The sequence below is a fragment of the Mycobacterium sp. RTGN4 genome (genome assembly GCF_033804635.1).
Taxonomy (GTDB): Bacteria; Actinomycetota; Actinomycetes; order Mycobacteriales; family Mycobacteriaceae; genus Mycobacterium.
Genome location: NZ_JAPZLB010000007.1, coordinates 342,322 through 399,138, shown reverse-complemented (window position 1 = coordinate 399,138; position 56,817 = coordinate 342,322). Strand labels below are relative to the sequence as shown.

The 56,817-nt window shown below is 66.8% G+C and carries 54 protein-coding genes and 2 tRNA genes (2 of these 56 cut by a window edge); 16 read left to right on the top strand and 40 right to left on the bottom strand.

Features of this window, described 5'->3' with window-relative positions; genetic code table 11:
* From SLQ30_RS18080 to SLQ30_RS18055, 6 genes are all read right to left on the bottom strand, one after another.
* A protein-coding gene (locus tag SLQ30_RS18080; protein ID WP_029114932.1) for a P-II family nitrogen regulator crosses the window boundary here: on the bottom strand, positions 1-82 show its beginning. Its footprint begins 257 nt before the window's first position; only the first 82 of its 339 coding nucleotides appear in the window; it begins with the start codon at positions 80-82; its stop codon lies off the left edge, out of view.
* A 51-nt stretch (positions 83-133) separates the two neighbouring features.
* Positions 134-1,444: an ammonium transporter gene (locus SLQ30_RS18075; RefSeq protein WP_319446952.1), complete on the bottom strand. Its 1,311-nt coding sequence runs from the start codon at positions 1,442-1,444 to the stop codon at positions 134-136.
* 191 nt (positions 1,445-1,635) lie between these two features.
* Positions 1,636-2,940 carry a signal recognition particle-docking protein FtsY gene (ftsY, locus tag SLQ30_RS18070; protein ID WP_319446953.1) on the bottom strand — a complete coding sequence of 435 codons (1,305 nt, stop codon included), beginning with the start codon at positions 2,938-2,940 and terminating at the stop codon, positions 1,636-1,638.
* A gap of 57 nt (positions 2,941-2,997) precedes the next feature.
* Entirely contained in the window at positions 2,998-6,621 is a 3,624-nt protein-coding gene (gene smc, locus SLQ30_RS18065) for a chromosome segregation protein SMC (protein WP_319446954.1), read from the bottom strand.
* A 26-nt stretch (positions 6,622-6,647) separates the two neighbouring features.
* Entirely contained in the window at positions 6,648-6,932 is a 285-nt protein-coding gene (locus SLQ30_RS18060; RefSeq protein ID WP_319446955.1) for an acylphosphatase, read from the bottom strand.
* Between the two features lie 5 nt (positions 6,933-6,937).
* Positions 6,938-7,348 carry an OsmC family protein gene (locus SLQ30_RS18055; protein ID WP_319446956.1) on the bottom strand — a complete coding sequence of 137 codons (411 nt, stop codon included), beginning with the start codon at positions 7,346-7,348 and terminating at the stop codon, positions 6,938-6,940.
* Between the two features lie 186 nt (positions 7,349-7,534).
* Between SLQ30_RS18055 and SLQ30_RS18050 the strand changes: the two genes are divergently transcribed.
* The gene (locus SLQ30_RS18050) at positions 7,535-8,311 is read left to right on the top strand and encodes a hypothetical protein (RefSeq protein WP_319446957.1); all 777 of its coding nucleotides are present in this window, start codon (positions 7,535-7,537) and stop codon (positions 8,309-8,311) included.
* Here the strand turns inward: SLQ30_RS18050 and mutM are convergent.
* From mutM to SLQ30_RS18000, 10 genes are all read right to left on the bottom strand, one after another.
* On the bottom strand, positions 8,297-9,154 hold the full coding sequence (mutM, locus tag SLQ30_RS18045; protein WP_319446958.1) for a bifunctional DNA-formamidopyrimidine glycosylase/DNA-(apurinic or apyrimidinic site) lyase: 858 nt from the start codon (positions 9,152-9,154) through the stop codon (positions 8,297-8,299). The two genes, SLQ30_RS18050 and mutM, sit on opposite strands and share 15 nt — an antisense overlap.
* Positions 9,155-9,159: 5 nt before the next feature.
* On the bottom strand, positions 9,160-9,864 hold the full coding sequence (rnc, locus tag SLQ30_RS18040) for a ribonuclease III (protein WP_319447285.1): 705 nt from the start codon (positions 9,862-9,864) through the stop codon (positions 9,160-9,162).
* Positions 9,864-10,463, bottom strand: a complete 600-nt coding sequence (locus tag SLQ30_RS18035) for a DUF177 domain-containing protein (protein WP_319446959.1) — start codon at positions 10,461-10,463, stop codon at positions 9,864-9,866. Before SLQ30_RS18035 ends, rnc begins: the two co-directional genes overlap by 1 nt.
* A 49-nt stretch (positions 10,464-10,512) precedes the next feature.
* Entirely contained in the window at positions 10,513-11,250 is a 738-nt protein-coding gene (gene sepIVA, locus SLQ30_RS18030) for a cell division protein SepIVA (RefSeq protein WP_319446960.1), read from the bottom strand.
* Between the two features lie 142 nt (positions 11,251-11,392).
* On the bottom strand, positions 11,393-11,869 hold the full coding sequence (coaD, locus tag SLQ30_RS18025) for a pantetheine-phosphate adenylyltransferase (RefSeq protein WP_319446961.1): 477 nt from the start codon (positions 11,867-11,869) through the stop codon (positions 11,393-11,395).
* A gap of 11 nt (positions 11,870-11,880) precedes the next feature.
* On the bottom strand, positions 11,881-12,447 hold the full coding sequence (gene rsmD, locus SLQ30_RS18020; RefSeq protein WP_319447286.1) for a 16S rRNA (guanine(966)-N(2))-methyltransferase RsmD: 567 nt from the start codon (positions 12,445-12,447) through the stop codon (positions 11,881-11,883).
* Positions 12,444-15,914: a pyruvate carboxylase gene (locus SLQ30_RS18015; RefSeq protein ID WP_319446962.1), complete on the bottom strand. Its 3,471-nt coding sequence runs from the start codon at positions 15,912-15,914 to the stop codon at positions 12,444-12,446. The genes rsmD and SLQ30_RS18015 overlap by 4 nt, the downstream gene beginning before the upstream one ends.
* Positions 15,915-15,957: 43 nt before the next feature.
* Complete coding sequence (locus SLQ30_RS18010; RefSeq protein WP_319446963.1) at positions 15,958-16,587, bottom strand: vitamin K epoxide reductase family protein; 630 nt, start codon at positions 16,585-16,587, stop codon at positions 15,958-15,960.
* On the bottom strand, positions 16,584-17,408 hold the full coding sequence (locus tag SLQ30_RS18005; RefSeq protein WP_319446964.1) for a DsbA family protein: 825 nt from the start codon (positions 17,406-17,408) through the stop codon (positions 16,584-16,586). The genes SLQ30_RS18010 and SLQ30_RS18005 overlap by 4 nt, the downstream gene beginning before the upstream one ends.
* Before the next feature lie 43 nt (positions 17,409-17,451).
* A complete protein-coding gene (locus SLQ30_RS18000; RefSeq protein ID WP_319447287.1) occupies positions 17,452-18,474 on the bottom strand; it encodes an alpha/beta hydrolase in 1,023 nt (340 codons plus the stop codon).
* A 343-nt stretch (positions 18,475-18,817) separates the two neighbouring features.
* On the opposite strand from SLQ30_RS18000, the gene SLQ30_RS17995 reads away from it, so the two are divergent.
* Positions 18,818-19,657: an aldo/keto reductase gene (locus SLQ30_RS17995; RefSeq protein WP_319446965.1), complete on the top strand. Its 840-nt coding sequence runs from the start codon at positions 18,818-18,820 to the stop codon at positions 19,655-19,657.
* Between the two features lie 26 nt (positions 19,658-19,683).
* Positions 19,684-20,520 (top strand): hypothetical protein, encoded by an 837-nt coding sequence (locus SLQ30_RS17990; RefSeq protein ID WP_319446966.1) that lies wholly within the window; start codon positions 19,684-19,686, stop codon positions 20,518-20,520.
* Positions 20,521-20,564: 44 nt separating this feature from the next.
* Here the strand turns inward: SLQ30_RS17990 and SLQ30_RS17985 are convergent, their stop codons facing one another.
* From SLQ30_RS17985 to SLQ30_RS17955, 7 genes are all read right to left on the bottom strand, one after another.
* Positions 20,565-23,474 (bottom strand): lantibiotic dehydratase, encoded by a 2,910-nt coding sequence (locus SLQ30_RS17985; protein WP_319447288.1) that lies wholly within the window; start codon positions 23,472-23,474, stop codon positions 20,565-20,567.
* A 73-nt stretch (positions 23,475-23,547) separates the two neighbouring features.
* Positions 23,548-23,826, bottom strand: coding sequence for a hypothetical protein (locus tag SLQ30_RS17980; RefSeq protein WP_319446967.1), 279 nt, complete (start codon positions 23,824-23,826; stop codon positions 23,548-23,550).
* Positions 23,827-23,864: 38 nt separating this feature from the next.
* Positions 23,865-24,569 (bottom strand): hypothetical protein, encoded by a 705-nt coding sequence (locus SLQ30_RS17975; RefSeq protein WP_319446968.1) that lies wholly within the window; start codon positions 24,567-24,569, stop codon positions 23,865-23,867.
* Between the two features lie 15 nt (positions 24,570-24,584).
* A complete protein-coding gene (locus tag SLQ30_RS17970; RefSeq protein ID WP_319446969.1) occupies positions 24,585-24,890 on the bottom strand; it encodes a WXG100 family type VII secretion target in 306 nt (101 codons plus the stop codon).
* A gap of 312 nt (positions 24,891-25,202) precedes the next feature.
* Positions 25,203-25,904, bottom strand: a complete 702-nt coding sequence (locus SLQ30_RS17965; RefSeq protein ID WP_319446970.1) for an HNH endonuclease family protein — start codon at positions 25,902-25,904, stop codon at positions 25,203-25,205.
* A complete protein-coding gene (recG, locus tag SLQ30_RS17960; protein ID WP_319446971.1) occupies positions 25,901-28,135 on the bottom strand; it encodes an ATP-dependent DNA helicase RecG in 2,235 nt (744 codons plus the stop codon). The genes SLQ30_RS17965 and recG overlap by 4 nt, the downstream gene beginning before the upstream one ends.
* 2 nt (positions 28,136-28,137) lie before the next feature.
* The gene (locus SLQ30_RS17955) at positions 28,138-29,769 is read right to left on the bottom strand and encodes a DAK2 domain-containing protein (protein WP_319446972.1); all 1,632 of its coding nucleotides are present in this window, start codon (positions 29,767-29,769) and stop codon (positions 28,138-28,140) included.
* Between the two features lie 237 nt (positions 29,770-30,006).
* Between SLQ30_RS17955 and rpmB the strand changes: the two genes are divergently transcribed.
* Positions 30,007-30,201 (top strand): 50S ribosomal protein L28, encoded by a 195-nt coding sequence (rpmB, locus tag SLQ30_RS17950; protein WP_319446973.1) that lies wholly within the window; start codon positions 30,007-30,009, stop codon positions 30,199-30,201.
* A 92-nt stretch (positions 30,202-30,293) separates the two neighbouring features.
* On the opposite strand, the gene SLQ30_RS17945 is transcribed toward rpmB, so the two are convergent.
* On the bottom strand, positions 30,294-30,977 hold the full coding sequence (locus SLQ30_RS17945; RefSeq protein WP_319446974.1) for a uracil-DNA glycosylase: 684 nt from the start codon (positions 30,975-30,977) through the stop codon (positions 30,294-30,296).
* A gap of 29 nt (positions 30,978-31,006) precedes the next feature.
* Positions 31,007-31,765 (bottom strand): DUF899 family protein, encoded by a 759-nt coding sequence (locus SLQ30_RS17940; protein WP_319446975.1) that lies wholly within the window; start codon positions 31,763-31,765, stop codon positions 31,007-31,009.
* A 596-nt stretch (positions 31,766-32,361) separates the two neighbouring features.
* On the opposite strand from SLQ30_RS17940, the gene gdhA reads away from it, so the two are divergent.
* Positions 32,362-33,711: an NADP-specific glutamate dehydrogenase gene (gene gdhA, locus SLQ30_RS17935; RefSeq protein WP_319447289.1), complete on the top strand. Its 1,350-nt coding sequence runs from the start codon at positions 32,362-32,364 to the stop codon at positions 33,709-33,711.
* Here the strand turns inward: gdhA and SLQ30_RS17930 are convergent.
* The gene (locus SLQ30_RS17930) at positions 33,668-34,660 is read right to left on the bottom strand and encodes a thiamine-phosphate kinase (RefSeq protein WP_319446976.1); all 993 of its coding nucleotides are present in this window, start codon (positions 34,658-34,660) and stop codon (positions 33,668-33,670) included. The two genes, gdhA and SLQ30_RS17930, sit on opposite strands and share 44 nt — an antisense overlap.
* Before the next feature lie 122 nt (positions 34,661-34,782).
* Here SLQ30_RS17930 and SLQ30_RS17925 point away from each other — a divergent pair, with 122 nt between their 5' ends.
* Together SLQ30_RS17925 and SLQ30_RS17920 are read left to right on the top strand one after the other, a co-directional pair.
* Positions 34,783-35,025 carry an Lrp/AsnC ligand binding domain-containing protein gene (locus tag SLQ30_RS17925; RefSeq protein ID WP_319446977.1) on the top strand — a complete coding sequence of 81 codons (243 nt, stop codon included), beginning with the start codon at positions 34,783-34,785 and terminating at the stop codon, positions 35,023-35,025.
* 60 nt (positions 35,026-35,085) lie between these two features.
* Positions 35,086-35,586 carry a DUF3515 domain-containing protein gene (locus tag SLQ30_RS17920; RefSeq protein WP_319447290.1) on the top strand — a complete coding sequence of 167 codons (501 nt, stop codon included), beginning with the start codon at positions 35,086-35,088 and terminating at the stop codon, positions 35,584-35,586.
* Here the strand turns inward: SLQ30_RS17920 and SLQ30_RS17915 are convergent.
* The 3 genes from SLQ30_RS17915 to SLQ30_RS17905 all read right to left on the bottom strand — a co-directional run bounded on the left by SLQ30_RS17915 (position 35,583) and on the right by SLQ30_RS17905 (position 38,870).
* A complete protein-coding gene (locus SLQ30_RS17915) occupies positions 35,583-36,686 on the bottom strand; it encodes a D-alanine--D-alanine ligase family protein (protein WP_319446978.1) in 1,104 nt (367 codons plus the stop codon). The two genes, SLQ30_RS17920 and SLQ30_RS17915, sit on opposite strands and share 4 nt — an antisense overlap.
* A 76-nt stretch (positions 36,687-36,762) precedes the next feature.
* Positions 36,763-37,866, bottom strand: coding sequence for a cystathionine gamma-lyase (locus SLQ30_RS17910; protein ID WP_319446979.1), 1,104 nt, complete (start codon positions 37,864-37,866; stop codon positions 36,763-36,765).
* Between the two features lie 5 nt (positions 37,867-37,871).
* On the bottom strand, positions 37,872-38,870 hold the full coding sequence (locus tag SLQ30_RS17905; protein ID WP_319446980.1) for an NAD(P)H-dependent glycerol-3-phosphate dehydrogenase: 999 nt from the start codon (positions 38,868-38,870) through the stop codon (positions 37,872-37,874).
* Positions 38,871-38,915: 45 nt separating this feature from the next.
* Between SLQ30_RS17905 and cofC the strand changes: the two genes are divergently transcribed.
* The 3 genes from cofC (at position 38,916) to SLQ30_RS17890 (ending at position 42,877) form a co-directional block, all read left to right on the top strand.
* The gene (gene cofC / locus SLQ30_RS17900) at positions 38,916-39,605 is read left to right on the top strand and encodes a 2-phospho-L-lactate guanylyltransferase (RefSeq protein WP_319446981.1); all 690 of its coding nucleotides are present in this window, start codon (positions 38,916-38,918) and stop codon (positions 39,603-39,605) included.
* Between the two features lie 48 nt (positions 39,606-39,653).
* A complete protein-coding gene (locus SLQ30_RS17895; protein ID WP_319446982.1) occupies positions 39,654-41,816 on the top strand; it encodes an RNA degradosome polyphosphate kinase in 2,163 nt (720 codons plus the stop codon).
* Between the two features lie 101 nt (positions 41,817-41,917).
* Entirely contained in the window at positions 41,918-42,877 is a 960-nt protein-coding gene (locus SLQ30_RS17890; RefSeq protein WP_319446983.1) for an NUDIX hydrolase, read from the top strand.
* Between the two features lie 85 nt (positions 42,878-42,962).
* Here SLQ30_RS17890 and SLQ30_RS17885 read toward each other — a convergent pair whose 3' ends face one another.
* The 3 genes from SLQ30_RS17885 to leuC form a co-directional block, all read right to left on the bottom strand.
* Entirely contained in the window at positions 42,963-43,604 is a 642-nt protein-coding gene (locus SLQ30_RS17885; protein WP_319446984.1) for an HU family DNA-binding protein, read from the bottom strand.
* 203 nt (positions 43,605-43,807) lie between these two features.
* The gene (gene leuD, locus SLQ30_RS17880; RefSeq protein WP_319446985.1) at positions 43,808-44,401 is read right to left on the bottom strand and encodes a 3-isopropylmalate dehydratase small subunit; all 594 of its coding nucleotides are present in this window, start codon (positions 44,399-44,401) and stop codon (positions 43,808-43,810) included.
* Between the two features lie 8 nt (positions 44,402-44,409).
* The gene (leuC, locus tag SLQ30_RS17875) at positions 44,410-45,849 is read right to left on the bottom strand and encodes a 3-isopropylmalate dehydratase large subunit (RefSeq protein ID WP_319446986.1); all 1,440 of its coding nucleotides are present in this window, start codon (positions 45,847-45,849) and stop codon (positions 44,410-44,412) included.
* 73 nt (positions 45,850-45,922) lie between these two features.
* On the opposite strand from leuC, the gene SLQ30_RS17870 reads away from it, so the two are divergent.
* Positions 45,923-46,624 (top strand): IclR family transcriptional regulator, encoded by a 702-nt coding sequence (locus SLQ30_RS17870; protein WP_319446987.1) that lies wholly within the window; start codon positions 45,923-45,925, stop codon positions 46,622-46,624.
* 60 nt (positions 46,625-46,684) lie between these two features.
* On the opposite strand, the gene SLQ30_RS17865 is transcribed toward SLQ30_RS17870, so the two are convergent.
* The 4 genes from SLQ30_RS17865 to SLQ30_RS17850 form a co-directional block, all read right to left on the bottom strand.
* A tRNA-Glu gene (locus SLQ30_RS17865) sits at positions 46,685-46,757 on the bottom strand.
* A 61-nt stretch (positions 46,758-46,818) separates the two neighbouring features.
* A tRNA-Gln gene (locus tag SLQ30_RS17860) sits at positions 46,819-46,893 on the bottom strand.
* 124 nt (positions 46,894-47,017) lie between these two features.
* Positions 47,018-48,484 (bottom strand): glutamate--tRNA ligase, encoded by a 1,467-nt coding sequence (gene gltX, locus SLQ30_RS17855; protein ID WP_319446988.1) that lies wholly within the window; start codon positions 48,482-48,484, stop codon positions 47,018-47,020.
* Positions 48,481-49,263 (bottom strand): fumarylacetoacetate hydrolase family protein, encoded by a 783-nt coding sequence (locus tag SLQ30_RS17850; RefSeq protein ID WP_319446989.1) that lies wholly within the window; start codon positions 49,261-49,263, stop codon positions 48,481-48,483. The genes gltX and SLQ30_RS17850 overlap by 4 nt, the downstream gene beginning before the upstream one ends.
* Positions 49,264-49,419: 156 nt before the next feature.
* Here SLQ30_RS17850 and SLQ30_RS17845 point away from each other — a divergent pair, with 156 nt between their 5' ends.
* Positions 49,420-50,619 (top strand): MFS transporter, encoded by a 1,200-nt coding sequence (locus SLQ30_RS17845; RefSeq protein WP_319446990.1) that lies wholly within the window; start codon positions 49,420-49,422, stop codon positions 50,617-50,619.
* Positions 50,620-50,627: 8 nt separating this feature from the next.
* Here SLQ30_RS17845 and SLQ30_RS17840 read toward each other — a convergent pair whose 3' ends face one another.
* Positions 50,628-51,059, bottom strand: a complete 432-nt coding sequence (locus SLQ30_RS17840; protein WP_319446991.1) for a MarR family winged helix-turn-helix transcriptional regulator — start codon at positions 51,057-51,059, stop codon at positions 50,628-50,630.
* 59 nt (positions 51,060-51,118) lie between these two features.
* Between SLQ30_RS17840 and SLQ30_RS17835 the strand changes: the two genes are divergently transcribed.
* Together SLQ30_RS17835 and SLQ30_RS17830 are read left to right on the top strand one after the other, a co-directional pair.
* Positions 51,119-51,478, top strand: coding sequence for a putative quinol monooxygenase (locus SLQ30_RS17835; protein WP_319446992.1), 360 nt, complete (start codon positions 51,119-51,121; stop codon positions 51,476-51,478).
* Complete coding sequence (locus SLQ30_RS17830; RefSeq protein ID WP_319446993.1) at positions 51,475-51,861, top strand: DUF2237 domain-containing protein; 387 nt, start codon at positions 51,475-51,477, stop codon at positions 51,859-51,861. The genes SLQ30_RS17835 and SLQ30_RS17830 overlap by 4 nt, the downstream gene beginning before the upstream one ends.
* A 4-nt stretch (positions 51,862-51,865) precedes the next feature.
* Here the strand turns inward: SLQ30_RS17830 and SLQ30_RS17825 are convergent, their stop codons facing one another.
* A complete protein-coding gene (locus tag SLQ30_RS17825; RefSeq protein ID WP_319446994.1) occupies positions 51,866-52,876 on the bottom strand; it encodes a 3-isopropylmalate dehydrogenase in 1,011 nt (336 codons plus the stop codon).
* Positions 52,873-54,459, bottom strand: a complete 1,587-nt coding sequence (gene serA, locus SLQ30_RS17820) for a phosphoglycerate dehydrogenase (protein ID WP_319446995.1) — start codon at positions 54,457-54,459, stop codon at positions 52,873-52,875. Before serA ends, SLQ30_RS17825 begins: the two co-directional genes overlap by 4 nt.
* 66 nt (positions 54,460-54,525) lie before the next feature.
* Here serA and SLQ30_RS17815 point away from each other — a divergent pair, with 66 nt between their 5' ends.
* Together SLQ30_RS17815 and wrbA are read left to right on the top strand one after the other, a co-directional pair.
* A complete protein-coding gene (locus SLQ30_RS17815; protein WP_319446996.1) occupies positions 54,526-55,968 on the top strand; it encodes an NAD(P)/FAD-dependent oxidoreductase in 1,443 nt (480 codons plus the stop codon).
* Between the two features lie 44 nt (positions 55,969-56,012).
* Positions 56,013-56,612 (top strand): NAD(P)H:quinone oxidoreductase, encoded by a 600-nt coding sequence (gene wrbA, locus SLQ30_RS17810; RefSeq protein WP_319446997.1) that lies wholly within the window; start codon positions 56,013-56,015, stop codon positions 56,610-56,612.
* Positions 56,613-56,673: 61 nt separating this feature from the next.
* On the opposite strand, the gene ilvC is transcribed toward wrbA, so the two are convergent.
* Positions 56,674-56,817, bottom strand: partial view of a ketol-acid reductoisomerase gene (ilvC, locus tag SLQ30_RS17805; protein ID WP_319447291.1) — the end only. It continues 858 nt past the right edge of the window; 144 of the gene's 1,002 nt are visible here — the last part of the coding sequence; its start codon lies beyond the right edge, outside the window; it ends in the stop codon at positions 56,674-56,676.

The following is a 56,817-nucleotide window of genomic DNA, read 5'->3' as shown; positions in this document are numbered from 1 at the left end:
TTCCGAGGATGCCCGTCTGCTCGAGCCCCGTCTTGACGTCTTCGAGCGTGAACGGCTTGACGATCGCAGTGATCAACTTCATTTGGTCGAATCCTTCCGGGTCATTCTCGAGGCCCCTATCAATACTTCCCGATCACGCGAGTTCATAAGCCGTTTCCGCATGCTCGGATTCGTCGATGCCAGTCGCCTCTGCTTCTTCGTCAAGGCGCAATCCAATCGTGAACTTCACGACGTAGGCGATGATTGCCGTACCAATGGCCGAGTACGCGAGCACCGCGAACGCGCCAATCGCCTGCTTGATCAACTGGTCGAAACCTCCACCGTAGAACAGACCCGTAACCGCCGCAGGCGCCTCGGGTGCGGCGACCAAGCCGACCATCAGGGTGCCCAGCAGGCCGCCGACCAGGTGAACGCCGACGACGTCAAGGGAATCGTCGAAGCCGAGCTTGAACTTCAATCCGACGGCGAGCGCACACACGACACCGGCCAGGAGCCCAATGATCAGTGCCCCAACGGCATTGACCGACGAACAGGACGGAGTGATGGCAACGAGTCCGGCCACGATGCCCGAGGCCGCACCGAGTGTGGTGGCATGGCCGTCCCGAATCCGTTCAGTGATCAACCATCCGAGCATCGCGGTACCCGTGGCGATGGTCGTTGTGATGAACGTCGCACCGGCGATACCGTTGGAGCCAACGGCCGAACCGGCGTTGAACCCGTACCAGCCGAACCACAGCAGACCCGCGCCCAACATGACGAACGTCAGGTTGTGCGGCCGCATCATCGTGCCCGGCCAGCCGATGCGCTTACCGAGGATGAGACACAGCACCAGACCGGCGGTTCCGGAGTTGATGTGGACCGCGGTACCACCCGCGAAGTCGATTGCCTTCAGCTGGTTCGCAATCCACCCACCCTTCTCACCGGTCACGCCGTCGAAGGCGAAGACCCAGTGCGCGACGGGGAAGTAGACGAACGTCGCCCATAGCCCCGCGAAGAGCAGCCAGCCGCCGAACTTCAACCGGTCGGCGACCGCACCCGAGATCAGCGCGACGGTGATGATGGCGAACATCAACTGGAAGGCGACGAACACCGTTTGGGGAATCGTGCCCGCCAACGGAATTGCCACCGCAGCGTCTTCGGGCTTCAGCTGCGCGTACACGCCGCCGATGAGGCCCTTGAGGCCCCAGTACTGAGTGGGATCGCCGACGAAGTTGAACTTGTCGGAGCCAAAGGCCATCGAGTAGCCGTAGAGCACCCACAACACCGTTATGACGCCCATGGCGCTGACGCTCATCATGATCATGTTGAGCACGCCCTTGGCGCGGACCATGCCACCGTAGAAGAACGCCAGACCTGGCGTCATCAGCAGCACGAGCGCGGCGCTCGCCAGCATCCATGCGGTATCCCCACTATCGGGGATACCCATTATCGGAAATCCGTCCACTCGCCGATTCCTCCTTCGCCCATGCCACCGGCAGGCACCGTTGACCTAGGCCAAGACAATGCTGAGTGGTTGTTTCGGCGATGGCGCGCCTGTGTTTCGCTCGTGTGAACGGATCGGCGGATTGCGTTTCGCATGCGTTAACCGCCTCGTCACACCGCTGGCGAACTCGAAGCGCGGTTGCGGCGCGAATGTCAACCAAGCAGGGCGTCGACGAATGCGGCTGGCTCGAACGGAGCCAGATCGTCGGGGCCTTCACCAAGCCCAACCAGCTTCACGGGGACGCCGAGCTCCTGTTGAACGCGAAAAACAATCCCGCCCTTGGCTGTTCCGTCGAGCTTGGTCAGGACCACACCGGTGATGTCGACGACTTCGGCGAATACCCTGGCTTGCGCCAGCCCATTCTGACCGATCGTCGCATCCAGCACGAGCAGTACCTCGTCGACCGCAGCGCGTTTGCTCACCACCCGCTTGACCTTGCCGAGTTCATCCATCAGACCCGTCTTGGTGTGCAGCCGGCCCGCGGTGTCGATGACGACCACGTCCGCGCCCGACTCGATGCCCTTGTCGACTGCATCGAAGGCGACCGACGCCGGGTCGGCCCCCTCGGCGCCGCGCACTACCTCCGCGCCGACACGCGAGGCCCAGCTCTGCAATTGGTCGGCAGCGGCCGCCCGGAAGGTGTCGGCGGCACCGAGCACGACCCGACGCCCGTCGGCCACGAGCACGCGCGCCAGCTTCCCGACGGTGGTGGTCTTACCCGTTCCGTTGACCCCGACGACGAGGAGCACCGACGGCTTGTGCTCGTGCGGCAATGCCTTGATGGAGCGGTCCAGGTCGGGTCGCAGCTCCGAGATCAACACTTTGCGGAGCACGGCGCGCGCGTCTGCCTCGGTCCGGACGTTGGTGCTGGCCATCCCGGCGCGCAGGGCGGCCACCACCGACTGGGTGACGGTCGGGCCGAGGTCCGCGACGAGCAGCGTGTCTTCGACAGTCTCCCAGGACTCTTCGTCGAGGTCACCGCCGCCGAGCAGGCCGAGCACGCTGCGGCCGAGCGAGTTCTGCGACTTTGCCAACCGGCCGCGCAGCCGTTCCAGCCGACCTTCCGCAGGCTCGATGTCGTCGACTTCCGACACCGTCGGCGCGCTCGGGGTGACCTCGGGTGCGGTCGGAACCTGCTCGGGCTCGGGTAGCTGCACGTCCGAGATCGATCGCTTCGGCGCGTCGCGCGGGATCGTCGCATCGTCGCCGACCGCGGGCAGCCCCTCGGTGTCCAGGCGACCGGGCGGACGCGTGGCCGGCTCGGGTGTCTGCGTGGGTGCTCGGGTGAAGGAGATGTCCGTCGAGGCCGTATAGCCGCCGGATCGGTCGATCGACTTGTCGGGTTCCGGCTTCGTCAACGTGACTTGGCGCTGGCGATACCGCACCAACCCGAAGATCAGTGCGGCTACGAGCAGGAGGACGACGATCGCAAGCGCGACCCAGAAACCTTGCGACACGCTGCCATTGTCTCAGTAGGGGTGGAGGTGAGTTTCCACCCGTCGCCGAATGTGCCGTCAGGCGCTGGTGACCATCGATTCCCCCCGGTCGCTCCGCTCCTGCCCCGCCGGAACCTCCTGGCCGCGCATGCGTTGCGAGATCACCGTCGTGATGCCGTCGTCGCGCATGGTGACGCCGTACAACGCATCGGCGACCTCCATCGTCGCCTTCTGGTGGGTGATCACGATGAGCTGCGAGCGTTCCCGCAGCTGCTCGAACAAACTGATGAGCCTGCGCAGGTTGACGTCGTCCAGCGCGGCCTCGACCTCGTCCATCACGTAGAACGGCGACGGGCGGGCCCGGAAGATCGCGACCAGCATCGCTACCGCGGTCAACGACTTCTCGCCGCCGGACAGCAGCGACAGCCGCTTGATCTTCTTGCCCGGCGGGCGGGCCTCGACCTCGATGCCCGTGGTCAGCATGTCGTCGGGGTTGGTGAGAAACAGCCTGCCTTCGCCCCCGGGGAACAGCGTGGCGAATACCTGCGTGAACTCGCGTTCGACGTCGTAGTAGGCCTCGGCGAACACCTGCAGGATGCGGTCGTCGACGTCGGCGATGACGTCGAGCAGGTCCTTGCGGGCCGCCTTGACGTCCTCCAACTGCGTGGAGAGGAAGTTGTAGCGCTCCTCCAGCGCCGCGAACTCCTCGAGCGCCAGCGGGTTGACCCGGCCGAGCTCGTTGAGCTCACGCTCGGCCTTCTTGGCACGTCGCTCCTGCGTCGGCCGGTCATACGGCATCGGCGCAGGGGCGATGACCTGCTCGCCACGCTCCCTGGCTTGCTCGTACTCGGCCAGCTCGAGTTCGGTCGGCGGCAATGGAACGTCGGGCCCGTATTCGGCCACCAAGTCTGCGGCCGCCATGCCGAACTGCTCGAGCGCGTGGGCTTCGAGCTGCTCGATGCGAAGGGCCGCTTGGGCTTTCGTGACCTCGTCGCGGTGAAGCGCGTCAGTCAGCGCGGTGATCTTGGTGGTTAGTTCGGCGACTTCCTGACGGACTGCGGCCAACGCCTCGGTGCGCACCCGGCGCTCGGCGGCCAGTTCGTCGCGATTGCGCGAAGCCACTCCGACGGACGCGCTCACCTTCGCCGCGATCAGCCGTCCCGACTCCGCGACCGCTGCGGCGACGGTCGCGGCGTGTTCACGGGCCGCTCGCACGCGCTGGGCGCGCAGTCGGCTCTCCCGTTCGGTGGCGGCAGCGCGGCGCAGCGAATCCGCCCGGCCCCGAACGGCGTTCGCGCGTTCCTCAGCGGTCCGAACGGCCAACCGGGCCTCGACCTCGGCGGACCGAGCGGCCTCGGCGGCGATCACCATTTCCTGGCGGTCCGTCGGCTCGGCGTCGAACGTCGGCGACTGCTGCGCGTTGTGCAGCCGGGTCTCGAGTTCGGTCAGCTCCTCGACCGTGGAAGTTCGGCTCACCTCGAGCTCGTCGCGCTGGCGCATCAGCCGCTGAAATTCGTCCCCGGCAGCGCGGGCATCCTGCCCGAGTCGGCCCAGTTGTTCGTAGATCGACGAGATCGCGGCATCGGACTCGTTGAGCGCGGCAAGCGCGTGTTCGGCGGCATCCCGGCGGGCCGACTGCTCGGTGAGCGCACCCGAGAGCGCGGCGGTCATTTCGTTCACCTGGCGCTCCGAGGCAGCCAACTCCGTGCGCGCCTTCTCGATCTCCGACGTGATCTCCAGCGTGCTCGGCTTGCGGTCGGAGCCGCCGCTGACCCAGCCCGCGCCGACCAGATCGCCGTCGACGGTGACGGCCTTCAACTGTCGATGAGAGGCCACCAGGTCGAGCGCGGTCGCCAGGTCGCGAACCACCACGACGTTGGCGAGCATCGCGCTCAGCGCTCCCCGCAGCCGGCCGGGCGCGTCGACCAGCTCGAACGCCCACGCAGCGCCCTCGGGTAGCTGATCACGTTGCGTTGCTTCAACTTCGGGCCAATCACCGAGCACAATGGCGGCGCGACCGCCATCCGCGGCCTTGAGCGCGGCCACCGCCGATCGCGCGGCCCCGAAGTCGTCGGCGGCAAGTGCGTCGGCCGCCGAACCGAGCACCGCCGCGACGGCGATCTCGTAGCCCGGCCGGACCCGGACCAGCTTCGCGACGGACCCGAAGAGTCCGGCGCCACCGTGATTCTTCTGCAGCCACGCGGCCCCGTCGCGACGGTCGAGGCCGACGGCGAGCGCATCGATCCTGGCCCGCAACGAGGCCACCTGCCGTTCGGCGTTGCGCTCGCCCGCCTGCAGTTCGGTGACGCGTTCGTCCGCCAACCGCAACGAGGTGACCGAGCGGTCGTGGTTCTCGTCGAGCCCCGCCTCGCCTGCGTCAAGTTCGCCAACGCGGCTCTGGACCGTTTCGAACTCGGCCTTGGCTTGCTGGGTCCGGTTGGCGGCGTCCTCGATGCCCACGGTCAGGCGCGCAACGCTCTCGTCGATCGACTCGACACGGGTGCGCATGGTGTCCACTTGGCCCGCGAGCCGGGCCAGGCCTTCACGCCGATCGGCTTCCGCCCGCACCGCCGCGACGTGCGCGCGTTCCGCTTCCGCGGCGAGCCGTTCCCGCTCGGCCAGCTCGGAGCGGTAGGCCTCCAGCAGCTCCCGCGAGTGGGCCAACTCGGCGATCAGTTCCCGTTCGTGTTCGGCGACCTGCTCGGCCTCGGCCTCCAGGGCCTCCGGGTCGGCGCCAGCAGACGCCTCGGGTTCGGCGTCCAAGAGTTGCGCCCGCTCGGTCGCGATGCGGACGGTCGCGCTGACCCGCTCGGCCAACGCCGACAACCGGAACCACGTCTGCTGGGCAGCCTCTGCGCGTCCCGTCAGGCCGGCGACCGCCGTTTCGTGCGTGGTGAGCTCGAGCGCGGCTTCGTCCATGCGGGTGGCGAGCTCGTCGTGTTCACGACGCAGCGTGGTCTCGGTCTGATTGGTGTCGTTGAACTCCGCCTGCCTGGTCGTCAGGTCGTCGGCGGCCAGGCGCAGCCGCGCATCACGCAGATCCGCCTGGATGGTCTGGGCCCGGCGGGCCATCTCGGCCTGACGGCCAAGCGGCTTGAGTTGACGGCGCAGCTCGGTGGTGAGGTCGGTGAGCCTGGCCAGATTCGCCGACATCGAGTCGAGCTTGCGGACCGCCTTTTCCTTGCGCTTGCGGTGCTTGAGCACGCCCGCGGCTTCCTCGATGAACGCGCGCCGGTCCTCAGGTCGGGACTCGAGGATCTCCGAGAGCTTGCCCTGTCCCACGATCACGTGCATCTCGCGGCCGATGCCGGAGTCGCTCAGTAGCTCCTGGACATCCATCAATCGGCAACTGCTGCCGTTGATTTCGTATTCGCTGGCCCCGTCGCGGAACATCCGCCGGGTGATCGAGACCTCCGAGTACTCGATGGGCAACGCGTTGTCGGAGTTGTCGATCGTGACGGTCACCTCGGCGCGACCGAGCGGCGCACGCGTCGACGTGCCGGCAAAGATGACGTCCTCCATCTTGCCGCCACGTAGCGTCTTGGCGCCCTGCTCACCCATCACCCAGGTCAGCGCGTCCACGACGTTGGACTTGCCCGATCCGTTGGGGCCGACGACGCACGTGATGCCGGGTTCGAAGCGCAGAGTCGTCGGCGATGCGAAGGACTTGAAGCCCTTCAGCGTCAGACTCTTGAGATGCATGACCTGAAACCCTACCGCCGAGGTGGCTACCGTTCGGCGAACCCCTCGATCGGGTCGCCGGCTGTCGACCAGTCGACGATGACGGCATCGACGTGGCCCGGGGTTGCGCCGCCTTGCAGCAGGTCCAGCAGGCGCTGACACCCCGGCCGAGAACCCTGCGCGACGACGTGCACGCGGCCGTCCGGTTTGTTCGCGGCGAAGCCGCTCAACCCGAGTTCGAGCGCCCGCGCGCGGGTCCACCAACGGAAGCCAACGCCTTGCACGCGGCCATGCACCCAGGCGTTCAGCCGGACGTCGGGCTCATCCGACATTGGGCTCATCCAACATCGGCCACCGTCAGGGTCACCTCGGTCCCCGACTTCAGCGTCCGCCCGACGGTGCACGCCTTGTCGATCGACCGCCTCACGATCGTCAGCAGCTTGACCCGGTCCTCCTCCGAAAGGCTCGACAGATCGACTTCGAGGCGTTCCTCGAGCAGCGGGTACCGCTCTTGTTCCCGGTCGGCGGCACCGGACACCTTGATGGTGGCCTCGTAGTCGTCGCCGAGTCGGCCGCGCAACGGATGGTCACTGCTCATGCCACTGCACGCGGCCAGTGCGATCTTCAGCAGTTCACCGGGTGTGAAGACACCCTCGACGTCCTCCGAACCCACCAACACCTCGGCGCCGCGTGAGCTGCGACCGGTGTACCGACGCACCCCAGTGCGCTCGACCCAGAGATCTGTCATGTCCTCGTTCCTACCTTGTCGACGTCGCGAGACCGCAATGTGAAAACCCTCGATACGTTGCGACGATTCCCGTGGGCACACCCTGCCAACGCACGGGCGACACGCTGCGGAGCGCGCCGGGAGCCAGCGCATTCACACGCGGCCACGGTACGTTTCAAGGAGCACAATGCACAGGAGCACATGCGAATGACCTACTTACCACCCGACTCGGGTGTCCCCGGCGGCCAGCCCTGGCCGCCGCAGCAGCCGCCTCCCGGCCTCGGTAACCCGCAGGGCTACCCACAAGAGGCTCCGGGCTATGCGCCCCAGTACCCGCAGTCGTATCCCGGATACGGCCAGCCGGGTTACGGCTACCCGCAGCCGGGATACGGGTACCAACCGCAACAACCACAGGGCTACGGGTATCCCCCCCAGGGTTTCCCGCCTCCCGGGTACCCGCCTCCGGGCTTCCCGCCTCCCAAGTCGGGTGGCTCGGGCAAGTGGTGGCTCATCGGCGGCGCGGCAGTGCTGGCCGTCATCGGCCTGGTGCTGGCAATCGTGTTGGGCACCAGTTCCGACGGCAAGGGCCCGAGCTCGAACGCTTCGGGGCGCGCCGGTAGCTCCGGATCTTCTGACGAGGACCAAATCCGCAGCCTGCTGACCTCGCCGACGGGCGGCACCGATCCGCAACAATTGCTGGAACAGCACTTCTGCCAGAACGACCAAGAGGTGTTCAAGAAGCTGGGCGGCTTGGGTGCGCTCGACGTGCCCGGCGGCATGGACGGCAAGCCCGCGCCATCGGTTTCGATCTCCGACATCAAGGTCACCGGAAGCAAGGCCACGGCCGACCTGACGGTGGGCGGAAGCCAAAACCCCGGACTTCCCAGCAGCACCATCTACTTCCGCAAGGAATCCGGGGAGTGGAAGTTCTGCATGACGGATTCGCCGGCGCTCTCAGGCCTTCCGGGCCTAGGCGGTCACTGATCTCGGACGCGGTTGACAGCGTGGGCAGTAGTAGGACGACCGGGTCATGAACTTGTCGCGGCGCATCACCGCGCCGCACCGGTGGCACGGAAGTCCTTCGCGCCCATAGGCGTCGAGCGAACGGTCGAAGTAGCCCGACTCGCCGTTGACGTTGATGTAAAGCGAATCGAACGACGTGCCACCCTGCCCAAGTGCGTCCGTCATCACGGCGGCCGCGTGGTCGAGTATCGACGCCAGCTTCGGCTTCGACAACGTCTCCGCGATCCTGACCCCGTGGACCTTCGCGCGCCACAACGACTCGTCGGCGTAGATATTGCCGATCCCCGACACCACGGTTTGGTCGAGGAGTTGCCGTTTGATCTCGGAGTGCTTGCGCTGCAACACCTTTACCACTGCATCCCGATCGAACCGGGGGTCCAGTGGGTCGCGGGCGATGTGCGCGACGGGCTCGGGCAGCTCGCTGCCATCGACGGTCACCAGGTCGGTCAGCATCCACCCACCGAACGTGCGCTGGTCGACGAAGCTCATGGCGGTACCGTCATCGAGCAGGGTGGCGATGCGCAGGTGTTCGGTCTTCGCGACCGCGCCGAGCAGCATCTGCCCACTCATCCCGAGGTGCACGACCAGCGCTTCGCCGCTGTCGAGCGTCAGCCATAGGTACTTCCCGCGCCTGCCGGTGCCAACGATGCGCGTGCCGAGCAGGCGGGCGGTGAGGTCGGCCGCCCCGGCCTCGTGGCGGCGCACCGCACGCGGGTGGTGCACCCGCACCGCGGTGAGTTCGCGACCGACGACGTGATCGGCGAGCCCACGCCGCACCACCTCGACTTCGGGGAGTTCGGGCATCGGTGTCAGTCAACCTGGTCCGGTAGGGCGTCCAGCGCCTTGTACGCGGCCTCGGCCGCATGCTGCTCGGCCTCCTTCTTGGTGCGCCCCGCGCCCGCGCCGTAGCCGACGTCGTTGACGACGGCCCTGGCGGTGAAGTGCTTATCGTGCTCGGGCCCGGTCGAACTCAGCACGTACGACGGGACGCCCAATCGACGTGCGGCGGCCAGTTCCTGGAGGCTGGTCTTCCAGTCCAGTCCGGCGCCGAGGCTGGCCGCGGTGTTCAGCACCTCTCCGAAGAGCCGGATGATGGCCTCCCGCGCGACCTCGTGTCCGTGCTGGACGTAGATCGCGCCCAGAAGCGACTCGAGCCCGTCGGCGAGCAGGCTGGACTTCTGCGCCCCTCCGCTGCCGACTTCGCCACGACCGAGCAGCAGGTACGCCCCAAGGCCGTCCTCGGCGAGCCCGCGGGCGATCCGCGCCAACGCCTGGGTATTGACCACCGCCGACTTGAGCTTGGCCAGTTCGCCTTCGGTGCGCTCGGGATACTTGGTGAAGATCTCGGCCGTCACGACCAGCCCGAGCACCGCGTCACCAAGGAACTCGAGCCGCTCGTTGGTCGGAAGCCCTCCGGCCTCATAGGCATAGCTGCGATGCGTCAGTGCGATGGTCAGCAGCTCGTCGTCCAGGTCCACCCCGAGCGCCTTGAGCAGGGGCGAACGGTCATCGATCACGAAGGGGCTCCGGATCCGTCGGGCTCCTGTTCGCTGGGCACGATCGTGGAGAGCTTGGCCCAGCGGGGGTCGATCGCGTCGTGGCGATGGTCGGGCCCGGCACTGGCCAATGGGGTTCCGCACGCGACGCAGAGCCCCGCGCAGTCCTCACTGCACACCGGTGCGAACGGCAACGCCATCCCCACGGCGTCGATGATGGTCTGTTCGAGGTCGACGCAGTCGCCGTCCCGATCCGTGACGACGTGCCCGACCTCGTCGTCCTCGGTGGTGGCCTCGGTGTCGCTGCCCTCATATGCGAACAGCTCGGTGATGTCGACGTCGACGTGGCCGGTGATGGGCGTCAGGCAGCGCGCACACTCGCCGGCGGTCGCAGCGGACACCGTGCCGGTGACGAGCACTCCCTCCGACACCGACTGCAGCGTCAGGTCGAGTACCAGCGGCGTGCCCTGCGTGATGCCGATGAGGTCGACACCCATGCGATCGGGAGCAGGCACTGTCTCCTGCACGGTCTTCATCGAGCCGGGTCGTCTGCCGAGTCGGGTGATGTCGATCGCGAGCGGCGAGCGGGCGCCGCGAGGTGCACCATGGGTCGGCATGGCGGCAATCCTACGACCGGGTCGATATACCTTCCGACCCGTGCAAGCGTTAGCGCTGCGCGTAGTCGTGCGTGCCCGCGGCGGTGCGCAACTGGTGTCGGCCTCGACCGACTGATCGCAGCGTGCCGTTCAGGTAGTCCTCGAACTCCGCGAGCTTGCTGTCGACGTAGATGTCGCACTCCCCGCGCAGTCGGTCGGCCTCGGCGTGCGCCGCATCGATGAGGCGGGTGGCCTCTGCGGTTGCGGTCTGAACGATCTCCGTCTGCGCGACGAGTCGCTGCTGTTCCTTGATGCCTTCCTGAACGGCCTTCTCGTAGGAGAGGTTTCCGTTTTCGATCAGGCGGTCGGCTTCGCCCTTCGCCCGGCCGGTGCTGGCCTCGTACTCGCGTTTCGCCGTCGCTGCGATGCGCACGGCCTCGTCGCGGGCCTCACCGACCATGCGTTCGGTGTGCTGCCTGGCCTCGGCGACCATCCGGTCGGCCTGCCCCTTGGCGTCCGCGAGGATGCGATCGGCCTCTGCCCGCGAGTGGTTGACCAGCGAATCCGCCTCGGTGGTCGCCGTGGACACCATGTGGTCGGCGTGTTCCTTGGCTTCCCGCAGCATTCCGTCGCGGGCGTCGAGCACGTCCTGGGCGTCGTCGAGTTCGCCGGGGATCGCGTCCTTGATGTCGTCGATCAACTCGAGCACGTCGCCGCGGGGCACCATGCAGCCCGCCGTCATCGGGACCCCGCGGGCCTCTTCGACGATCGCGCCGAGCTCGTCGAGCGCCTCAAATACTCGGTACACGGCAACACCCTCCAGGTTAGGTCGTTGTGACTATTGTGCCTGGTGTTACTCGTGTGACTGGGTGCGCCACGCCGGTAGCCGTTGATACGGGTTTGCCACGAGATCGGGCGCCGACCCGGCGCCCAACCGGATCCGCCGGCCGTCAGCCAGCCAATTTGTCGCCGATTCTCCTGTTGACCGAATCCGGCAAGAGCGCGGTGACGTCACCGCCCAGCATCGCGACCTCCTTGGCGAGCGACGACGATACGAACGAATAGCGGGGCCTGGTCGCCACGAAGAACGTGTCGATGCCGGCGATGTGCTTGTTCATCTGCGCCATCTGTAGTTCGTATTCGAAGTCAGTGCCCGTGCGAAGTCCCTTGACGATCGCGGTGAGGCCGCGGGCCTTCACGAAGTCGACGACCAACCCCGAGCCGGATTCGACGCGGAGGTTGGGCAGGTGTTCGCACGACTCCTCGATCATGGCGATGCGCTCTTCGGGCGTGAACATGCCTTGCTTGCTCGGGTTGATCAGCACCGCGACGACAACCTCGTCGAACTGGGCAGCGGCCCGCTCGAAGACGTCGATGTGACCGAGCGTGACGGGGTCGAACGAACCGGGGCATACGGCGCCACTCATGTCCGACGACGCTACGCGATTCCGCCGAATTCGAGGCGGGTGTCGCCGTAGCGGCGATCCCGATCCGGCGTCCACCCGGCCGGCCACGCCAATGGCGGAGCAGACTTCGGACGTTCGACCACCGCGACGGCGCCCACCGCCACCCAACCGCCCGCGATGAGCGCGGCCAGTACCGCCTCGACGTCGGCCGAAGAAACGTCGTACGGCGGATCCGCGAACACCACGTCGACCGCACGGTCGGTACCCGATGCGAGCACCGTGGCGACGCTGCCGCAGCGCACCACCGCGCCGGTGGCGCCGAGGGCCGCTGCGTTGGCTTCGATGACGGACGCTGCGCGCCGGTCGGATTCCACGAACAATGCCGACGCGGCACCGCGCGAAAGCGCCTCCAGTCCAAGGGCTCCCGATCCGGCGTAGAGATCGAGCACGGTAGCGCCCGTCATCTCGACGCGCGCATTCAGGATGTTGAACAGCGACTCGCGCACCCGGTCGGTCGTGGGTCGGGTGCCTTGCCCAGATCGGCTCTGCGGCACAGCGATTCGCCTGCCGCCGAACTGGCCGCCGACGATGCGGGTCAGACTGATCCCCCGGTCGCTGCGCTCCTGCCCGCCGGACCTGATCCCCCGGTCGCTGCGCTCTTGCCCGCCGGACCGATCACCACCAGCAGGTCACCACCTTCGACCTGCGCAGTCGCCAGCACGGCCACCCGTTGCACCTTGCCCGCCTTAGGCGCGGTGATGGCGGCCTCCATCTTCATCGCCTCGATGGTGGCGATGGTCGCTCCGGCTTCGACGACGTCGTCGGCGGACACGTTGACGGTCACCACGCCCGCGAACGGCGCGGCCACGTGGTCGGGATTGGTGCGATCGGCCTTCTCTGCGGTCGGTATGTCGACTGCGACGCTCTCGTCGCGCACCACCACCGGTCGAAGTTGACCGTTGATGATGCACATCACGGTCCGCATACCGCGTTCGTCGGCATCCGAAATCGCCTCGAGCCCGATGATGAGGTCGACGCCCTTCTCGATCTGGATGCGGTGTTCGTCGCCATGGCGCAGCCCGTACCAGAACTGGTTGGCGGACAGCCGCGAGGTGTCACCGTAGATCTCCCGGTGTGCCTCGAATTCCTTTGTGGGACCCGGAAAGAGCAGCCGGTTGAGGGCGGCTTGGCGCTTGAGACCCGGCGTCGCCAGCACGGCTTCGTCCTCGGTGGTGAGCGCCTCGGTCGGCTTGGCCGCAGGGCGCCCCTCCAAGGCCTTGGTGCGCAACGGTTCGGGCCAGCCACCGGGCGGGTCGCCGAGCTCGCCGCGCAGGAACCCGATCACCGAGTCCGGGATGTCGAATCGTGCTGGGTCGGCGGCGAACTCGTCGGCGGTCACGCCCGCACCGACGAGCGCCAGCGCAAGGTCGCCGACGACCTTGCTCGACGGCGTGACCTTGACCAGATGCCCGAGCACCCGGTCCGCACCGGCATACGCGTTCTCGACGTCCTCGAACCGGTTGCCGAGCCCCAGCGCGATGGCCTGCTGGCGCAGATTGCTCAGCTGGCCGCCGGGGATCTCATGCTCGTACACCCTCCCGGTGGGAAATATGAGTCCGGATGCTCCAACATCAAAGGGCGCGTACACCTTTCGCAACGCCTCCCAGTACGGCTCCAGATCGCAGATAGCGCGCAGCGAAAGTCCGGTGTCGTATCGCGTGTGCGCGGCCGCGGCGACGATGGAGCTCAGCGCAGGCTGGCTGGTGGTCCCGGCCAGCGGGGCCGCGGCACCGTCGACCGCGCTGGCGCCCGCCTGCCAAGCGGCGGTGTAGGTGGCCAGTTGCCCGCCAGGGGTGTCGTGCGTGTGCACGTGCACCGGAAGGTCGAATCTGCTGCGCAACGCCGAAACCAGCGTCGTCGCGGCAGGCGCCCGCAGTAGCCCGGCCATGTCCTTGATCGCCAGCACGTGTGCACCTGCGTCGACGATCTGCTCGGCGAGCTTGAGGTAGTAGTCGAGCGTGTAGAGCGTCTCGGCCGGGTCGGAAAGATCGCCGGTGTAGCTCATGGCGACTTCGGCTACCGCAGAACCGGTTTCGCGGACCGCGTCGATGGCTGGGCGCATCGACTCGACGTTGTTGAGCGCGTCGAAGATCCGGTAGATGTCTATACCAGTGGCCGTCGCCTCCTGCACGAACGCCGACGTGACGACCTCCGGGTACGGGGTGTAGCCGACGGTGTTGCGGCCCCGCAGCAGCATCTGCAGACAAATATTGGGCACCGCCTCACGCAGTGCCGCCAGCCGTTCCCACGGGTCCTCCTTCAGGAACCGAAGGGCCACATCGTAAGTCGCGCCGCCCCAGCACTCGAGGGACAGCAGCTCGGGGGTCATCGTTGCGATGTATGGCGCAACGGCCAGCAGCCCGGACGTGCGCACCCGCGTGGCGAGCAGCGACTGATGTGCGTCCCGGAACGTGGTGTCGGTGACGCCCACCGCGGGCGAGTCCCGCATCCAGGCCGCGAAGCCCTCGGGTCCCAGCTCGATCAACCGCTGCCTGCTGCCCGGTGGCGGTGCCGATTCGACATCGACCACGTCACTGCTGGGCAGCTTGTCCTGCGGATAAATCCGGTCACGGCCCCCGTACGGCGAGTTGACCGTGACCTCGGCGAGGTAGTTGAGCATCTTGGTGCCACGGTCGGCGGGGATGTGCGCAGTGAGCAGATGCGGCCGCTCCTCGATGAACGACGTGGTGACCCGGCCCGCCCGAAAGTCGGGGTCGTCGACGACAGCCTGCAGGAACGGGATGTTCGTGGACACCCCGCGGATGCGGAACTCGGCCAGCCCCCGACGGGCGCGCGTGACCGCGGTCGAGAAGTCACGGCCGCGGGTCGTCATCTTGACCAACATCGAGTCGAAGTGGGCACCTATCTCGGCGCCAAGGTTCGTGCCACCGTCGAGCCGGATGCCCGCGCCGCCAGGCGAGCGGTAGCCGGTGATTCGGCCGGTATCTGGCCGGAAGCCGTTGGCGGGATCTTCGGTGGTGATCCGGCATTGCATGGCAAAACCGCGCGTCGTCAGCATGTCCTGACTCAGTCCGAGGTCGGCCAGCGTCTCCCCCGCCGCGATGCGCAGCTGACTGGCCACCAGGTCGATGTCGGTGATCTCCTCGGTGACGGTGTGTTCGACCTGGATGCGGGGGTTCATCTCGATGAACACGTGGTGGCCGCGCTCGTCGAGCAGGAACTCGACGGTGCCCGCGCAGGTGTAGTTGATCTGCCTGGCGAACGCGACCGCGTCGGCACAGATCTTGGCGCGCAACTCCTCGGGCAGATTCGGCGCAGGCGCAAGCTCGATCACCTTCTGGTGGCGGCGCTGCACGCTGCAGTCGCGCTCGAAGAGGTGAATGACGTTGCCCTGCCCGTCGGCCAAGATCTGGACCTCGATGTGGCGCGGGTTGAGCACGGCCTGCTCGAGGTAGACCGTCGGATCGCCGAACGCCGACTCGGCCTCCCGGCTCGCCGCCTCGATGGCCTCCGCCAGCGCGTCGGCGGCGGCGACGCGGCGCATCCCGCGCCCACCGCCGCCGGACACCGCCTTGACGAACAGCGGGAACTGCATGTCGGCGGCGACCGCGATGAGCTCGTCAACGGACGCCGAGGGGTCCGACGACGTGAGCACCGGCAGGCCTGCGTCGCGGGCCGCTGCGATCGCGCGGGCCTTGTTGCCCGTCAGTTCCAGCACGTGGGCGCTGGGGCCGACGAACGCGATGCCCGCCTCGGCGCAGGCCGCGGCCAGTTCGGGGTTCTCCGACAGAAAGCCATACCCGGGGTAGACGGCGTCGGCACCGGCGTGCCGGGCCACTCGGATGATTTCGTCCACCGAGAGATACGCGCGCACGGGGTGGCCGACCTCGCCGATCTGATAGGACTCGTCGGCCTTCAGACGATGCGACGAATTGCGATCCTCGTATGCGTACACCGCGACGGTCGCGATGCCCATTTCGTAGGCCGCGCGGAACGCACGGATCGCGATCTCTCCGCGGTTGGCGACCAGAAGTTTAGATATCACCGTTGATCACGCGTAACCCTAACCGCTCGAGTAGGCCGAAGGCTTAGATCAGCGTCGACCAGTAGTTCCAGAACCGCACCAGAATCATCAGAATCAAACCAACGAACCACAGCGTGACCAACGACCATCGCCACTGGTAGATCACGTGGGCCACCTTGTTGCCCGCGAGGGGCGCCAAGGCGATCGACGCCACCACCACGAGAAGGGGAATGGTGACAGTCCACACCACCATGCAGTACGGGCACAGCGCTCCGATTTGGTAGAGGCTCTGCACGATCAGCCAGTGGATGAAGACCACACCGAGCAGCGTGCCCGCTGCCAGCCCCGCCCAATACCACCGCGGGAGAGCCACTTTCGCGACGGCCAAGACGCCGGTGACCACGACGACCGAGAACGCGACGATGCCGAGGAGCGAATTGGGGAAGCCGAACTCCGACGCCTGCGGGGTCGCCATCACCGAGCCACACGACAGCACCGGGTTGATGCTGCAGGACGGAACGTAGCTCGGGTCGATCAGAAGCTCGATCTTCTCGACCGTCAGCGTGATGGCTGCGGTGAGCCCGAGCGCGCCGGCAATCAGGATCCAGATTGCGCTGGCGGTGCCCACCCGGACCGCGGGCCTGGCGTCCGATTCGGACGCAGCCGGGTCCGCGCTTGGCGTCGAGACGGTCACGGCGCGGCCGGGGCGGGTGCAGGCGGGGCGGGCGCGGGCGGCGGGACGGGTGCGGCCGGGGCGGCGGACAACCCCGGCACGTCACCGACGATGGCCTTGACCTTGGCGATCAGGTCCTCTGGCTTCGCCGGGCCGTTGGGGCCAGAGATCGGGAAGTCCTCGCCGTTGATCCGCACGGTCGGGGTACCGGTGACGTTCGTCGCGCCCGCGAGGCCCTCGGCCAACGGCAGGTAGCGGCCGCTGTTGATGCAGTCGGGCACGTTGCCTCCCGCGCCTGCCTGGCGCGCGGTTTCGATCAGCGCCTTGTTGTCCGGGAAGGACGTGCCCGTCTCGCTGGGCTGCTGGGCGTATAGCGCGGCGTGGAATCGGGAAAACACTTCCTTGCCGGGAGTCGTGTCCGCGTCGGCGACGCAGTACGCAGCCGCGCTGGCTCGAGACGAGTAGTTCTTGGTCGCCGACGAATCCAGGATGGCAACCATGTAGTAGTCAGTGGCGACGGCGCCGCTGTCGATCAGCTGTCGCACCGTCGGGCCGAAGGCGGCCTCGAACCCGCGGCACACCGGGCACAGGAAGTCCTCATAGAGTCCCAACACCACCTTGGGCTGCTTGTCCTCTTTGGTGATGAGCTTGCTCGACACGACGCGAACCGCCTTCGCCTCGCCGGACGTCGGCTTCGACTTGCCGTTCAGCACGATGTAGCCCACCAGCACGACGGCGATGATCGCCACGATGGCGGTGAGTCCGACCCGGACGAACAAATCGCGTCGGCGGTCGGCGGCCTTCAAATCGTAGCTGGCGGTCTTCTTGGGTTTCGTGGCCACGGGACTAGGGTACCGGCGGGTTCGAGCGGTCAGTCAGGCGCGCTCAGCCGCGGCTCAGATGGGCCCGGAGTGCAGAAACCAGTTCGGCGGTGGCGCTCGCGCTTCCGCCGCCGAGCGGGAAGAAGTTCGCAAACCCGTGGATGAGCGATCCGAATTGCCGATGATCAACCGGCACGCCTGCGGCGGACATGGCCTCGGCGTACTGGGTGCCCTCGTCACGCAGCGGGTCGAACCCAGCCGTCACCACCAGCGCGGGGGGCAGCCCCGAGAGGTCGTCGGCAAGCAGCGGCGAGATGCGCGGATCGGAGGCGTCGATCGCAGCACCGCCGACATAGTGCGCGTCAAACCAGTCCATGTCGTTCTTGGTGAGGAAGAACCCGTCGGCGAAAAGGGTCTTCGAACGCGTGTCGCCGGTGAAGTAGTTGGTGACCGGGTAAATGAGCAGCTGAAGCGCGGGCGCGGGCGCCCCCTCATTCCGCGCCAACTGCGCCACCACGGCGGCCAGGTTGCCGCCCGCGCTGTCGCCGCCGACCGCGATGCGAGCGGGATCGGCGCCGATTTCGTCAACGTGGGCTACCGCCCACTGATAAGCCGCGTAGGCGTCTTCGACCGCGGCGGGTGCCTTGTGCTCCGGTGCCAACCGGTACTCGATCGACAGCACATGCACCTGGGCGTCGCGGCAGATCAGCCGGCACAGCGCGTCGTGAGTCTCGATGTCGCCGACCGCGAATCCACCGCCGTGGAAGAAGACGAGCAAGGGCTCGGTGCCGATGGCATTGACCGGTACGTAGTGGCGCGCCCGGAGCGGACCCGTCGCACCCGTAACTGTCAGGTCCTTGATGCCGACGGTGATGTCGGCGGTGATGAATCTGGCCAGCTTGCGTAGCTGGGCTCGCGCGACGCCGACGTCACTGCTGGCCACCAACCCGCCGACTCCCGAGGACTTCTGCAGGGTGAGCATGAATTGCAGCGTGGTGTCGAGGGTGTTGCCGTCGATCGTGATGGTCTTCCCGCCGAGCAGCACCTTCTTCGCCGAATCGGGTATCCGCGGCAACAGCCGCAGCATCCCGGCGCTGGCGGCGTTGAGCACCGCCAGCCGGTTGCGACCGGGCTGACCCGCTCCCCGATGTCGTACCACCGCCGAATTTGCCGGCGAACTCGTCGTCGGGCCACCTGGATCGCTCACGTCAACTGACGCTAATTCACCGCGGCCGCTGGGTCGACGGTTGGGCCGCGCCGAAGCGCACGCAACGGATTGAATGGGCGTAGGTAGCCCGTAATATCCTGATCCAAGTCGGTGAACCCCGAGCGGTCATGAGTAGCGTCGACGTGTTCGACGTGCTCAGCGCCCGCAGGATAGGCGAATGGTTCCCGATCCACGCACCTTACAACGGCACAGAGTAGGCGACATGACCTCGGCGGCAGCGATTCCCAACGTGGCTCTCAATGACGAGAACGCGATCCCAGCGCTCGGTATCGGCGTCGGTGAGCTGTCGGATGCAGACACCGAGCGCGCGGTGTCCGCTGCGCTCGAGATCGGCGTGCGACTCATCGATACGGCGGCGGCGTACGGCAACGAAGCGGCGGTAGGCCGCGCGATCGCCGCGTCGGGCATACCGCGCGCGGAGATCTTCGTCACTACCAAGCTGGCCACCGAAGACCAGGGATACACGACGTCGCAGGCGGCTCTGAAGGCCAGCCTGGAGCGGCTCGGCATGGACTACGTCGATCTGTACCTCATCCACTGGCCCGCAGGCGACACCGAGCGCTACGTGCACAGCTACGGCGGCATCTTGAAGGCGAAGGACCTCGGCCACACCAAGTCGGTCGGCGTCTGCAACTTCACGCCCGACGATCTGACGAACGTCATGGACCTGACCTTCTCGGTGCCCACCGTCAACCAGATCGAGCTGCATCCCCTGCTGAACCAGGCGACGTTGCGCGCCTTCCATGCCGAGCACGGCATCGTCACCGAGGGCTACGGTCCGCTGGGCGTCGGCAAGCTGCTCGACAATCCGGCCGTCACGTCGATCGCGGGTGAGTACGGCAAGTCGCCCGCCCAGGTGCTGATCCGCTGGAGCCTGCAACTGGGCAACGTGGTGATTCCGCGGTCCTCGTCACCCGAGCGCATCGCCGAGAACACCGACGTCTTCGAATTCGAGTTGGCCTCCGAGCACGTGGACGCCCTCAACGCGCTCGACGACGGCACCCGATTCCGGCCTGACCCGGAGACCTACACCGGTACGTAGGCACTGCCGACTACGGTGTGCGCCGAATGACCGGTCCGGCCTCACAGCCCGGCGACGACAAGCCCGGCAAAGCCGGCAGCGTCGTCGACGCCTTCCTCGACTCGCCGCTCTCCGGAATCGCTCCGTGGGTGGTCTTTTCGCTGTTCTCGACGCCGGGCCGATTCGAGGAGGCGGTCTGCGTCGCCCTGGGCTTGACGCTGCTGATCTTGTGGGTCGGCAGCCGCCGAGGGATCAGCATTCACTCCCTCGAGGTCTTCGGCGTGGCGTTCTTCGCCATTCTGGTCGTCATAGGTGTGACCGCCTCGGACGGAACCATCCGGTGGCTCGAACTTTGGGCCGGTGAGTTGACGAACGTGGCACTGGCTCTGTTCGCCTACGCAACGCTGATCGTGCGCAGACCGTTCACCGTGGCCTACGCCAAAGAAATTGCACCGCAAGAGTATTGGGACAGCTCACTCTTCCTCCACATCAACTACGCGATCTCGGCGGTGTGGGCGGCCGCGTTCACCGTGTCGGCGGCCGTCGGCTTCATCGGGGACGCAGTCCTTCACGATTCCAACAACTTCTGGACGGGGTGGGTACTTCAGCTCGCCACGCTCTTCTTCGCGGTCGCGTTCTCGGAGTTCTATCCCGACTACGCCGGAGCAAAGGACGCCGCCGACCGGGGCGAACCCGAGGAGATACCACCACCGGTCTCCGCGCTGTATGACTGGCTGCCCACCTTCATCCTGGTGGCCGGGATCTTCGGCTGGGTCACCCAAGCGCTCCCCGAGGCGATAGGCATCGGCATGGTCGTCGTCGGAGCGGTGGGGGCCGCGTTGATCCGAACGTTGTCGGCAAAACCCGAAAAGTCCGCGTCATGATCTTCGGGCCGGAAACGTAACTGCCAACTTGGACACGCGGGTTGTTATCGGGGTCGAGCATTGCGCCGCTCGAGGCGGTTTCGTTCGGTCTTGACCAACCACATGGCGGCGAACTCCTCATGCCGCTGTAGGCCCAGCCGGATGCACAGCAGGTGGCTCGCGCTTTGCAGCACGGTAGGCGTCATCACCGCGTCGCGCTGCGCCGGGTCGACCCAGAACTCGCGCAGTGCGGCCACTAGGCCGTTGTCCGCGTCGATGTACGGATGTTGTTGGCGCAGCACGGTTTTGATCTTGTGGATCGCCCCGCCGAGCTCCCGGCTGTAGTTCTCGACCGCGACGTCGATCACCTCGCCGGCGTCCACCCGGCTCGGGTCGAGACCGTCGAGCCATTGGCTCAGGACGCCAGCGGCGGCCTCGACGCCTGGCCTGATGAGCGGTGCGGAGTTGGACGGGGTCGAGGGGTTGGGGTCGATGATCGGCAGCATGGCGACGATGTGCGCGGTCTCCAAACAGAACAGCCGTTCGTAGCACGGGAAGCTTCGAGGTCCGCCGTAGCGTTCGAGTTCGCGGTGATAGACGGGGATCGTGTAGTCGCCTATGCGCCCGGCCAGGCGAGCCTCGGCCAGCCAGGCCAAGACGCTGGTGAGCTCGGCAACCGGGCGTCGCACCCTCAGGCGTAGCTGGTCTCGGTGGTCTTCTCGGTAGCGCACGAAGTACCAGTCGCCGGCGATGTCGGGGAAGGCGTCGGCGAAGCCCCGCAGGAAGCGGTCGTGGGAATGGCTTGCTGCTGTGATGGCGAACGCGGTCCAGGCGCCCCCTGGCGCCAGCAGCCGGTGTTCATCGTCGGCGGGGTCATGCAGCGACCAGCCGGTCAGGTCGGGCTCGGCACGGGTGTTTGTGGGGGCGGCGACGGTGACCACCGCCTCGGCCGGGTGCATTGCCGCCCCGAAGTCGCCCACGACACCCAGCTGTTCCGGCCCCGGGGCGCGGAACAACCACTGGTTGCCAGTGGTGATTTCGTCGAGCAGCAGGTCCAGGTGCGCCGGGTGTTGAGTGTCGAGGTGCAGCAAGTTGTCGTGTGGCCCGACGCGGAGATGGCGGCTGACGCCGGTCTCGGCGATCCAGCCGCGCAGGGCGGCCGGTGTTCGATCCGCCGTCGCCGGGTAGCGCCACCGCTGCTCGGCCAGGGTGACCCGTTGGTATCGGACGGCGGGAAGGTGGTTCAAGATCGCCTCGGCCTCGCCCCAGGACCAGAAGGGCACCCGGATGCCGGCATCGGATATCTCCCGTAGTAGCCGGATGGCCTTGGCCGAGGCGGTGGTAGTGGCCATGTTGAGCTGACGCAGGCTCACCGGTGTGCCGTCGGCCAGGACGGTCCGCACGCGTCCGTCCGCGTAGCCGAGGTATAGGTCGGCGAGGGTGAGCACCGCGCCGGCCGGGCGATGCGCACGCGCGTTGACGGCGAGTGTCACCGGGTACAGCTGTGCGGTCGCGGCGACCTCGTTGATGGAGTCCGTTCCGGCGATGTAGTCGACGCCGCTGAGGATTCCCCTCCCGCCGGTGTTCTCGGCCCACCAGGCGGTGTCGAACTCCACGCAGCGCCGCGCGAAGTCCCGCGCCTGGGGCATGACGGCGGTGAAGCGCCCGATGGTGGACCCACCGGGAAATCCGAGCCCCGCGACCGTCGCCCGCAGGCCCGTCGACTCGCGGTGAAGCCCAAGGGTGAGATCGAAGCTGCTTGGCATTCCCTCGGGTACGGCAAAGCCTGCCAGGTCGGCATCGGTGAGTTCCACGGTGCCTAAGCCATCGGATGCGGCACGCTCCAGGAGCCGGGCGATCAGGTCCCGCCGGCGCTCGGCAGTGGGCCCGTCATCCGCAGCGGCAGCGGGGCGCGGGGCGGACTCATAGGCCCGCGGGTAACCGACTCCGAGTTCCTCGTCGACGGCGATCAGAAACGGAACCAAGGTGTGGACGTACCGCTCCAGGAATCCGGCGTTGAATTCGTCGAGCGCTGGGGTGGCTGGCAGGTGTGCCATCAACGCGCAAAGGGCTCTGACGGCATCACGGGCCGCGTCCACGACCGAGACCGGCACCTGACAGCGCGCATCGAGTTCCAGATCGACGTGGACGTCGCGTTGGACCTTGGCCGCCGGGCACAGCCGCAACAACGCATCGAGGCTGCCATCGTCCACCGGGTCAGACGCCTCGGAGTACCGCGCGACGGCTGCCCGAATCGCGGTGGCGCCTTCGACGACGTCGGGCATGCGCGCCAGCGGATCGCCGTCGAACGCGGAGTGTTCGGCCTCGCACAACAGCACCTCGGCCTGCAACAGGTCGTCGACCAGCGTCCGAACCTTCCCCGAGCCGGCGGCGGGATAGGCGGCGGCGACCCGCTGCTCGATGTCTTGCCGCGTCGCAGTGCTGGCAGCGGCGTCGACGGCCAGCCGGGCGGGCCCGGTGGCTCTGATCGAAGCCACGGTGTGGGTGTCGTCGACGCCGCGCATGACCGTGACGACCAACCGGTCGGCGCGTTCGATCAACGCCGGGTTGGGGTAGAGCCGCGCCTCCGGCATCGCGCGGGCCTCCTGCACCAGACGCCTGGCGACCGCTCCGGAGGCCCTGACGTGTCGGATGTGGGACGTGCCGAGCGCCGGCTCCCCATCACCGACCGGCAGCACCGCCACCCCCGCGAACATGCCGAACGGAGTGCACCTCGTGCTCAGGCGCAGTGCGTACTTCAGCAGGCCTTTGTGCAGACGCTTGCGCTTCTTCAGCGGCGTCTCGGCACCCGAGGAAGACAACAGCTTTTCGATCTGGCCTGCCAGCACCGGGCTGGCAAGCAGGACCGCCTCGTGAATGGCGTCCACCGACCACAGGCGCGCGACCGCGTCCAGGTCGCCCCACTCAGCGGGATGATCGGGATACTCGGCCACCTTCCCCAGCGAACACCGCATGGTCACCGTGTCGGATAGTGAGCCCGAGTCCTTCATCCGGGGCTGTAGACGGTGCTGCCGGAGTTCGCCTGACTCACCGTTCCGCGGGCTCTGACGGCTTCTCGGATTTGAAGAAGCGACTAAACAAGATCACTAGGCTGCACACCGCGATCACCGCATTGACGTAGCTTCCGGGCGGATGCATGGTCGGGATCAACACGATGATCAAGCAGGTGATCGCCAAAGTGATCTTCGGCCACGTGCTTCCGAACGTCCCACGACGGGCTAAAGCCCCCGCCACGATCACCAGCAGAATTACGTAAACAAGTGCTGCGAGAATCCACCAGTACTCACTCAACCAATGTTCAATCATGATTAGGCTCTACCTACCTTCGTCGCAGCGGCGTTCTGTTAACCCGGCTTGCAATGCGCCCCGCCCGATCCGCAGCCGTAGAACTTCGAGTGCGTCGCAACGGTGAGCGCGCCTCCCGCGACCGTGAGCCCGGTGATCTGTGTTACCGCTGCCACACAGTCCAGACCAGATTCGGGGAGCGGAGCCCCGCCGGGGCCTGCCATGAAGCTCGCCGGGCGAGCATATTGCGTGTCCAGATTGAAATCGTCCGTGCCCTTGGCCTTCATCGCGGCTGCGAGGTGGGTGTCAGCCAGATCGGCCGCCTGCCGGATTTTGTCCAGGCTTTGTTGCCCCATAGTGGTTATGTCCTGCACCAATTTGCGATTGGCCGCTGACATCGACGACAAGTTCGGCGGCGGCACTGCACGACTGCCGCTGGCGTCGACGATGATGCCGTACTGCCCGAGAGTCGACTTCAACCCACTGAGCTGGCTCTTGATCTGCCGAACCTCGTTGGCCGCAGTACTGGCAGCCGTGGCGACCGTCGACGCAGCCTGACCGTGCTGCTCCAAACCATCGGCGAGCACCTGGGTGCGCGCCTGCGCGGCGCCCGCGCCGGCACCCTTCCAATGGTTGAACGCCGACAGGGCCGGCAATCGCGAACTGGCCTCCGCAGCGGCATTCGCCCGAGCCGTGCTCGCCGCACCAACCGCACTGATCGACTCGGGATTCCAATTATCGATATCGGCTATCGACAAACTCATCGCACATCCCCTGTATCAAATGTTCTCGGCGGCGTTGCGTACAGAATCCGCCGAGGACTCGTCGTGCCGACCGTACCTCTGTGCTGCAGTGGTGAACTTCTTCCCGTGCTCGACAAGATTCTCGCTATGTTTCTTCGTCGCCTCTTGCCATTCGGTAGTCATCGACGCCAACGCCCCGGCAGACTCGCCCACCCAACCGGACTGAGCCGAAGCAATTTCTGTATCACTGTTGGTAAACGCGGACTTCACCGTCGCGGCGATCTCCCCGATCTCAACGCCCGACTGGTGAACCTCAGACGGCTTCACCCTCAGCTCGCTCATACGTGCCCTCCAGCGCCCTCAAACCCGCGTCACCGGCCCCTGATCTGTTCACTTTAACCCCGGCAGAAGCACCCGACCGGCACCAATTCCAGGACAGCCAGCGAACTCGCCGCTCGGGCCGGTCCGGCAGACCAGCGGTGTAAGCGGCATCTTCGGTTAGGTCGTTTCGCTTCGACATGCAGTCGGCGAAGGTGATGGCGAAGGCGTTGAGTTCTTGCCGGACCCGCATAGCCACACCGGAACGTAGCCGAGCGGTTTGTGGAGTTCGATCGGCGGTGGGCGCCGAAAGAACTCCACAAGTCGCACGGCGGCTCACGCGGTCGGGCAGGTGGCTGCGGCCTCGCGCAGCACGGGCGCCGACGGCGCGTCGACGGGCAAACCGTAGCCCCGCAGGACCGCAGCGAACTGCACCGCGTACTGGCACCAGAACGCGTGGTTGGGCGGCATCCAATCGGCCGGCTGCTCATCGCCCTTGTCCTGGTTCGCCTGCCCTTGGACCGCGATCAGGTTGGCTGGATCGTTGGCGAACCGCGTCCTCAGTTCGTCTGTCCAATCCCGTGCTCCGAGATCCCAGGCGAGCGCAAGCGGGACGATGTGGTCGATCTGCACCGCTGCCCCGACCTGGTTTCCCCGGGTGAAGTGGATGACGTCGTTGGTGTACGGGTCGTACAACGTGCCGGTGGCGACCGCGTGGGGGCACCGTTTGATCGAGACATACGTCTTGTCGACGAGGTCTCGATCGAGGATGTCGTTACGCGTGTCGCAGCCGTTGCGGCCGCCGGGTGCGGTGTTGTCATCAGTCCACGAGTCGCCGAAAGCCGCTCTGCGGTAGTCGTGCCCGTGGATGCGCACGGGTATCTCCGGGATTCCCGCGAGCACGTCGGTTCCCGTGGCGACGATCGGCACGTCGGCTCTGGCGATGAATTGCGGCGTGCGCTGACTGACGATGCTCACCTGTACGGCCACGACCAGCGCGAGTACGACGAAGGCGATCAGCCAGCCAAGCTTCTTCACGCCTTGTCCAGGTACTCGACGCGCTCGGATTCGCTGAATGGTGCAGCCAGTAGCGCGATTCCGGGATTGCGCACCAACTGAGGGTCGGCCTCGTACACCGTTTCTGCGAAACTCCTTGCCGCCTCGATGAGCTCGCGGTGCTCCGCGAGCGACAGCAGGCGCAAGGTGATGGGCCGTCCGCTCTGGTTCAGCCCGAGCACATCGCCCTCGCGCCGCTCGAGCAGGTCCAGGTCGGCCAGTTCGAATCCGTCCAGCGTGCTGGCGACCGCCTTCAACCGCGCTGCGGCCTTTGAGTTTTCAGACATCTTGGTGACCAGTAGGCATAGGCTCGGATGCTGCCCGCGGCCGATGCGCCCGCGCAGCTGGTGCAGCTGGCTGATGCCGAACCGGTCGGCGTCCATCACAACCATCATCGTCGCGTTGGGTACGTCGACGCCCACCTCGATGACGGTGGTACACACCAGCACGTCGATGTCACCGGCCCGGAAGGCCGACATGACGGCGTCCTTCTCGTCGCTGGACAACCGACCGTGCATAAGCCCGAGTCGCAGCCCCGCGAGCGCACCGTGCCCGAGGCTTTCGAACAGACTGACGACGTCGATCAGAGGTGGACCGGATTCCTTCGCACCACCCGTTTCGGTGTCGTCGATGCGCGAGGCGACCACGTACGCCTGCCTGCCTGCGGCGACCTCCTCGTGAACCCGCAGCCAGGCCCGGTCGAGCCACCTCTTCTGACGTTCCTCCCTGGTGAAGATCGTGTTGGTGCTGATCGGCTGTCTACCTCTTGGCAATTCGCGCAATACCGACGTCTCGAGGTCGCCGTAGACGGTCAACGCGACCGTGCGTGGTATGGGGGTCGCGGTCATGACCAGCAGGTGTGGCGTGATCCCGCTGATTGCCTTGGCGCGCAGCCGGTCCCGCTGCTCGACACCGAATCGGTGTTGTTCGTCGACGACGACCATCCCGAGGTTCTGGAACTCCACGGTGTCCTGCAACAGCGCGTGCGTGCCGACGACGATGCCCGCCTCACCTCGGGCGACCTCGTCTCGGACCTGCCGCTTCTGTTGCGGCGACATCGATCCCGTCAACAGCGCGACACGCGTCGCCACCTCTTCCCCGCCGAGTTGGCCCCCCAACGCCAGCGGTCCGAGCACGTCGTGAATGGATCTGACATGTTGGGCGGCAAGCACTTCCGTTGGCGCAAGTAGCGCGCACTGATACCCGGCGTCGACCATCTGCAACATGGCGAGCACCGAGAGAATGGTCTTGCCCGAGCCGACCTCACCCTGCAGCATCCGGTGCATCGGCTTGGTGTCGGCGAGTTCGGTTGTCAGCACGTCCAGTACGAGCTCCTGCCCGGCCGTGAGTTCGAACGGCAGCCGGCGCATCAACCCGGCCGCCAGTCCGTCGTCACGCAGCGGTGCGGGTGGACCGGTCTCGCTGAGCCCGCCGTGCCGGCGCTCCACCAATGCCCACTGCAGTCCGACGGCTTCGTCGAATGCGAGCCGCGCCCTGGCCCGTTCGCGGTCCTCCACGCGATCGGACATGTGTATCGCGCGTAGCGCCTCGTCCTCCGAGCACAAATTCCGTTGTCGAAGAACGCTTTCCGGCAATGGGTCTTCGATGGGGTCGAGCACCGCGAGCACTTGGCGCACGCACGCGTAGATGTCCCAGCTCTGCACCTTCGCCGACGCCGGGTAGATCGGGAAGAAGTCCCGCTCGAAGGCCGCCAGCATGTCGGTGACGTCGTCGGCGCCCTCGGCGATCTTGGCCAGCGACTTGCTGCCCTTGCCCTGGCCCGGCCCGTCAAGCACCAGGAAGGCCGGATGAGTCAGCTGCATCACCTGCCGGAAGTACGAGACCTCGCCCGACAGGATCACCCGAGACCCCACCGGGAGTTGCTTCACCAGGTAGTCGGCGTTGAAGAACGTGGCCGTCACCTTCGGCCGTCGATCTCCGAGCGTGACAACGGCATACGTGCGTTGGCGCTTGCCCGGTTGGCGTCGCATGGGCTTGGACACGACGTCGGTGATGGTGTCGACGAACGTGACGTGCTGCCCCTCCTCGAGTTCGAGGTCCTCCCCCTCGCCCCGCACCGTCATGCCGTCGCTGTACTTGCGTGGGTAGTGCCGCAACAGGTCGTCGACCGTCTCGATCCCGAAGTGCTCCGCGAGCGGCTTGGCCGACTTGGCACCGATGACGCGGTCCAGCCGGTCGCTGAGGACAACCACTGCTACTCCACTCCGATCAGCAACGCGTCGCCGCGGTGCCCGGTGTGATAGGTCACCAACTCGGTGCCGAGATGCTCGCGGTGGACGTGCTCCTGCAATGCCATCCCGACGGTCGTGTCGGCGTCCGCACCCGTCAGCACGGTGACGAGTTCGCCTCCCGACGTCAGTAGGAGGTCGATCAGGCCCGCGCCGGCGGTGGCCAAGTCGCCACCAACGATGAGCACTTCGTCGCCAGCGATGCCGAGCCCATCGCCTGGTTTGCACATGCCCGCCCAGGTCAACGCCTCCTCGGTGGCCAGCCGCACCGAGCCGTGGCGGGCCGCCGCTGCGGCGCGCGCCATCGAATAGCCGTCGTCGACGGCCTGGCGGGCGGCGTCGTGGACCGCGAGGGCGGCCAGGCCCTGCACCATCGAGCCGGCAGGTACGGGCACCACGTCGATGCCCCATCCGATGGCCGCGGTACACCCCGCAACCAATTCCTCGGCCGCGACGTATCCATTCGGCAGCACCATGACCTGCGCGGCCCCGACGTCGACGAGCGCCCGCAGTAGGCGTTGTGCACTGATTGCCACGTCCGCCTCGGGCCGCAGCACGTTCGCGCCCTCCCCGGCGAAGAGCGCTTCCGCACCGTCGCCGTCGACGATCGCCAGTACGGCGCGGGCGCGGCTCCAGCCCCCCGACGGCCGCGCCGCCGCGGTGCCGGTGAGCGCCGTCACCTGGATGCGGCTTGGCGCCCCGATGCTCAACGCCGCCTCGACGGCCGCACCCGCGTCGTCGGCGTGGACGTGCACCGAGTAGTGGTCACCCTCGCCCGACGCGGCGATGGTGACCGACTCTCCCAACGTCTCCAGCCGCTCGCGAAGCCGCTCGATGCCGCCATGGTCGCAGCCGCTGAGCAGGTACATCACCTCGAACTGGGGTGGCGCCACGGTGGTGGCCGCCGGCGCGGTATGTGGATTGGCACGCTGGTATTCGCGCCGATGCGGCACCTGACCGGTGAGCGTGGTTGCCATCGCGTCGAGCAGCACGAGGAGTCCGCGCCCGCCTGCGTCGACCACGCCTGCCTCGGCCAACACCGCGAGCTGTCGGGGCGTCTCGTCCAACGCGATCACCGCGGCCTCGCACGTCGCGGACACCACGTCGGCGAGGTTTCTACCGACGCCGGCAGCGTGCTCGGCGGCCCCGGCGGCCGCCGCAAGGACGGAGACGATGGTGCCGGCGACCGTTTCGCCGACGGAGGTCACGACGAGGGCGACCGCGTGCCGCAGCGCAGCAGCGAGCACCTGGCCGTCGACATCGCCGAGCGCGCCGCGGCGTTCGAGTGCCGCCTCGGCGACGACGTCGGCCAGGCCTCGCAGAATCTGCGAGAGAATCACTCCGGAGTTGCCGCGCGCCCCGTGCAGCGCACCCTCGGCGAGCGCGGAGGCCACGGTGAGGATGTCTGCAGAGACGGGCACCCCATCGGTGTTCGCGCACGCGGAACGCATCGTGAACAGCATGTTCGTGCCGGTATCGGCGTCGGCGACGGGGAAGACGTTGAGCTCGTTGATCTCGTCGGTGTGCGCGATCAGTTCGTCGACCGAGGTGTGCGCCCAGGCGCGTAGGGCGGTCGCATCGAGCCGACGGGGCGACATCTCGACCTCCACCCCACCTCCAGCCGCTTTCCGCTGTTCGCGCGAGCGCTCAGCGCGATCCACCAGTAGGCGCAAGCCTAGCGAGCGTGCCTGACACTCCGCTCGCGGCATTCACCGTGGTGGACACCGTTTTGGCGATAGCTGCACTGGCCGGTATCCTGATCAGGTTGTCGGGTCGAACCGTGCCGGTCGCGGCGCACGACCCAGACCCCCAAAGTACTGATTGAGGAGTTCACCATGGCTGCCGTGTGCGATATCTGCGCGAAGGGTCCCGGCTTCGGCAAGTCGGTGTCGCACTCTCATCGTCGGACCAACCGACGCTGGAACCCGAACATCCAGACCGTGCACGCTGTCGACCGTCCGGGCGGCAACAAGAAGCGCATCAACGTGTGCACGTCGTGCCTCAAGGCCGGCAAGGTCGCACGGGGCTAGTCGCTCCACCCCTCTCCCCTCATCGCCGAGCTTGCGGTGAGCTCGCGGTCGTCAGATCGCGCGCTTCCAGCAGCCTCGGCGAGTTTTTTGCGCTAGGGAAGTCGCCAGTCGACCGGCTCCGCACCGAGTTCGGCGAGTAGCTCGTTGGCGCGACTGAAGGGCCGCGAGCCGAAGAATCCACGTGACGCCGAAAGCGGCGACGGGTGCACCGATTCGATCGTCATGCACTTCGCGCCCGTTAACATCGGCTTGAGCGTGCTCGCGTCACGTCCCCACAGCACCGCGACCAGCGGCTGGGGCCTGGCCACCAACGCGCGAATAGCGCACTCCGTCACCGCCTCCCACCCCTTGCCTCGATGCGAGGCCGGATTGCCGGGACGGACGGTGAGCACCCTGTTCAGGAGCATCACCCCGCGCTCCGCCCACGGCGTGAGGTCACCGCTACTCGGCGTCGGATGGCCGAGGTCCGTGACGTACTCCTTGAAGATGTTGTCGAGGCTGCGCGGAATCGGGCGGACGTCCGGGGCGACCGAGAAACTCAGCCCCACCGCGTGGCCCGGAGTGGGATACGGGTCCTGCCCGACGATCAGTACACGCACGCTTTCGAACGGAAAACCGAAGGCGCGCAGTACGTTCGGGCCAGCGGGTAGATAGTGCTGCCCGGCAGCGAGCTCGGCGCGCAGGAACTCCCCCAGCTGACTCACTTGAGGCTCCACCGGCGCCAGCGCGCGAGCCCAGCCGTCGTCGACGAGTTCGGGAAGTGGGCGTGCAGTCACGATGGGTCAACATAGCCGAGCGGAACCGCTCAATGCTGTTCGCCGTGTCGTCCGAGTGTCGTGACGGGCGTCGCGCCGGGGCGGGTCCACTGCGGCACCGGGCGACTGGTCGGGCCCCATGTGGCGTTCCCGTCCGCGTCCGCGCACCAGGACCAGCACGAGTGGCGCCCCTCGGGCCAGCCCTCCGGGTTGTCCTCCCACGTCTCACCGCGGCCGTACGGCGTCATGTCGAGCAGGCCCATGGACCCGTTGACCGGCTCGTTGCCCCGGGCCGTCGTGGCGTAGGTGAGGAACACGCGGTCGCCGTCGCGCAGGTATGAGGTGATCGAGCCCATGCTGTCGCCAACCGGCGCGTCGAGGTCGCGCACCGAGTACCAGGGCTCGGTGTACCCCATGAACTCGACGTAGGGGGCCACTTCATCCCACCGGCCCTCGGTCAGGACGGCGTAGGAGACGCCGCGGGCGTTGAGGTAGACGGCGTCCTTCACGTGCCAGGCCGTGGTGGTGCAGCCCCCGCACTGCCCCTGGTGCGGGGCGCCGTCGTGCCACATGTGCTTGTAGACGATGAGTTCGTCACGCCCCTGGAACAGGTCCAGGAATGGGACCGGGCCGTCGGGCCCCACGACCGCGACCGTGCCGTCGAACTCCACCATCGGCAGCCGACGGCGGGCCGCGGCGATGGCGTCCCCCTCGCGGGTGTGGGCTTTCTCTCGGATAAGGAGCTCGTCACGGGCGGCCTGCCAGGTGGCAAGGTCGACGATGGGCGGTTGGCCGGGCTTGGTCGTCATGCAAGAACCGACTCGCGAACCGGCCCGAACTCATCGCGGCCCGACACCCTCAGAACGACCACCGGTCCGGGGAGCGTATGCGCCACAGGAGCAGTCGCCGCGTGACCCGATTTTATTGTCGGCCACTTCGCTTACGTCGAGGAATGCTGTATTCAACCAATTTTTCGCGCTTAATTGCTCGACGCTCCTTGAGCGTCATTTCGGGCTTCCTGAGTTCGCCACTACGCGACTTACCAGACATTGCATCCTCCCTATTTCTACCCACTTCTGGGCGCAATCAGAATTCGCTTCGTAGCAGTATTCGTCTGTAGCGCCTCACAAAATCGACCATAGCGGCGAGATGGCACGACACCTTGGTTGAACCGGACAATCCACGCCTCCGCCCTTGTCCGCGCTAGACAAGCCCAGTACGAGTGAGGCCACCACCAATGAAAGCAATCGGTTTTCCGTAAAGCGCGCGCGCTCGACGTCCAAGCGAAAACCGCAAGCGCCCGGTCAAGCCATGGACAAGGCCGAGGTCTCGCGCGCACACCGACGCATCGCGGTGCTACTGCCGGGCTCCGGTAAGCGTGCAGCTAGCCTCCTAACCCGTGACCATCACTGCGCTTGACGACAAGTTGCAAGACGTGTTCGAGGAAGTGCTGGGTCGCAACCCCGGTGAAGTCGAATTCCACCAGGCCGTCTACGAGATTCTCACCAGCCTCGGACCCGTCGTCGCGAAGCACGCGCAGTACGCCGACACCGCCGTCATCCGTCGGCTCTGCGAGCCCGAGCGGCAGATCATCTTCCGCGTTCCATGGGTCGATGACACCGGCACACAGCAGATCAATCGGGGCTTCCGGGTGGAGTTCAACTCGGCTCTCGGCCCGTATAAGGGTGGCCTGCGGTTCCATCCGTCGGTGTACCTCGGAATCGTCAAATTCCTTGGCTTCGAACAGATTTTCAAGAACTCGCTGACCGGCATGCCGATCGGCGGCGGCAAAGGCGGGTCGGACTTCGATCCCAAGGGCCGCTCCGACGGGGAGGTGATGCGCTTCTGTCAGTCATTCATGACGGAGTTGTACCGCCACATCGGGGAGTACACCGACGTCCCAGCTGGCGATATCGGCGTCGGCGGGCGTGAGATCGGCTATATGTTCGGCCAGTACAAGCGAATCACCAACCGCTATGAGTCCGGCGTCTTGACCGGTAAGGGGCTGACGTGGGGCGGGTCCCAGGTGCGCACGGAGGCCACCGGTTACGGCGCGATCTTCTTCATCAACGAGATCCTGGCGACCACTGGCCAATCCTTCGAAGGCAAGCGTGTCGTCGTCTCGGGTTCGGGCAACGTAGCGATCTATGCGATCGAGAAGGTCCACCAACTGGGCGGCACGGTGGTGGCCTGTTCGGACTCGAGCGGTTACGTCGTCGACGAGAAGGGGATCGACCTCGAACTGCTCAAAGACATCAAGGAGATCCGGCGCGGCCGGATCGAGGACTACGCGAACACGAGAGGTGGTCCGGTGCGGTTCGTCGAGGGAGGTTCTGCGTGGCAGGTTCCCTGCGACATCGCGGTGCCGTCCGCCACCCAGAACGAACTCGGCGAAGCCGACGCCGCGAGCCTGGTCGAGAATGGTTGTCGCATCGTCGCCGAGGGCGCCAACATGCCGTGCACTCCCGACGCCGTCAAGATCTTCGCGAAGGCCGGCGTGGTGTTTGCGCCGGGCAAGGCGGCCAACGCCGGCGGTGTGGCGACCAGCGCGCTGGAGATGCAGCAGAACGCTTCGCGTGATTCCTGGACCTTCGAGGACACCGAGCAGCGCCTGGCGGACATCATGCGTCGCGTTCACGACCGCTGCCTGTCGACCGCCGACGAATACGGCGCACCAGGCGACTACGTGGTCGGAGCCAACATCGCGGGCTTCACCCGAGTGGCTGACGCCATGCTGGCCCAGGGCCTGGTCTGAACGACTCCCAGCCCGGATTTCCCGACCACGGATTCCCGTCGACGAGCACGCGCGCCACGCCGTCGACGACGGCGCCGATAGGCCGCCAGCCTGCAGGCACCGGTCCGGGGAACGTCGCAACGAGCGCGTGGTCCTCCCCGCCGCCGAACACCCAGTCCCACGCATCGGCCTTGGCCAATTCGGCGGCCGCGGCGAGCGTTTCGCGGTCGGAGGCCAAGGCCGCCCGCGACACGTCGATGCCGACACCGGACGCCCGGGCGACGTGGCCGAGGTCGGCCAACAGGCCGTCGGAGACGTCGGTCATCGCGGTGGCGCCCGCTTCTGCCGCGCCCCGCCCCGCGCCGTAGCACACATGCGGCACCAGATGGCGTTGACGGAGTTCCTCGAAGCTGCGAATATCGTTGGACCACAACGCATATCCTGCGGCTGACCAACCGAGCTCCCCGCACACCGCCAGCACGTCGCCTGGCTTCGCTCCGCTCAACACGACGGCCTCGCGCCCGCCGAGTTCACCCAACGCCGTCACCGCGATCACCCACTGCGGGGCGCTCACCAGGTCGCCGCCTGCGATGCCCGCACCCATGACGCGGGCTTCCTGCCACATCCCTTCGGACAGGGCCAAGACGTCGGCGGCGGCCGTGTCACCCGGCGCGCCGAACGCCACCACGAACGCCGTCGGCGTGGCACCCATGGCCTCGATGTCGGCCGCGTTCTGCGCAATCGCCTTGCGGCCGACGTCCACCGGCGTCGACCAGTCCAACCGAAAGTGCCTGCCCTCGACGAGCATGTCCGTCGACACCACGGTCCGACCGTCGGGCGCCCGCACCACGGCGGCGTCGTCGCCGGGGCCGAGCACCACGGCCTCCGGCTGCTCCTGCCCGGTCACCAGCCGATCGATGACGGCGAACTCGCCCAGCTGCGCCAAACTCTCGGGTTCTTCCGCGGACATCGCACCTCCCGCCAGCTGTCTCCGTGCCCTGAAGGACCGCGCGACCTGCGGTACCTTTGGTCCCTGCGGCGTGGATTCTATGCAGCCCAGCATCTCATTGAGTCGAGTGGAGGAGAGCGCGGGTGGTGGAGGCGTTCATGCTGATTCAGACCGAGGTCGGCCGCGCCGAGGTGGTGGCCAAGCAACTGACTTCGCTACCTGGAGTGCTGTCATCCGAATACGTGACCGGCCCATACGACGTCGTGGTCCGCGTCGGCGCGGCCACGCTCGACGAGCTGCAGGACGACGTCGTGCCCCATGTGCAACAGGTCACCGGCATCACTCGCACCCTGACCTGTCCGATCGCAGGCGGGGGCCAGCCTTAGAGTTGCCGGGTGGCCAGCCCGGAGCAATCAACCGACCCTGACGGACCCCCGCGCACGGTCATGGTCGCGGCCATCGTGGTCGCCGTCGCCGCGGTCGTCGGAATCCTCGTGGTCGCCGCGCTCCACGTGAAGACCCCGGAGCAACATCCCGTCGCCATCGTGTCGATACCCGCTCCGCAGGCCGACGGTGACGCCTGCCGGGCCCTGCTCGACGCTCTGCCCGACCGCCTCGGCGACTACAGCCGTGCTGCGGTTGCGCAACCCGCCCCGGTAGGCGCAGCGGCCTGGCGACCGGATGCGGATGGCGACCCGGTGATTCTGCGTTGTGGACTGGATCGGCCGACGGACTTCATCGCGGGCGCACCGGTCCAGATGGTCGACGCCGTCGCGTGGTTTCACATCGCCGACACGGGCCGCACCACGTGGATCGCCGTCGACCGGCCCGTCTACGTCGCGTTGACGCTGCCCGACGGATCGGGCCCGACGCCGATCCAGCTGATCTCCGGGGCGGTCGCCAAGGCGATGCCTGCCGTCCCGGTCAATCCGGGACCGGCCCGCTAACGCAACCCGGTGCCGCGGGCCAAGGCCGTCTCGACCATGGTCGCCAACAGCGTCGGATAGTCGACGCCGCTGGCCGCCCACATCCGCGGGTACATGGAGATCGTGGTGAAGCCGGGCATCGTGTTGATCTCGTTGATCACCGGACCGTCGTCGGTCAGGAAGAAGTCGACGCGGGCGAGGCCCTGGCCGTCGACGGCCTGGAACGCGCGGATCGACAGCTGGCGCACCTCGTGGGCGACCGCGTCGTCGACCTTGGCGGGTACGTCGAGCTCTGCGGCATCGTCGAGGTACTTCGTAGCGAAGTCGTAGAACGCGTCCTCGCGCCCACGCACTCCGGCCACCCGGATCTCACCGAGCGTGCTCGCTTCGATTCGCCCGTCGGGGAATTCCAGTACGCCACATTCGATTTCGCGGCCGGGAACCGCGGCCTCGACGATCACCTTGGGGTCGTGGCGACGTGCGAACTCGATCGCAGCGTCCAGCTGATCCCACGCCGTCACCCGGCTCACGCCGATCGACGAGCCGCCGCGGGCCGGCTTCACGAAGACCGGTAGTCCGAGCCGTTCGCGGTCCTCGAGTTGCACCGTGGCGTCGTTCCGACGGAGCACGACCTGGTCGCCGATGGGCAGGCCTTCGGCGGCCAGCAGCTTCTTCGTGAACTCCTTGTCCATGCTCGCGGCGCTGGCCAATACACCCGCGCCGACGTAGGGCACTCCGGCCAATTCCAGCAGGCCCTGAATCGTCCCGTCCTCGCCATAGGGGCCGTGCAGCACCGGGAAGACCACGTCGACGGATCCGAGGAGTTGCGTCGGCCCCTCCCCCAGCGACAGCAGTTCGCCGCGGCGCCCCGGGTCGGCGGGCAGCGCCAAAGCCGTCCCCGACGAGCCACTGACCTCGGGCAACCGGCCGTCGGTGATGGCGAGTGTCTCGGGCCTGCCGTCGGTCAGCACCCATGAGCCGTCAGGGGTGATGCCGACAGCCACTACCTCGAACCGCTGGGGATCGAGGTTGCGAAGGATGCTGCCTGCTGACACGCACGAGATGGCGTGTTCGGAACTACGTCCGCCGTACACCACGGCGACGCGCGTGCGGGCGGTCACAAGACAAAGAGGCTACCGGGTTCGGTGCGAACATCCCGACCTAGCGCTCTGACCAGGCGTTCCATACTGCACACAGCTACCGCAGGGCCTCGTCGATGTCGGTCACCAGGTCGTCGGTGTCCTCGATGCCCAGCGAGAGCCGTGCGAAGCCCTCGGGCACCGGGTCACCCCACCGCGCCCGACGGTCTACCGACGAGTGAATGCCGCCGAAGCTGGTGGCCGCAACCAATAGCCCGCTGCGGGCGACGAGGTCGTGGACGGCCGCAGCGTCAGCGAGTTCGACGCCGACCAACCCGCCGAACCGCTTCATCTGACGGCACGCGAGCTCGTGGCTGGGGTCGTCCGGCAGTCCGGGGTATCGCACCGCGCGCACTGCCGGATGGCCGCGCAGCATCAACGCCACCGCGAGCGCATTGTGGCATTGACGTTCGAACCGGAGCCCGAAGCTGCCGAGGCTACGCAGCGTCAACCACGCCTCGAACGGGCCGAGTATCGCGCCGGCCAATAGCCTTTCGCGTTCGATCATCGCCATCAGCTCCGGGTGACTACCAGCCACGTATCCCGCGAGCAGGTCACCGTGGCCGGCCAAGGCCTTCGTCGCACTTGCCACCACCAGGTCGGCGCCGAGCGAAAGTGGCTGCTGTCCAAGCGGAGTCGGGGTGGTGTTGTCGACGACGAGCAGTGCGCCCCTGCTACGGCAGCTCAACGCCAACCGGTGCAGGTCGACGACGTCCAACGTCGGATTTACCGGGGTCTCAGCCAGCACCACGTCAGCATCGGATGCGGCATCGCAAAACTCGGCGGCGGTGGCCGCTACAACGTTTACCCCCTGCGGCACAAGGCTTTCCGACGCATAGCGCCGAACCTGGTAGTAGCCGTCTGCGGGCACGACGAGCTTCTTGCCTGGCGTCGCGAAGACGCGAAGCACCGCGGTGATCGCAGCCATCCCCGAGCCGAACGCGAGTGCCGACGTCGCGCCCTCGAGCTCGGCGAGCGCCGACTCCAGTTGCCGCCACGTGGGATTGGCGCCACGGCCGTAGGTGTCCAACGGCAGCGTCTCATCGGGCGAGAGGTGGTAGGTCGACGCAGGCACCGGCGGCGTCGCCACGGGCTGCCCAGGAACGGCGGGCGAGCCTGCGGCCGTCACGCTTCGGGTGGAGTCGCCGTACTGACCGTCCATCGGAATCACTCCGGCTTCGTGCTGCGCCCCAACAGCAGCGCTACGGCTTCGACGACCGACAACCCCTTGTGGCACACCCGGTTCACCGCGTCCGTCAGGGGCATCTCGATGTCGTAGCTGTCGGCGAGCGCAAGCACCGACTGACATGACGTGACGCCTTCTGCGACGTGGCCGCCGGTGGCTTCGAGCGCCGATTCCATGGTTCCCCCCTTGCCGAGCCGTTCGCCGAACGAGCGGTTGCGCGATTGCGGTGACGTGCACGTCGCCACCAGATCGCCAACGCCGGCCAGCCCGGCCAACGTCGCGCCCTTGGCACCCAAGGAGATTCCCAGTCGCATGACCTCGGCGAGCCCACGCGTGATGATCGCCGCCCTGGTGTTCTCCCCCAACCCGACGCCGACCGCCATCCCGCAGGCCAGGGCGATGACGTTCTTGCACGCCCCGCCGACCTCCGCGCCGACGACGTCGGAGTTGGTGTACGGCCGAAAATATGGAGTGGCCAAGGCGCGCTGCAGCGTGACGGCACGCCCGGAGTCCGAGCACGCGACAACCGTCGCCGCGGGTTGTTCGGCAACGACCTCGCTGGCCAGGTTGGGCCCGGTGACGACGGCGATGCGCGCTTGATCGGCGCCGGTGACCTGCCCGATGACCTGACTCATCCGCATCAGCGTGTCCAGCTCTATGCCCTTGGCCACGCTCACCAACGTGACGTCGTCACCGATATCGGAACGCCACTGTTCGAGGTTGGCCCGCAACGTCTGCGAGGGGACCGCGAGCAGTACGGTGCACGCCCCGTCCAAGGCCGCGCCGGCGTCGCTCGTCGCGCGGATCGACGGAGGCAGGTCGACGTCACCCACATATCCGACATTTCGGTGAGTGGCATTGATTTCTTGGGCCAACTCGGGCCGCCTGGTCCACAACGTGACGTCGTTGCCCGCGTCGGCGAGCACTTTCGCCAACGCAGTACCCCACGCCCCGGCTCCCATGACTGCCGCGTTAACCACGGGAACAAATCTAGCCTGGCGCACGCTGCTGGCAGGATGGCAGGCATGAGCGGAACCTCCGCCACTTTCGCCCGGGCCTCGACGACCGTCGGGCTCATCATCGCGATCAAACGCCTGGGCGCGGCGAAGTCCAGACTGGCGCCGATGTTCGATGCGCTCGCCCACGGTGCGCGCGAAGAGCTGGTGCTCGCCATGCTCGGCGACACGATCGCGGCCGCCTCGGCAGTACCCGCCGTGCAGACGATCACCGTCGTCACCCCTGACGAAGTGGCTGCGGAAGCCGCAAGGAGCCACGGCGCGCAGGTCCTGATGGACCCGACTCCGGTCGGTCATGTCGACCCGCTGAACACCGCGCTCCGCACCGCGGAGGCAGCCATCCGATCCCACACCGACAACGTCGCCGTGCTCCAAGGCGACCTACCTGCCCTTCAGGCCCGCGAGTTGGCCCAGGCACTCTCGGCGGCCCGCGCGGCGCCGCGCAGCTTCGTGGCCGACCGGCACGGCACCGGTACCGCCGCACTCTTCGCGTTCGGTATCCCGCTCGACCCCGGGTTCGGACCCAATTCGGCACGGCGCCATGCAGATTCGGGCGCCATCGAACTGACCCGCCCGTGGCCCGGACTGCGCTGTGACATCGACACGCAAGACGACCTGGCGGCGGCATTGCGGCTCGGGGTGGGCATCGCGACCAAGCGTGCTGTCGGCGGGATGACGATGCCGGGTCACGGCAGATGAGGCTGGGTTCATAGCCGCGACTGCGTCCAATGAGGGATGATCGGACACATGACCGAAGCCGAGACGCGACCAACTGACTCGGAATGGGTCTCGGGCGACGCCACACCGGAGGCGCCGCCCGCCGCGACTGCGGAGTCCGTGGACCCCGCTGATACCCAGCCCCTGCCCGACGATCGCTACCTCAACAGGGAATTGAGTTGGCTGGACTTCAACTCCCGGGTGCTGGCCTTGGCCGCAGATCCGTCGCTCCCCTTGCTCGAGCGCGCCAAGTTCCTGGCGATCTTCTCGTCGAATCTCGACGAGTTCTACATGGTGCGCGTAGCCGGGCTGAAGCGCCGTGACGAGATGGGGCTGTCGGTTCGCTCGGCGGACGGGCTGTCGCCGCGCGAACAATTGCGCCGCATCGGCGAACGAACCCAGCAGATCGCCAGCAGGCATGCCAAGGAGTTCATGGAGTCGGTCCGTCCGGCGCTGGCGGACCAGGGCATCATCGTCGTGACGTGGGCCCAACTCGACGACGACGAACGTGGTCGGTTGTCGACGTACTTCCACGAGCAGGTGTTCCCGGTACTCACCCCACTCGCGGTCGATCCCGCGCACCCGTTCCCATTCGTCAGCGGGCTCAGCCTCAATCTGGCGATCACCGTCAAACAACCCGACGACGGCACCCAGCACTTCGCACGTATCAAGGTGCCCGACAACGTCGACCGGTTCGTGGAGCTAGGTCCCCGCGAAGGCGGTGCCGCGATCCGGTTCCTGCCGATGGAAGAGCTCATCGCGGCCTTCCTCTCGGTGTTGTTCCCCGGCTTGGAGATCGTGGAACACCACGCATTTCGGATCACGCGCAACGCCGACTTCGAGGTCGAAGAGGATCGCGACGAGGATCTGCTGCAGGCGCTCGAACGCGAGTTGGCCCGTAGAAGGTTCGGTTCGCCGGTCCGGCTCGAGGTCGCCGACGACATGACCGAGAACATGCTGGAGCTGCTACTCCGCGAACTCGACGTTCATCCCGGCGACGTCATCGAAGTGCCCGGACTGCTCGACTTGTCGTCGCTGTGGCAGATTTACGGCGTCGACCGACCCGAGCTCAAGGACCCGCCGTTCGTCCCTGCGACGCCGCCGGCCTTCGGCGAGCGGGAGACACCCAAGAGCATCTTCTCGACCCTGCGCGATGGGGACGTGCTGGTGCATCACCCCTACGACTCGTTCTCAACGACGGTGCAACGGTTCATCGAACAGGCCGCGGCGGATCCAAACGTCTTGGCGATCAAGCAGACCCTGTACCGGACCTCCGGCGATTCCCCCATCGTCAACGCGCTGATCGACGCGGCGGAGGCGGGCAAGCAGGTCGTCGCGTTGGTGGAGATCAAGGCGCGGTTCGACGAGCAGGCGAACATCAAGTGGGCGCGCGCGCTGGAACAGGCAGGCGTGCACGTGGTGTACGGCCTGATCGGGCTGAAGACACACTGCAAGACCTGTCTGGTGGTGCGCCGCGAGGGGTCGACGATTCGCCGCTACTGCCACATCGGCACCGGCAACTACAACCCCAAGACGGCGCGGCTATACGAAGACGTCGGGTTGCTGACCGCCTCCCCCGACATCGGCGCCGATCTCACCGATCTGTTCAACTCGCTGACGGGCTACTCGCGCAAGGTTTCCTACCGCAACCTGCTGGTCGCTCCATACGGCGTTCGCAGGGGGATCGTCGAGCGCATCGAGCGCGAGATCGCCGCGCACCGTGACGGCGCCGACGCGCGGATCCGCGTGAAGGCCAATGCATTGGTCGACGAGCAGGTGATCGATGAGTTGTACCGCGCGTCGCAGGCGGGGGTGCGCGTCGAGGTGGTGGTCCGTGGCATTTGCGCCCTTCGCCCGGGAGCACCGGGGTTCTCCGAGAACGTCACCGTACGATCCATTCTCGGCCGGTTCCTCGAACACTCGCGAATTATTCACTTCCGCGCCATCAATGAGTTCTGGATCGGAAGCGCCGACATGATGCATCGTAATCTCGACCGCCGTGTCGAGGTGATGGCACAGGTCAAGGATCGACGGTTGACCGAACAGCTGGACGACGTGTTCACCTCGGCCATGGATCCCGCCACCAGGTGTTGGGAGCTCGGTCCCGACGGGCACTGGACGGCATCACCTCAGGAGGGGCAGACCGTGCGCGATCACCAGGTGTCGATGATGGAACGCCACCGCCATCCATGATTCGGCGGGCTCCCTCCCGTCTTGCGACGAGCCTAGGGCCCGCACTACGGACACTTGCCGTGCGCGACAGACACTGGCCCGAATGAACTGCAGGAGTTGAGGTGCCTAAAAAACCACCGAGCGGGTCGCCCGGGGCGATACTCGCCGCGGGTGCGGTGTTGTGGCGGGCCGGCGACAATGAGGCCGGCGCTGCCGCTCCACTGGTGGCCCTCGTCCACCGACCCCGCTACGACGATTGGTCGCTGCCCAAGGGGAAGGTCGACCCCGGCGAGACCGAACCCATCACCGCGGTGCGCGAAGTCGAGGAAGAGACCGGCTTCGTCTCCGAGTTGGGCCGAAGGCTGGCTACCGTCAGCTACCCGGTGGAGCACCGGAACCGCCCGGGCGGCGACATCGAACTCGGTACCAAGAGGGTCGTGTACTGGACGGCCCGCGCCATCGGCGGCGAGTTCACGCCCAATTCCGAGGTCGACCAACTGATCTGGCTTCCCGTGAAGGAGGCGATGAAGCGGCTGCAGTACCCGTACGACCGGAAGGTACTGCGCCGCTTCGTCAAACATCCTGCCGACACCCGCACGCTGTTGATCGTGCGCCACGGCACGGCGGGTACCAAGTCTCGGTACAAGGGCGACGACGCGAAGCGCCCGCTCGACAAGCGCGGACGCGCGCAGGCCGAGTCCCTGGTGGGCCAGCTGCTGGCGTTCGGCGCGAGCTCCGTGCATGCCGCACCCAGAGTGCGCTGCGTTCAGACCGTCGAACCACTCGCCGAAGAGTTGGGTGTCACGGTCAGCGCCGAGCCTGCGCTGACCGAGGAGGCCTACGCCGACGATCGACGTGCCGCCCGGCACCGAATGCTTGACATCGCGAAGACCGATGGCACACCGGTGATCTGCACTCAGGGCAAGGTAATACCGGACCTCATCGCCTGGTGGTGCGACCGTGACGGGGTGCGCCCCGACAAGTCCCGCAACCGCAAGGGCAGCACGTGGGTGTTGTCGCTGTGCGGCGGCAAACTGGTGGCCGCCGATCACATCGGCAGCCCGTTGGCGACGAACTCCTAGCGCTTCACGGTCCTCACACAGACACGCCGTGGATCACGAGGATCCACGGCGCGTCTTGTACCGGAATTGATTCCAGTACGAATTGCTACTTGCGGCCCTTCTTGGCCGGTGCCTTCTTGGCGGGCGCCTTCTTGGCGGGGGCCTTGGTGGCGGCCTTCTTGACTGCGGCCTTCTTGACCGGAGCCTTCTTGGCGGGCGCCTTCTTGACTGCGGCCTTCTTGACCGGAGCCTTCTTGGCGGGCGCCTTCTTGACTGCGGCCTTCTTGACCGGAGCCTTCTTGGCCGGAGCCTTCTTGACTGCGGCCTTCTTGACTGGAGCCTTCTTGGCGGGCGCCTTCTTGGCCGGAGCCTTGGTAGCGGCCTTCTTGACGGCCTTCTTCACGGCCGCCTTCCTGGCCGGTGCCGCCGTTGCGCCACGCTTCACTGCAGGTCCTTCCGCCGGGAGCCGCTGTGCGCCAGACACAACCGCCTTGAACTGAGCGCCCGGCCGGAATGCCGGTACAGACGTTGGCTTCACCTTTACCGTCTCGCCGGTGCGCGGGTTGCGCGCGACACGGGCGGCACGGCGGCGTTGTTCGAAAACGCCGAAGCCTGTGATGGTGACGCTGTCGCCCTTGTGGACGGCGCGCACGATGGTGTCGACGACGTTCTCCACGGCGGCTGTCGCTTGCCGACGATCGGTGCCCAACTTGTCCGTGAGGACGTCGATGAGCTCTGCCTTATTCATTGCAAAACCTCCGAAGCCAGTGGTCCACGTTGGACCGACTGAAAGCTACGGTAAACCTTTAGGCCGCTGATTTCCAAGAGCCACGCCCAATTTCAGGGATAGCTGTCAGCCATTTCGGCAATCCGGTTGCCCCACAACGGCGGTGGTACGAGAGTCCCAGAATGGGGTTGCTGGGCGGGATTTCGGCCCCGTAAGGGCCTCCGTCAGCTCGGCACAGTGCGTGGCTTCCAGCTTGGCCTGCTCTGTTCGTAAGCCGCGATGTCGTCCTGTTTCCGCAGCGTAAGGCCTATATCGTCGAGACCCTCGAGCAGCCGCCATGCGGTGTAGTCGTCAATCTTGAACGGCAACACCACCGTTCCGGCAGTGAGATTCCGATCTTGCAGATTCACAGTGATTTCCAGCCCTGGATGCTGCTCGATCAGCTTCCAAAGTAATTCGACGTCATCTTGGGCGACTTCGGCCGCCAAGAGCCCCGCCTTGCCCGCGTTGCCCCGGAAGATGTCGGCGAAGCGGGACGAGATCACGACGCGGAATCCGTAATCCATGAGCGCCCAGACGGCGTGCTCGCGCGACGACCCGGTACCGAAATCCGGGCCCGCGACCAACACCGAACCCTTGTCGAACGGCGCGAGATTCAGCACGAAGGACGGATCCGATCGCCATGCGGCGAAGAGGCCGTCTTCGAATCCCGTTCGGGTTACCCGTTTCAGGTACACCGCGGGGATGATCTGGTCGGTGTCGACGTTCGAGCGGCGCAGCGGAACGCCGATGCCGGTGTGAGTGTGAAACGCGTCCATGTCGACCCCTATCGACTCGTAGTGACGGGCAGATCGGCCGGGGAGGACAGCGTGCCGCGCACCGCGGTCGCTGCGGCCACGGCAGGCGAAACCAGATGTGTGCGCCCACCCTTGCCCTGACGACCCTCGAAGTTTCGGTTCGAGGTCGACGCACACCGCTCCCCCGGCGCGAGTTGGTCGGGGTTCATTCCAAGGCACATCGAGCACCCCGCCTGTCGCCATTCGGCGCCGGCGGCCGTGAAGATCTCGCCCAGCCCTTCGGATTCGGCCTGGGCGCGCACGCGCATCGATCCCGGCACCACCAACATCCGCACCCCGTCGGCGATCGTCCGGCCGCGCAATATCTCGGCGACGACCCTCAAATCTTCGATGCGTCCGTTGGTGCAGGAGCCCACGAAGACCGCGTCCACGGCGACGTCACGCATCGCAGTGCCGGGGCGAAGGTCCATGTAGGTCAACGCCTTCTCAGCGGACTGACGCTCACCCTCGTTGAAGATCAACTCGGGATCGGGCACCGAATCAGCCAGTGGCACACCCTGTCCCGGGTTGGTGCCCCAGGTGACGAACGGACTCAGCGTCGCGGCGTCGAGGTAGACCTCGGTGTCGAATTCCGCGCCGTCGTCGGTTCGAAGTCCCGTCCAGGCCTCCACTGCCGCGTCCCAGTCGGCACCCGTCGGTGCGTGGGGCCGGCCGCGGAGGAAGTCGAACGTGGTCTCGTCGGGTGCCACCATGCCCGCCCTGGCGCCCGCCTCGATGCTCATGTTGCAGATCGTCATCCGACCTTCCATCGACAGCGATTCGATGGCACTGCCGCGATATTCGATGACGTAGCCCTGCCCGCCGCCGGTGCCGATCTTCGCGATCACCGCCAAGATGACGTCCTTGGCGCTGACCCCCGGCGGCAGCACGCCGTCGACGTTGACGGCCATCGTCTTGAAGGGCCGCAACGGCAGGGTCTGGGTCGCGAACACATGCTCGACCTCCGAGGTGCCGATGCCCATGGCGAGCGCGCCGAAGGCCCCGTGCGTCGACGTGTGACTGTCACCGCACACCACCGTCATCCCCGGCTGGGTGAGTCCGAGCTGCGGGCCGATGATGTGCACGATGCCCTGTTCGACATCGCCCATCGGGTAGAGCCGGACCCCGAACTCCTCGCAGTTGCGGCGCAGCGTCTCCACCTGAGTGCGCGAGATCGGGTCTGCGATCGGCTTGTCGATGTCCGTGGTCGGGACGTTGTGGTCCTCCGTGGCGATCGTGAGGTCGGGTCGCCGTAGCGGGCGGCCGGCCAGGCGAAGTCCGTCGAAGGCCTGCGGGCTGGTGACCTCGTGGATGAGGTGGAGGTCGATGTAGATGAGATCGGGTTCACGAGCTGCGCCCTCACCGGGACCGGCGACCACGACGTGGTCGGCCCAAACCTTCTCTGCCATCGTGCGGGGTTTTACTGTCATGACGTTCTTTCCTTCGGGTGCGCCACAGGTGCCGGGCTGGCTATCTCACTATTCGGGACGCTAATATCTCCCTGTGAGACAGGATAGCGGTATCGGCGTGCTCGACAAAGCGGTGGGCGTACTGCACACGATCGCCGAGTCGCCATGCGGGCTCGCGGAATTGTGCGAGCGCACCGGACTCCCCCGCGCGACCGCCCACCGGCTGGCCGCAGGGCTCGAGACACACCGACTGCTGGCCCGCGACGCCGACGGCCGCTGGCTCCTTGGGCCTGCGTTGACCGAGCTAGCAGGGCAGGTCAACGATCCGCTGCTCGCGGCAGGGGCGGCCATCCTGCCGCGACTACGCGAAATCACCGGCGAGAGCGTGCAACTCTATCGGCGCGAGGGCACCAGCCGCGTCTGCATCGCTGCGCTCGAACCCCCCGCAGGCCTGCGCGACACCGTGCCGGTCGGCACACGATTGCCGATGACCGCGGGATCCGGCGCCAAGGTCCTGCTGGCCTACAGCGACTCCGCTACCCAACAGGCGGTGCTGCCCAACGCCAAGTTCACCGACCGAACGCTGGCAGAGGTACGCAAACGCGGGTGGGCGCAGAGCGCCGCGGAGCGCGAACCAGGGGTGGCGAGTGTCTCAGCGCCCGTACGCGACGCGCGCGGGACCGTGATCGCCGCGATTTCAGTGTCAGGCCCCATCGACCGCATGGGCCGAAGGCCGGGAGCACGCTGGGCCGCAGACCTGTTGGCGGCCGCCGACGCCATGGCGCGGCGGGTCTAGCCCCGCTGCCGTCACCGACGAAAATGGCTCTGGACCACTGAGTGGTCCAGAGCCGATATGTACCCCCGATGGGATTCGAACCCACGCTACCGCCGTGAGAGGGCGGCGTCCTAGGCCGCTAGACGACGGGGGCTAGAACAACTTCTGCGACGGTCAGCATATCTCAGCCGAGAATGCCGTCCTAATCACTTCGTTGGCTGGGGTACCAGGACTCGAACCTAGAATGGCGGTACCAGAAACCGCTGTGTTGCCAATTACACCATACCCCAAGGGCCGCCCATAACCGCTGGTCGTGGGCAATTTCGGGTTCCGATGGACGCTCCGGCCGCTGGCCTTTGCGCCCTGTCGGGCCGACGAGCAGACTATCAAAGATTCCGCGGCACTCTTAACGCACTATCCGGCTGCCGCGGCGTGGTCACGACCCGCCCTCAGTCGCTCGAGGCTGCGCGCGCGGCCGAGCAGTTCCAGCGACTCGAACAGCGGGGGGCTGACCGACGCCCCGGTAGCCGCCACCCGGATGGGTCCGAACGCCTTGCGCGGCTTCAGTTCCAGCTGCTCCAGCAGCGCGGTCTTCAGCGCGGCCTCGATTCCTGCAGTGGTCCACTCGCCGACCCCATCCAGTGCCACGACGGCCGCGTCGAGCACCGGCACGGCATCAGCCCGCAACTCCTTGGCTGCCGACTTCTCGTCGAGCGCGAACGAGCTGTTGTCGAGGAACTTCAACAGGTCCCACGCGTCACCGAGCACGACGATCCGCGTCTGCACCAGTGCGGCGGCCTCGGCGAACGCGGCGTCGTCCAAGCCGGTGTCGTGACCGTGGGCGACGAAGTAGTCCCGCAGCCGAGCGGTGAAGTCCGCCACGTCGAGCAGTCGGATGTGCTCGGCGTTGATCGCGTCGGCCTTCTTCTGGTCGAAGCGTGCGGGGTTGGAGTTGACGTCCTTGACGTCGAAGGCGGCGACCATCTCGTCGAGGCTGAACAGGTCGTGGTCGTCGGCGATGCCCCAGCCCAGCAAAGCCAGATAATTCAGCAGGCCCTCGGGGATGAAGCCGCGGTCGCGGTGGAGGAACAGGTTGGACTGCGGGTCGCGTTTGGACAGCTTCTTGTTGCCGTCGCCGAGCACGCTTGGCAGATGGGCGAATTCGGGCACCCGCTCGGCGACACCGATGCGCATCAGCGCCTGATACAGCGCGATCTGGCGTGGCGTGGACGGCAGGATGTCCTCGCCGCGCAGCACGTGGGTGATCTTCATCAACGCGTCGTCGACCGGATTCACCAAGGTGTACAACGGATCTCCGCTGCCACGGGTGATGGCGAAGTCCGGAACGATTCCTGCAGCGAATGTCGTCGGCCCGCGCACCAGATCAGTCCACGTGATGTCCTCGTCGGGCATCCGAAGGCGCAACACCGGCTTTCGGCCCTCGGCGGCGAACTGCGCGCGCTGCGCATCAGTCAGCGTGCGGTCGAAATTGTCGTAGCCCAGCTTGGGATTCCGGCCCGCGGCGACGTGGCGGGCCTCGACTTCCTCCGGCGTCGAATACGCCTCGTAGACTTCGCCCGCGGCCTGTAGCCGCCCGATGACGTCGCGGTAGAGCTCACCGCGTTCGGACTGCCGGTACGGCGCGTATGGACCACCGACCTCGGGACCTTCGTCCCAGTCCAGGCCGAGCCACCGCAGCGCGTCCAAGATGGACGCATAGCTTTCGGCGCTGTCCCGCGCGGCGTCGGTGTCCTCGATCCGAAACACGAACACCCCGCCCGTGTGTCGGGCGTAGGCCCAGTTGAACAAGGCCGTGCGCACCAACCCGACGTGCGGGGTGCCCGTTGGCGACGGGCAGAACCGGACTCGTACTGGTGTCATGACTTCCCCTTGCGCACAACGGGATTGGTCAACGTGCCAATACCCTCAATGGTGATGCTGACCGTGTCGCCGTCCTCGATGGGACCCACACCCTCAGGCGTCCCGGTCAGAATGAGGTCGCCCGGCAGCAGCGTCATCACCGCGGAGACCCACTCGATGATCGCGCCGATGTCGTGGATCATCAGAGATGTGTTGCTGGACTGACGCACCTGACCGTTCACCTCGGTGCGCAGGTCCAACTCGAACGGATTCACGTCGGTGTCGATCCACGGCCCGACCGGGCAGAAGGTGTCGTGCCCCTTGGCGCGCATCCACTGCCCGTCCTTCTTCTGCTGATCGCGCGCCGAGACGTCGTTGGCGATGGTGTAGCCGAGGATGTTCTCGGCAGCCTTGGCCGCGGACACGTCCTTGCACGGCCTGCCGATGACCGCCGCTAGCTCCCCTTCGTGGTGCACGGGATTCGCGTCCGCGGGAAGCACGATCGGCACGTTCGGTCCGATGATCGACGTATTTGGCTTGAGGAAGATCACCGGATCCTCCGGCGCCTCGCCACCCATCTCGGCGGCATGGGCGGCGTAGTTCTTGCCCATGCAGACCACCTTGCTGGCCAGGATCGGCGCGAGCAGCCGAACGTCGGCCAGCGGCCAGGAGCGGCCGGTGAAGGTCGGGTTGCCGAACGGGTGCTCGGCGATCTCGCGGGCAACCGCATCCGTCGCTGGATCACCTTCGATACTCACGAAGGCGACCCCATCTGGGCTGGCAATTCGTCCGAGGCGCATTTTTCACAGCCTAGTGAGGGTCGAACACCACCCGGAGGAACGGGGTCGAGTCGGGCGGAGCGGCTCACGGCGTGATTACCGCAGCGAATTGCCAGCTATCTCATATCATGGGATCTGCGTTTAACATGTTGGGAACTGCGTGCCAACATGGAAGTCATGAGCACGTCGACGATCGGCACCGCCCGGCGGTGGTCGATGCTCGCGATCGCACTGACCACGACCTTGTGCGCCAACGTCTTCATCAATGGTGTCGCGTTCCTCATCCCCACCCTGCACACCGAACGTGGCCTCGACCTCGCCCAGGCCGGCCTGATCTCGGCGCTGCCCAGCTTCGGGATGGTCGTCACGCTGATCGCCTGGGGTTATCTGGTCGACAGATTCGGCGAACGCATCGTGTTGGGCGTCGGCTCGGCACTGACCGCCGCGGCAGCGTTCGCCGCCGCCTCGGCGCACTCCCTCGTCACGGTGGGCATCTTCCTGTTCCTCGGCGGCATGGCGGCCGCGAGCAGCAACTCAGCCAGCGGCCGCCTTGTGGTCGGCTGGTTTCCGCCCGAGCGACGCGGCCTGGTGATGGGCATTCGCCAGACCGCGCAACCCTTGGGAGTCGGCCTGGGCGCGTTGGTGATTCCGCAGTTGGCCGAAGCAAGGGGCCTCACCGCCGCACTGCTGTTCCCTGCGATCGCCTGCGCGGCAGCCGCGGTGATCAGTGCCGTCGGAGTACAGGATCCCCCGCGACCGCCGCGGGCCGAAGCACACGCCGACGAGCTGGCCAATCCCTATCGCGGGTCGTCGACGTTGTGGCGCATCCATGCCGTCTCGGTGCTGCTCGTCGCACCGCAGTGCCTGGTATGGACGTTCACCCTGGTCTGGCTGATGACCGACCGCGGCTGGTCGGCCGCGTCCGCGGGCGCACTGGTGACGTTCGCCCAGATCCTCGGCGCAGCGGGCAGAATCGCGGCGGGCCGATGGTCCGACAAGACCGGGTCACGACTGCATCCCATCCGGACCATCGCGATCGGCGCGGCCATTGCGATGGGTCTGCTTGCGGTCACCGACTTGATGCACTCGCCGCTATCCATCGCGGTGATGGTGGTCGCGTCGGTGATCACCGTGTCCGACAACGGCTTGGCGTTCACGGCGATCGCCGAGCTCGCGGGTCCGTTCTGGAGCGGACGGGCCCTTGGCACGCAGAACACCAGCCAACTGCTGACGACGGGCATCGTGCCGCCGGTCTTCGGTGCGATCATCGCAGCGGCAGGCTTCCCACTGGCCTTCGCCTTGTGCGCGCTGTTCCCTTTGGTGGCACTGCCGCTGGTGCCCGTCGACGCCGACCCACTTCGGAGTCGGCGGGACTGAGCAACGCCTCAGTTCTCGAGGTTCTCCGCGCACTGGGCGAGCAAGTGGGCCAAATGTCGGCTGGTGTCCGCCGAAAGCCCTTGAACCATTGCATCTTCCACGCTGATGACCGCATCGTGGCTGGCCGCCAAAAGCTTGCGCCCAGCCGGGGTAAGCGCCAGCGCGTTGGCGCGCCCCCGTCCCGGTGACGTCGCCGTCCGCACCAGACCGGACGCTCGCAGACCGGTCAGCAGGTCGTGCAGCGACTGCCTGGTGACGAAGCAGCGCCGGGCCAGTTCCGACGCCGAAGCCTCGGGGTGGTCGGCGAGCGCGCGCAACGCCGCGTACTGCGCCATCGACAACCCGGTCGGCCGCAGCGCGGCATCGCACTGGCGTCGGAGCGATTGCTGTACGCGCTTCACCTGGTACCCCACCGAGCCTTCGGATTCGAACGTCGTCATGACAGGAACCTTACATAGCGCTACGCTCAACGTGTAAGGAACCTGACAAGGAGAACATCGTGACCACCATCGTCGAACACGGCCCCTACGCAACGTTCATCAACGTCTTCACCGTCGAACCAGTACACGCCGCGACGCTCGCGGCGTTGCTCACCGACGCCACCGAGCAGGTCATGCAGCACCTACCTGGCTTCCGGTCCGCCAACATTCACGTCAGCGTCGACGGCACCCGCGTCGTCAACTACGGACAGTGGGACGACGCCGAAGCGCTCGCGGCGATGCGGACCAATCCGACCGCGCAAGAACACATGCGGGCCGCTGCGGAACTTGCCCTCCGGCTTCGACCCGCACCTGTACACCGTCGAATCGGTACATCAGCGTCCCTAACCCGCGCGGCGCACGGGATAGTGAGCCGATGACTGATCGCAACGTGCTCGGCGGTCCACTGGAGCCATGCGGCACGGATCCCGTCACAGGCTTCTACCGCGACGGGTGCTGCTCCACGGGTCCCGAGGATCTCGGCAGTCACACGATTTGCGCCGTCGTGACAGGTGACTTCCTCGAACATCAGCGCTCCATCGGCAACGATCTGTCGACGCCGATGCCGCAGTACCGGTTTCCTGGGCTGACCCCGGGCGACCGCTGGTGCGTCACCGCAACGAATTGGCTTGCGGCCCATCGGGATGGCCACGCCGCGCCGGTGGTGCTGGCCGCCACCCATGAACGCGCGCTCGACATTGTGCCCTTGGAGACGCTACGTCGGTACGCCGTCGACGTGCCCGACGATCTCGCGGAGCTCTGATCAGCTAGAGCAGTCCGGCGATCCGGTCGCCAATCTGCGCCGTCGACAACTTCTCGTCGCCGCGGGTGGCTAGGTGCTGTTCGACGGCCTTGTCCACCCGCGCAGCGGCGGCGGGCTCGCCGACGTGGGAAAGCAACATGGCCACCGACATGACGGCGGCCGTCGGATCGGCGATGCCCTGCCCTGCGATGTCCGGCGCACTGCCGTGCACGGGTTCGAACATCGACGGATTGGTCCGGGTCGCATCGATGTTCCCGCTGGCGGCCAAGCCGATGCCGCCGGAGACCGCGGCTGCCAAGTCGGTGATGATGTCGCCGAACAGGTTGTCGGTGACGATGACGTCGAAGCGGCCCGGGTCGGTGACCATGTGGATGGTGGCCGCATCGATGTGTTGGTAAGCCACTGCGACGTCGGGGAATTCCGCGCCCACCTCCGCGACGACGCGCGCCCAAAGGTTGCCGGCGAACGTGAGCACGTTCGTCTTGTGCACCAGGGTCAGATGCTTGCGGCGCGTGGCCGCGCGAGCGAAGGCGTCGCGCACGACGCGCTCGACGCCGAAGGCGGTGTTGAGGCTGACCTCGGTGGCGACCTCGTGCGGCGTGCCGACCCTGATCACACCTCCGGTGCCGGTGTAGGGCCCCTCAGTGCCCTCGCGCACCACAACGAAGTCGATGTCGGGATTGCCTGCCAGCGGACTGCTCACCCCGGCGTACAGCCGCGACGGCCGCAGATTGACGTGGTGATCCAGTTGGAACCTCAACGTCAGCAGCAGCCCGCGTTCGAGCACGCCGCTCGGCACGGACGGATCGCCGATGGCGCCCAGAAGGATTGCGTCATTGGTCCGCAGCTCGTCGACGACGCCTTCTGGCAGGGTCTCCCCCGTCGCGTGATAGCGCCGCGCACCCAGGTCGTATTCGGTCTTCTCGACTCCAGGCAACACCAGGTCCAGCACCTTGATGGCCTGCTCGATGACCTCGGGTCCGATGCCGTCGCCGGCGATGACAGCCAGTTTCACGACAGTTCCACCAATTCCAGCGTGATGGCGCCGACGTCGGTGCCGATCGCATTGAGCACATCGGAGGGCACTTGCCGATCGAGCCGCAACATCACCGTGGCGCCTTCGCCGTCGGCGTCCTGGCTGAGCTGCGCGGCCAGGATGCTGACCCCCGCCGTGCCCAGCAGTGTGCCGATCTTGCCGAGCGCACCTGGCTGGTCGCTGTAGTTGATGATCAGGTTGACACCCTCGGCCCGCAAATCCAGGTTGCGGCCATTGATCTGGACGATCTTCTGCACCTGCTGGGGACCCGACAGCGTGCCCGCCACGTTGATCACCGATCCGTCGACCCCGACGGCCCGCACGTCGACGACGCTGCGGTGGTTCGGACTCTCGGTTGCGGTACTGATGCTGGCCTCGACGCCACGCTCCGCGGCCAGGGCTGGCGCGTTGACGAAGGTGACTTGATCTTCGATGACGGCGGAGAACAACCCGCGCAACGCCGAGAGACGCAGCACGTCAACCTCTTCCGAGGCGAGCTCGCCGCGTACCTCAACCGACAGGTTGGTGGGCAGCTCGGGCGACAACGCTCCGACGAGCAGGCCGAGCTTGCGCACCAGATCCAGCCATGGCGCGACCTCCTCGCCGACGACGCCGCCACCGACGTTGACCGCGTCGGGGACGAACTCCCCGGCCAGCGCCAATCGGACACTGGCCGCCACATCGGTGCCCGCCCGGTCCTGGGCCTCTTCCGTCGACGCGCCGAGGTGCGGTGTCACGACCACCGCAGGGAGGTCGAACAGCGGGCTGTCGGTGCTGGGTTCGGTCGAGAACACGTCGATGCCCGCGCCGCGCACGTGTCCACTGCGGACCGCGTCGGCGAGGGCCTGCTCGTCGACCAGCCCACCGCGTGCGGCGTTGACGATGATCACGCCGGGCTTGACCTTCTTCAGCGCTTCCACACCGATCAAGCCTGCCGTCTCCTTGGTCTTGGGCAGATGCACCGAGATGAAGTCGGACCGCAGCAGAAGCTCGTCGAGGGTTAGCAGTTCGATACCGAGTTGCGCGGCCCGAGCCTGCGACACGTATGGGTCGTAGGCCACGATGTGCGTACCGAAGGCGGCCAGCCGTTGTGCCACCAGCTGCCCGATGCGGCCGAGGCCGACCACGCCCACGGTCTTACCGAAGATCTCGGTACCGGAGAACGACGACCGCTTCCATGTGCGCTCGCGCAGCGTCGCATCGGCTGCCGGGATCTGGCGTGCGGCCGACAACAGCAACGCCAGCGCATGCTCGGCGGCGCTGTGGATGTTCGACGTCGGCGCGTTGACCACCAGTACGCCGCGGGCGGTCGCGGCGTCGACGTCGACGTTGTCCAGCCCGACCCCCGCGCGCGCGACGATCTTCAGCTTTGCGCCAGCGGCCAGCACTTCGGCGTCGACGGTGGTTGCCGAACGCACCAGCAGCGCGTCGGCGTCCGGCACCGCGGCCAGCAGCTTTTCTCGGTCGGGGCCGTCGACCCACCGGACTTCCACCTGGTCACCGAGTGCGGCGACGGTCGATTCGGCGAGTTTGTCGGCTATCAAAACAACGGGCAGGCTCACGCGAACAGAGTAATGGGCTCTAATAACGAGGTGGCGGGCAGGAGCGAAGCGACATCGGGGAGTGGGATGCCGGGAGATCCAGACGTCACCGTCGTCGGTAGTGGACCCAACGGTCTGAGCGCTGCCGTGATCTGTGCCCGCGCCGGTTTGTCGGTTCGGGTCGTCGAGGCGCAGCCGACCGCAGGGGGCGGTGCGCGGACCTCACCCGATCCCGAATACCCGGGTGTGCTGCACGACGTCTGCTCAGCGGTGCACCCGCTGGGCGTGGCATCGCCGTTCTTCGCGGAGTTCGACCTGGCGGCGCGCCGGGTCGAGTTGGTGTCACCGGAGGTGTCATACGCCAATCCGTTGCCAGACAGGCCGGCCGCGGTGGCGTATCGCTCGCTGCAACGCACGTGCGACGAACTCGACGACGGCGCCTCGTGGCGCAGGCTCTTCGGCCCGCTTACCCAACACGTCGACGGCGTGCTCGGCTTCTTCCTCGGCGATAAGCGGTCGCTACCGCCGGATTTGGTGACCACGGTGCGCACCGGGCTCAGGGTGTTGGCCCAGGGCAGTCCGGCATGGAATCTGCTCCGCGGCGAGGATGCCAGAGCACTGTTCACCGGCGTTGGCGCGCACGCCATCTCGACGATGCCGTCACCTGTGAACAGCGGGGCCGGACTGATGCTCGGCACGGTAGCGCACACCGCCGGGTGGCCCGTGCCGATCGGTGGAACCCAGACGATTGCCGATGCGCTCATCGCCGATCTGCTGGCGCACGGCGGCGAGCTGGTGCTCGACGAGCCGGTGACCACGCCTCCCGCGGGAGTGGTCATCTACGACACGGCGCCGACGGCGCTGCTGGACATCTACGGCGACGCCGTTCCGTCCAGATACGCAAAGGCGCTGCGCCGCTATCGATTCGGCCCAGGAGTCTGCAAGGTCGATTTCGTGCTCGCCGGCGACATTCCCTGGCGCGACGAGCGCGTCGCACACGCGCCTACGGTGCACCTGGGCGGAAGCCGAGCCCAGATGGCGCTGGCCGAAAGGGAAATCGCGGCAGGCCGCCACGCCGAGTGGCCGATGACGCTGGTGTCGCTGCCACACCTGGCCGACCCGTCGCGCATCGATGATCAGGGGCGTCGACCGCTGTGGACCTACGCGCACGTCCCGGCCGGCTCTACCGTCGACCTCACCGAGACGGTGACCGCGATGTTCGAGCGGTTCGCGCCCGGCTTCCGCGACCTGGTGGTCGCGGCCCGGTGCGTGCCGGCCGCCCAAATGTCGGACCACAACGCCAATTACGTCGGAGGCGACATCATCGTCGGCGGCGCCAACCTGTTCGCAGCAATGATCGGCCCGACGCTGCGGATCAATCCATGGACCACGCCCATCCCGAAGGCGTACCTCTGTTCATCGGCGACGCCACCGGGTACGGGCGTGCATGGCATGGCCGGCTACTACGCCGCGCGCACGGTGCTGCGCCGCGAGTTCGGCATGAAGGATCTCCCGAGTTTGGCGCCGTGAGCAATCGCCATCTTCCGCAGGTCCCGTCGGCGTAGGCTCGTGCCGTGACGAAGCTCGCGGTCATCTACTACTCGGCCACCGGCCACGGCACCACGATGGCGGGTCGCGTCGCGGCGGCGGCAACGGCCGTCGGCGCCGAAGTGCGGGTACGCCACGTCACCGAAACCACGGATCCCGCGTCATTCGCCGAAAATCCGGCGTGGACGGCCAACTACCAGGCCACCAAGGACTTACCCGCCGCAACCGGCGACGACATCGTCTGGGCGGACGCCGTGATCTTCGGCTCGCCGACCCGGTTCGGTTCCGTCGCCTCACAATTGCGTAGTTTTCTCGACTCGCTGGGCGGCCTGTGGTCACAGGGCAAGCTCGCCGACAAGGTGTACGCGGGCTTCACCTCGTCGAACACGGCGCACGGCGGCCAGGAAACGACGCTGCTCACGCTGTACGTGACGCTGATGCACTTCGGCGGCATCATCGTGCCGCCCGGATACACCGAGGCGCTCAAGTTCGTCGACGGAAACCCGTACGGCGCCAGCCTCGTTGCGGACCACGACAACATCAGCGAATTCGACGACGCCACCGACAACGCGCTCGATCACCTGGCCCGCCGGGTGGTGACCGTCGCCGACCGGCTCTCCCCCTAGCCGCGATTTCGGCGCGCAATTCGGGAGTGACCCCGGAAATGCGCGCCGAAATCGCAAGGGGTTAAGCGGTTTCGGTGATCGGCCGGTCGACCCAGCTCATCAGATCGCGCAGCTTCTTGCCCGTGACCTCGATGGGGTGCTCGGCATTTTCCTTGCGCAGCTTCTCGAGACGCTTGTTGCCGCCTTCGACGTTGGCGACGAGTTC

What these genes read in the sequence shown, in the direction of transcription:
- SLQ30_RS18035 (WP_319446959.1), bottom strand. Translation starts at nt 10,463, where the DNA reads ATGCCGACCCATGGTGCACCTCGCGGCGCCCGCTCGCCGCTCGCGATC.
- SLQ30_RS18055 (WP_319446956.1), bottom strand. Translation starts at nt 7,348, where the DNA reads ATGACAGATCTCTGGGTCGAGCGCACTGGGGTGCGTCGGTACACCGGT.
- SLQ30_RS17980 (WP_319446967.1), bottom strand. Translation starts at nt 23,826, where the DNA reads ATGATTGAACATTGGTTGAGTGAGTACTGGTGGATTCTCGCAGCACTT.
- mutM (WP_319446958.1), bottom strand. Translation starts at nt 9,154, where the DNA reads ATGCCCGAACTCCCCGAAGTCGAGGTGGTGCGGCGTGGGCTCGCCGAT.
- leuC (WP_319446986.1), bottom strand. Translation starts at nt 45,849, where the DNA reads ATGACAGTAAAACCCCGCACGATGGCAGAGAAGGTTTGGGCCGACCAC.
- leuD (WP_319446985.1), bottom strand. Translation starts at nt 44,401, where the DNA reads ATGGACGCGTTTCACACTCACACCGGCATCGGCGTTCCGCTGCGCCGC.
- SLQ30_RS18060 (WP_319446955.1), bottom strand. Translation starts at nt 6,932, where the DNA reads ATGTCGGATGAGCCCGACGTCCGGCTGAACGCCTGGGTGCATGGCCGC.
- smc (WP_319446954.1), bottom strand. Translation starts at nt 6,621, where the DNA reads ATGCATCTCAAGAGTCTGACGCTGAAGGGCTTCAAGTCCTTCGCATCG.
- SLQ30_RS18050 (WP_319446957.1), top strand. Translation starts at nt 7,535, where the DNA reads ATGACCTACTTACCACCCGACTCGGGTGTCCCCGGCGGCCAGCCCTGG.
- SLQ30_RS17830 (WP_319446993.1), top strand. Translation starts at nt 51,475, where the DNA reads ATGACTGATCGCAACGTGCTCGGCGGTCCACTGGAGCCATGCGGCACG.
- SLQ30_RS17990 (WP_319446966.1), top strand. Translation starts at nt 19,684, where the DNA reads ATGACCGGTCCGGCCTCACAGCCCGGCGACGACAAGCCCGGCAAAGCC.
- SLQ30_RS17845 (WP_319446990.1), top strand. Translation starts at nt 49,420, where the DNA reads ATGAGCACGTCGACGATCGGCACCGCCCGGCGGTGGTCGATGCTCGCG.
- SLQ30_RS17970 (WP_319446969.1), bottom strand. Translation starts at nt 24,890, where the DNA reads ATGAGCGAGCTGAGGGTGAAGCCGTCTGAGGTTCACCAGTCGGGCGTT.
- cofC (WP_319446981.1), top strand. Translation starts at nt 38,916, where the DNA reads ATGAGCGGAACCTCCGCCACTTTCGCCCGGGCCTCGACGACCGTCGGG.
- SLQ30_RS17930 (WP_319446976.1), bottom strand. Translation starts at nt 34,660, where the DNA reads ATGTCCGCGGAAGAACCCGAGAGTTTGGCGCAGCTGGGCGAGTTCGCC.
- rpmB (WP_319446973.1), top strand. Translation starts at nt 30,007, where the DNA reads ATGGCTGCCGTGTGCGATATCTGCGCGAAGGGTCCCGGCTTCGGCAAG.
- SLQ30_RS17975 (WP_319446968.1), bottom strand. Translation starts at nt 24,569, where the DNA reads ATGAGTTTGTCGATAGCCGATATCGATAATTGGAATCCCGAGTCGATC.
- SLQ30_RS17850 (WP_319446989.1), bottom strand. Translation starts at nt 49,263, where the DNA reads ATGCGCCTCGGACGAATTGCCAGCCCAGATGGGGTCGCCTTCGTGAGT.
- coaD (WP_319446961.1), bottom strand. Translation starts at nt 11,869, where the DNA reads ATGAGTGGCGCCGTATGCCCCGGTTCGTTCGACCCCGTCACGCTCGGT.
- SLQ30_RS17910 (WP_319446979.1), bottom strand. Translation starts at nt 37,866, where the DNA reads ATGGACGGTCAGTACGGCGACTCCACCCGAAGCGTGACGGCCGCAGGC.
- gltX (WP_319446988.1), bottom strand. Translation starts at nt 48,484, where the DNA reads ATGACACCAGTACGAGTCCGGTTCTGCCCGTCGCCAACGGGCACCCCG.
- SLQ30_RS17995 (WP_319446965.1), top strand. Translation starts at nt 18,818, where the DNA reads ATGACCTCGGCGGCAGCGATTCCCAACGTGGCTCTCAATGACGAGAAC.
- SLQ30_RS17920 (WP_319447290.1), top strand. Translation starts at nt 35,086, where the DNA reads ATGGTCGCGGCCATCGTGGTCGCCGTCGCCGCGGTCGTCGGAATCCTC.
- SLQ30_RS17840 (WP_319446991.1), bottom strand. Translation starts at nt 51,059, where the DNA reads ATGACGACGTTCGAATCCGAAGGCTCGGTGGGGTACCAGGTGAAGCGC.
- SLQ30_RS17985 (WP_319447288.1), bottom strand. Translation starts at nt 23,474, where the DNA reads ATGCGGTGTTCGCTGGGGAAGGTGGCCGAGTATCCCGATCATCCCGCT.
- SLQ30_RS18000 (WP_319447287.1), bottom strand. Translation starts at nt 18,474, where the DNA reads ATGCTGCGGCTGTTGCCGCGGATACCCGATTCGGCGAAGAAGGTGCTG.
- SLQ30_RS17885 (WP_319446984.1), bottom strand. Translation starts at nt 43,604, where the DNA reads ATGAATAAGGCAGAGCTCATCGACGTCCTCACGGACAAGTTGGGCACC.
- SLQ30_RS17955 (WP_319446972.1), bottom strand. Translation starts at nt 29,769, where the DNA reads ATGTCGCCCCGTCGGCTCGATGCGACCGCCCTACGCGCCTGGGCGCAC.
- SLQ30_RS17815 (WP_319446996.1), top strand. Translation starts at nt 54,526, where the DNA reads ATGCCGGGAGATCCAGACGTCACCGTCGTCGGTAGTGGACCCAACGGT.
- SLQ30_RS17895 (WP_319446982.1), top strand. Translation starts at nt 39,654, where the DNA reads ATGACCGAAGCCGAGACGCGACCAACTGACTCGGAATGGGTCTCGGGC.
- SLQ30_RS17940 (WP_319446975.1), bottom strand. Translation starts at nt 31,765, where the DNA reads ATGACGACCAAGCCCGGCCAACCGCCCATCGTCGACCTTGCCACCTGG.